52 protein-coding genes and 1 tRNA gene (1 of these 53 running past the window's edge) are annotated in these 57227 nt (G+C 56.2%); 31 read left to right on the top strand and 22 right to left on the bottom strand.

Annotated features, from left to right (window positions below):
- The 12 genes from fadB to ABYM29_RS01910 form a co-directional block, all read left to right on the top strand.
- Positions 1–694 carry the 3' end of a fatty acid oxidation complex subunit alpha FadB gene (gene fadB, locus ABYM29_RS01965; protein ID WP_372861453.1) on the top strand. The gene continues 1454 nt to the left of window position 1, outside the view, so only the last 694 of its 2148 coding nucleotides appear in the window; its start codon lies beyond the left edge, outside the window; the stop codon is at positions 692–694.
- Between the two features lie 18 nt (positions 695–712).
- Positions 713–1888 carry an acetyl-CoA C-acyltransferase FadA gene (fadA, locus tag ABYM29_RS01960; RefSeq protein WP_372861450.1) on the top strand — a complete coding sequence of 392 codons (1176 nt, stop codon included), beginning with the start codon at positions 713–715 and terminating at the stop codon, positions 1886–1888.
- Between the two features lie 148 nt (positions 1889–2036).
- Positions 2037–2121 (top strand) — tRNA-Leu (locus ABYM29_RS01955).
- Between the two features lie 72 nt (positions 2122–2193).
- A complete protein-coding gene (gene tig / locus ABYM29_RS01950; protein WP_372861448.1) occupies positions 2194–3522 on the top strand; it encodes a trigger factor in 1329 nt (442 codons plus the stop codon).
- A 117-nt stretch (positions 3523–3639) separates the two neighbouring features.
- On the top strand, positions 3640–4272 hold the full coding sequence (gene clpP / locus ABYM29_RS01945) for an ATP-dependent Clp endopeptidase proteolytic subunit ClpP (RefSeq protein WP_372861445.1): 633 nt from the start codon (positions 3640–3642) through the stop codon (positions 4270–4272).
- Between the two features lie 110 nt (positions 4273–4382).
- Positions 4383–5657 (top strand): ATP-dependent Clp protease ATP-binding subunit ClpX, encoded by a 1275-nt coding sequence (gene clpX, locus ABYM29_RS01940; RefSeq protein ID WP_372861443.1) that lies wholly within the window; start codon positions 4383–4385, stop codon positions 5655–5657.
- Positions 5658–5824: 167 nt separating this feature from the next.
- Complete coding sequence (gene lon / locus ABYM29_RS01935) at positions 5825–8251, top strand: endopeptidase La (protein ID WP_372861440.1); 2427 nt, start codon at positions 5825–5827, stop codon at positions 8249–8251.
- A 248-nt stretch (positions 8252–8499) separates the two neighbouring features.
- Entirely contained in the window at positions 8500–8772 is a 273-nt protein-coding gene (locus ABYM29_RS01930; RefSeq protein ID WP_027873785.1) for an HU family DNA-binding protein, read from the top strand.
- A gap of 110 nt (positions 8773–8882) precedes the next feature.
- Positions 8883–10763, top strand: a complete 1881-nt coding sequence (locus ABYM29_RS01925; protein ID WP_372861438.1) for a SurA N-terminal domain-containing protein — start codon at positions 8883–8885, stop codon at positions 10761–10763.
- Between the two features lie 81 nt (positions 10764–10844).
- Entirely contained in the window at positions 10845–11609 is a 765-nt protein-coding gene (locus ABYM29_RS01920; RefSeq protein ID WP_372861435.1) for a 4'-phosphopantetheinyl transferase superfamily protein, read from the top strand.
- A 33-nt stretch (positions 11610–11642) separates the two neighbouring features.
- Positions 11643–12815 carry a phosphoglycerate dehydrogenase gene (locus ABYM29_RS01915; RefSeq protein ID WP_372861433.1) on the top strand — a complete coding sequence of 391 codons (1173 nt, stop codon included), beginning with the start codon at positions 11643–11645 and terminating at the stop codon, positions 12813–12815.
- Between the two features lie 31 nt (positions 12816–12846).
- Positions 12847–13389 (top strand): DUF1285 domain-containing protein, encoded by a 543-nt coding sequence (locus ABYM29_RS01910; RefSeq protein WP_372861430.1) that lies wholly within the window; start codon positions 12847–12849, stop codon positions 13387–13389.
- An 89-nt stretch (positions 13390–13478) separates the two neighbouring features.
- Here ABYM29_RS01910 and ABYM29_RS01905 read toward each other — a convergent pair whose 3' ends face one another.
- On the bottom strand, positions 13479–15134 hold the full coding sequence (locus tag ABYM29_RS01905; protein ID WP_372861428.1) for an electron transfer flavoprotein-ubiquinone oxidoreductase: 1656 nt from the start codon (positions 15132–15134) through the stop codon (positions 13479–13481).
- Between the two features lie 165 nt (positions 15135–15299).
- Here ABYM29_RS01905 and ABYM29_RS01900 point away from each other — a divergent pair, with 165 nt between their 5' ends.
- From ABYM29_RS01900 to ABYM29_RS01885, 4 genes are all read left to right on the top strand, one after another.
- Positions 15300–15485 (top strand): hypothetical protein, encoded by a 186-nt coding sequence (locus ABYM29_RS01900; protein WP_372861424.1) that lies wholly within the window; start codon positions 15300–15302, stop codon positions 15483–15485.
- 46 nt (positions 15486–15531) lie between these two features.
- Positions 15532–16281, top strand: coding sequence for an electron transfer flavoprotein subunit beta/FixA family protein (locus tag ABYM29_RS01895; RefSeq protein ID WP_372861422.1), 750 nt, complete (start codon positions 15532–15534; stop codon positions 16279–16281).
- Positions 16281–17210 carry an electron transfer flavoprotein subunit alpha/FixB family protein gene (locus ABYM29_RS01890; RefSeq protein ID WP_372861420.1) on the top strand — a complete coding sequence of 310 codons (930 nt, stop codon included), beginning with the start codon at positions 16281–16283 and terminating at the stop codon, positions 17208–17210. Before ABYM29_RS01895 ends, ABYM29_RS01890 begins: the two co-directional genes overlap by 1 nt.
- 132 nt (positions 17211–17342) lie before the next feature.
- On the top strand, positions 17343–17912 hold the full coding sequence (locus ABYM29_RS01885) for a YceI family protein (RefSeq protein WP_372861418.1): 570 nt from the start codon (positions 17343–17345) through the stop codon (positions 17910–17912).
- Between the two features lie 6 nt (positions 17913–17918).
- Here ABYM29_RS01885 and ABYM29_RS01880 read toward each other — a convergent pair whose 3' ends face one another.
- From ABYM29_RS01880 to ABYM29_RS01870, 3 genes are all read right to left on the bottom strand, one after another.
- Positions 17919–19085: a cation:proton antiporter gene (locus ABYM29_RS01880; protein ID WP_372861415.1), complete on the bottom strand. Its 1167-nt coding sequence runs from the start codon at positions 19083–19085 to the stop codon at positions 17919–17921.
- A gap of 97 nt (positions 19086–19182) precedes the next feature.
- Positions 19183–19671 carry a DUF934 domain-containing protein gene (locus tag ABYM29_RS01875; protein ID WP_372861413.1) on the bottom strand — a complete coding sequence of 163 codons (489 nt, stop codon included), beginning with the start codon at positions 19669–19671 and terminating at the stop codon, positions 19183–19185.
- A complete protein-coding gene (locus ABYM29_RS01870) occupies positions 19664–21307 on the bottom strand; it encodes a nitrite/sulfite reductase (protein ID WP_372861411.1) in 1644 nt (547 codons plus the stop codon). Before ABYM29_RS01870 ends, ABYM29_RS01875 begins: the two co-directional genes overlap by 8 nt.
- A gap of 247 nt (positions 21308–21554) precedes the next feature.
- On the opposite strand from ABYM29_RS01870, the gene ABYM29_RS01865 reads away from it, so the two are divergent.
- Positions 21555–21674 carry a methionine synthase gene (locus ABYM29_RS01865; RefSeq protein ID WP_372861408.1) on the top strand — a complete coding sequence of 40 codons (120 nt, stop codon included), beginning with the start codon at positions 21555–21557 and terminating at the stop codon, positions 21672–21674.
- Positions 21675–21795: 121 nt separating this feature from the next.
- Here ABYM29_RS01865 and metH read toward each other — a convergent pair whose 3' ends face one another.
- Positions 21796–25491 carry a methionine synthase gene (metH, locus tag ABYM29_RS01860; protein ID WP_372861406.1) on the bottom strand — a complete coding sequence of 1232 codons (3696 nt, stop codon included), beginning with the start codon at positions 25489–25491 and terminating at the stop codon, positions 21796–21798.
- 164 nt (positions 25492–25655) lie between these two features.
- Between metH and nfuA the strand changes: the two genes are divergently transcribed.
- The 4 genes from nfuA to ABYM29_RS01840 are packed head-to-tail and all read left to right on the top strand — an operon-like array spanning position 25656 to position 27908.
- Entirely contained in the window at positions 25656–26258 is a 603-nt protein-coding gene (gene nfuA, locus ABYM29_RS01855) for a Fe-S biogenesis protein NfuA (RefSeq protein ID WP_372861403.1), read from the top strand.
- A gap of 49 nt (positions 26259–26307) precedes the next feature.
- Positions 26308–26721, top strand: coding sequence for an acyl-CoA thioesterase (locus ABYM29_RS01850; RefSeq protein ID WP_372861400.1), 414 nt, complete (start codon positions 26308–26310; stop codon positions 26719–26721).
- Positions 26718–27170, top strand: a complete 453-nt coding sequence (locus tag ABYM29_RS01845; RefSeq protein ID WP_372861397.1) for a YchJ family protein — start codon at positions 26718–26720, stop codon at positions 27168–27170. The genes ABYM29_RS01850 and ABYM29_RS01845 overlap by 4 nt, the downstream gene beginning before the upstream one ends.
- A 3-nt stretch (positions 27171–27173) precedes the next feature.
- Positions 27174–27908, top strand: a complete 735-nt coding sequence (locus ABYM29_RS01840; RefSeq protein ID WP_372861395.1) for an endonuclease/exonuclease/phosphatase family protein — start codon at positions 27174–27176, stop codon at positions 27906–27908.
- Between the two features lie 156 nt (positions 27909–28064).
- Here ABYM29_RS01840 and ABYM29_RS01835 read toward each other — a convergent pair whose 3' ends face one another.
- Complete coding sequence (locus ABYM29_RS01835) at positions 28065–29138, bottom strand: 3-deoxy-7-phosphoheptulonate synthase (protein ID WP_372861393.1); 1074 nt, start codon at positions 29136–29138, stop codon at positions 28065–28067.
- Positions 29139–29268: 130 nt separating this feature from the next.
- On the opposite strand from ABYM29_RS01835, the gene ABYM29_RS01830 reads away from it, so the two are divergent.
- Positions 29269–29529 (top strand): hypothetical protein, encoded by a 261-nt coding sequence (locus tag ABYM29_RS01830; protein ID WP_372861392.1) that lies wholly within the window; start codon positions 29269–29271, stop codon positions 29527–29529.
- Positions 29529–30839 (top strand): methyltransferase domain-containing protein, encoded by a 1311-nt coding sequence (locus ABYM29_RS01825; protein ID WP_372861389.1) that lies wholly within the window; start codon positions 29529–29531, stop codon positions 30837–30839. The genes ABYM29_RS01830 and ABYM29_RS01825 overlap by 1 nt, the downstream gene beginning before the upstream one ends.
- Here ABYM29_RS01825 and ABYM29_RS01820 read toward each other — a convergent pair.
- From ABYM29_RS01820 to gloB, 12 genes are all read right to left on the bottom strand, one after another.
- Positions 30836–31702, bottom strand: a complete 867-nt coding sequence (locus ABYM29_RS01820) for a TIGR03619 family F420-dependent LLM class oxidoreductase (protein ID WP_372861386.1) — start codon at positions 31700–31702, stop codon at positions 30836–30838. The genes ABYM29_RS01825 and ABYM29_RS01820 overlap by 4 nt on opposite strands.
- 52 nt (positions 31703–31754) lie before the next feature.
- Positions 31755–32234, bottom strand: coding sequence for a low molecular weight protein-tyrosine-phosphatase (locus ABYM29_RS01815; RefSeq protein WP_372861383.1), 480 nt, complete (start codon positions 32232–32234; stop codon positions 31755–31757).
- Between the two features lie 77 nt (positions 32235–32311).
- On the bottom strand, positions 32312–33433 hold the full coding sequence (locus ABYM29_RS01810) for a methyltransferase (protein WP_372861381.1): 1122 nt from the start codon (positions 33431–33433) through the stop codon (positions 32312–32314).
- A gap of 4 nt (positions 33434–33437) precedes the next feature.
- The gene (locus tag ABYM29_RS01805) at positions 33438–34313 is read right to left on the bottom strand and encodes a tyrosine-protein phosphatase (protein ID WP_372861378.1); all 876 of its coding nucleotides are present in this window, start codon (positions 34311–34313) and stop codon (positions 33438–33440) included.
- Positions 34306–35361, bottom strand: coding sequence for an AraC family transcriptional regulator ligand-binding domain-containing protein (locus tag ABYM29_RS01800; protein ID WP_372861376.1), 1056 nt, complete (start codon positions 35359–35361; stop codon positions 34306–34308). The genes ABYM29_RS01805 and ABYM29_RS01800 overlap by 8 nt, the downstream gene beginning before the upstream one ends.
- Positions 35362–35459: 98 nt before the next feature.
- Positions 35460–36443 (bottom strand): ABC transporter ATP-binding protein, encoded by a 984-nt coding sequence (locus ABYM29_RS01795; protein WP_372861373.1) that lies wholly within the window; start codon positions 36441–36443, stop codon positions 35460–35462.
- A complete protein-coding gene (locus ABYM29_RS01790; protein ID WP_372861368.1) occupies positions 36436–37431 on the bottom strand; it encodes an ABC transporter ATP-binding protein in 996 nt (331 codons plus the stop codon). The genes ABYM29_RS01795 and ABYM29_RS01790 overlap by 8 nt, the downstream gene beginning before the upstream one ends.
- Positions 37428–39254 (bottom strand): extracellular solute-binding protein, encoded by a 1827-nt coding sequence (locus ABYM29_RS01785; RefSeq protein ID WP_372861365.1) that lies wholly within the window; start codon positions 39252–39254, stop codon positions 37428–37430. The genes ABYM29_RS01790 and ABYM29_RS01785 overlap by 4 nt, the downstream gene beginning before the upstream one ends.
- Positions 39247–40296 carry an ABC transporter permease gene (locus ABYM29_RS01780; RefSeq protein ID WP_372861362.1) on the bottom strand — a complete coding sequence of 350 codons (1050 nt, stop codon included), beginning with the start codon at positions 40294–40296 and terminating at the stop codon, positions 39247–39249. Before ABYM29_RS01780 ends, ABYM29_RS01785 begins: the two co-directional genes overlap by 8 nt.
- The gene (locus ABYM29_RS01775) at positions 40296–41324 is read right to left on the bottom strand and encodes an ABC transporter permease subunit (RefSeq protein WP_372861359.1); all 1029 of its coding nucleotides are present in this window, start codon (positions 41322–41324) and stop codon (positions 40296–40298) included. Before ABYM29_RS01775 ends, ABYM29_RS01780 begins: the two co-directional genes overlap by 1 nt.
- A 44-nt stretch (positions 41325–41368) precedes the next feature.
- Positions 41369–42955, bottom strand: coding sequence for a LysM peptidoglycan-binding domain-containing protein (locus tag ABYM29_RS01770; RefSeq protein WP_372861357.1), 1587 nt, complete (start codon positions 42953–42955; stop codon positions 41369–41371).
- Positions 42956–42962: 7 nt separating this feature from the next.
- Complete coding sequence (gloB, locus tag ABYM29_RS01765) at positions 42963–43733, bottom strand: hydroxyacylglutathione hydrolase (protein WP_372861354.1); 771 nt, start codon at positions 43731–43733, stop codon at positions 42963–42965.
- A gap of 93 nt (positions 43734–43826) precedes the next feature.
- On the opposite strand from gloB, the gene ABYM29_RS01760 reads away from it, so the two are divergent.
- The 8 genes from ABYM29_RS01760 to gspG all read left to right on the top strand — a co-directional run bounded on the left by ABYM29_RS01760 (position 43827) and on the right by gspG (position 50905).
- On the top strand, positions 43827–44588 hold the full coding sequence (locus tag ABYM29_RS01760) for a class I SAM-dependent methyltransferase (RefSeq protein WP_372861351.1): 762 nt from the start codon (positions 43827–43829) through the stop codon (positions 44586–44588).
- 7 nt (positions 44589–44595) lie between these two features.
- Complete coding sequence (gene rnhA, locus ABYM29_RS01755) at positions 44596–45045, top strand: ribonuclease HI (protein WP_372861348.1); 450 nt, start codon at positions 44596–44598, stop codon at positions 45043–45045.
- A 2-nt stretch (positions 45046–45047) separates the two neighbouring features.
- Positions 45048–45770, top strand: coding sequence for a DNA polymerase III subunit epsilon (dnaQ, locus tag ABYM29_RS01750; protein ID WP_372861346.1), 723 nt, complete (start codon positions 45048–45050; stop codon positions 45768–45770).
- Between the two features lie 170 nt (positions 45771–45940).
- A complete protein-coding gene (locus ABYM29_RS01745; protein ID WP_372861343.1) occupies positions 45941–47686 on the top strand; it encodes a hypothetical protein in 1746 nt (581 codons plus the stop codon).
- Entirely contained in the window at positions 47673–48326 is a 654-nt protein-coding gene (locus ABYM29_RS01740; RefSeq protein ID WP_372861340.1) for a hypothetical protein, read from the top strand. Before ABYM29_RS01745 ends, ABYM29_RS01740 begins: the two co-directional genes overlap by 14 nt.
- A 57-nt stretch (positions 48327–48383) precedes the next feature.
- On the top strand, positions 48384–49421 hold the full coding sequence (gene sohB / locus ABYM29_RS01735) for a protease SohB (RefSeq protein WP_372861338.1): 1038 nt from the start codon (positions 48384–48386) through the stop codon (positions 49419–49421).
- Between the two features lie 15 nt (positions 49422–49436).
- Positions 49437–50429, top strand: coding sequence for a YhdH/YhfP family quinone oxidoreductase (locus ABYM29_RS01730; RefSeq protein WP_372861335.1), 993 nt, complete (start codon positions 49437–49439; stop codon positions 50427–50429).
- A 23-nt stretch (positions 50430–50452) separates the two neighbouring features.
- Positions 50453–50905, top strand: coding sequence for a type II secretion system major pseudopilin GspG (gene gspG, locus ABYM29_RS01725; RefSeq protein ID WP_372861333.1), 453 nt, complete (start codon positions 50453–50455; stop codon positions 50903–50905).
- A 118-nt stretch (positions 50906–51023) separates the two neighbouring features.
- Here the strand turns inward: gspG and ABYM29_RS01720 are convergent, their stop codons facing one another.
- The 4 genes from ABYM29_RS01720 to ABYM29_RS01705 all read right to left on the bottom strand — a co-directional run bounded on the left by ABYM29_RS01720 (position 51024) and on the right by ABYM29_RS01705 (position 56962).
- Positions 51024–54191: an efflux RND transporter permease subunit gene (locus tag ABYM29_RS01720; protein WP_372861330.1), complete on the bottom strand. Its 3168-nt coding sequence runs from the start codon at positions 54189–54191 to the stop codon at positions 51024–51026.
- Positions 54166–55377: an efflux RND transporter periplasmic adaptor subunit gene (locus ABYM29_RS01715; RefSeq protein WP_372861328.1), complete on the bottom strand. Its 1212-nt coding sequence runs from the start codon at positions 55375–55377 to the stop codon at positions 54166–54168. The genes ABYM29_RS01720 and ABYM29_RS01715 overlap by 26 nt, the downstream gene beginning before the upstream one ends.
- Complete coding sequence (locus tag ABYM29_RS01710) at positions 55374–56603, bottom strand: TolC family protein (RefSeq protein ID WP_372861325.1); 1230 nt, start codon at positions 56601–56603, stop codon at positions 55374–55376. Before ABYM29_RS01710 ends, ABYM29_RS01715 begins: the two co-directional genes overlap by 4 nt.
- Before the next feature lie 68 nt (positions 56604–56671).
- A complete protein-coding gene (locus ABYM29_RS01705; RefSeq protein WP_372861323.1) occupies positions 56672–56962 on the bottom strand; it encodes a hypothetical protein in 291 nt (96 codons plus the stop codon).
- Positions 56963–57227 lie beyond the last annotated feature (265 nt).

Below are 57227 nucleotides of genomic sequence, written 5' to 3'. Positions count from 1 at the left end.
GGGCAAAACGCCCATTGTGGTTAACGACTGCCCCGGCTTCTTTGTGAACCGCGTGCTGTTCCCGTACTTTGCCGGCTTTGACATGTTGGTGCGCGATGGTGCCGATTTCCGCCACGTCGATAAAGTGATGGAAGGTTTCGGTATGCCAATGGGTCCTGCCTACCTGATGGACGTTGTCGGTATCGACACCGGTTTCCACGCCGCTGAGGTGATGGCAGAGGGCTTCCCGGATCGCATGCGCCACGACTTCAAAGGCATCTCGCAGATGATGTTTGAGGCGAATCGCTACGGCCAGAAGAACGGTCTCGGCTTCTACAAATACGAAGAAGACAAGCGCGGCAAGCCCAAGAAAGCTGAAGACGAAACCGCGCTGGCAATGGCCGCCGAGGCTCAGCAGCAGAAGCAGGAGATTTCCGACGACGATATCCTGGCTCGTATGATGATCCCGATGTGTGTGGAAACCGTTCGCTGCCTGGATGAAGGTATTGTTCGCGATCCCGCCGATGCGGATATGGGCCTGGTAATGGGTATTGGCTTCCCGGTATTCCGCGGTGGCGCACTGCGCTACATCGACCAAATGGGCGTGAAGGCTTTTGTTGAAATGGCCGATCGCTACGCTGACCTTGGCAAGCTCTACCAGGTAACTGACAGCCTGCGCGACATGGCTGCCAAAGGCGAATCTTTCTTTAAATAATCGGGCGGAGACTGGAACATGAACTTCAAAGCAAATGATGTAGTGATTGTAGATTGCGCCCGTACCGCGATGGGGCGCTCTAAAAATGGCGTTTTTCGCAATGTACGTGCAGAAAATATGTCAGCGGCGTTGGTAGATGCGCTGCTGGCACGTAACCCCGGTGTCGATCCGGCGTCTTTCGAAGACGTGATTTGGGGCTGTGTTAACCAAACCAACGAGCAGGGCTGGAACATTGCTCGCATGATGTCGGTGATGACCAAGTTGCCCCACGAGGTTGCCGGTCAAACCGTCAGCCGCCTGTGTGGTTCTTCAATGTCGGCACTGCACACTGCTGCTGCGTCGATCACTGCTGGCTTGGGTGATACCTTCCTGGTCGGTGGTGTTGAGCACATGGGCCATCTGGCGATGAACCACGGTGTTGACCCCAATCCCCAGGCCAGCAAATACGTTGCGCGTGCGGCGGGTATGATGGGCATGACGGCCGAGGCCTTGGGCATGCTGCACGGCATCAGCCGTCAGCAGCAAGACGAGTTTGGCTTGCGTTCGCACCTGCGCGCTGCCGCGGCTCAGGAGCAGGGTCTGTTTGACAAAGAAATCATGGCCATTGAAGGCCACGACGAAGCCGGTCGTAAAATTCTTGTGAAAGCCGATACCACCGTGCGCCCTGAGACCACACTGGAAAGTCTGTCGCAATTGCGCCCAGCCTTTGACCCCAAAAATGGCACGGTCACCGCCGGCACCAGCTCGCAAATTGCCGACGGCGCTTCGGCGATGATCGTCATGTCCGGCCAGCGCGCCATGGATCTCGGTCTGAGCCCGCGTGCCAAGGTGCGCAGCATGGCCGTTGCCGGTGTCGATCCGTCAATCATGGGTTACGGCCCGGTGCCGTCTACGCAGAAGGCGCTGAAGCGCGTCGGTCTGACCATGGACGATATCGACACGGTTGAGCTTAACGAGGCCTTTGCCGCGCAAGCCTTGCCGGTGCTGAAGGACCTTGGTCTGCTGGACAAAATGGACGACAAGGTGAACCTCAATGGCGGCGCCATTGCACTGGGCCACCCATTTGGCTGTTCTGGTACGCGCATCATCGGCACGCTGCTGAATGTGATGGAGCAGAAAGATACCAGCATTGGTCTGGCGACCATGTGTATCGGTATGGGTCAGGGTATCAGCACGATTATCGAGCGCGTGTAAGCGATCTCGTCCCTTCCGGCCTTTCTTAGGCTGTTGTCACAGGGCTTTGCTTGATTGCGGGCAGGCCCTGTGGCACAATTTCCGGCCTCGTTTGGCGGCAGTCGAGCGAATCCACGTTAAATCGTTATATTTCAACGGTTTACAGTGTGCGGATGTGGTGAAATTGGTATACACGCCAGATTTAGGTTCTGGTGCCGCAAGGCGTGAGAGTTCGAGTCTCTCCATCCGCACCATTTCATAGAATTCTTTAAGCGGGCGGGCAAAGATTGCCGGTTCGTGTGTTAGATCGCTTTTGAGGAACTTCCATGCAAGTCTCAGTTGAAACGACGTCTGGTCTCGAGCGTCGCTTAATCGTAGGTGTCCCCGCTGCACGTGTCGACAGTGCGGTAGATAGCCGCCTGCAGGAAGCGGCAAAGACCGTAAAGCTTAACGGCTTCCGCCCCGGTAAGGTGCCGATGAAAGTCGTTCGCCAGCGTTTCGGTCAATCGGTTCGTATGGAAGTGCTGGGTCAGGTAATGAATGACTCCTTCTACGAGGCGATTCAAGAGCAGGGCTTGAAGCCCGCTGGTCGCCCCGAAATCGAACCCAAGAGCATGGAAGAGGGCAAGGACATTGAGTTCGTGGCCACTTTCGAAGTGTTTCCCGAGATTGAGCTCAAGGACTACAGCAGCATCCAAGTGAAGAAGCCGGTTGCCGAAATCACCGATGCTGACCTGGATAAAATGATCGAAAACCTGCGCAAGCAGCGCGCCAGCTGGGAAGCGGTTGAGCGTGCAGCGGTAGTGGGTGATCAGGTAAATATCGACTTCGTCGGCACTAAAGATGGCGAGGAATTTGAAGGTGGCAAGGCTGAAGGTACTGATCTGGAGCTGGGTTCGGGTCGTATGATCCCCGGTTTTGAAGACGGTATCGTTGGCATGAGTGCCGGCGAAGAGAAGGTTCTCGCGTTGAGCTTTCCCGAGGACTACCACAGCGAAGAGCTGAAAGGTGCCGCGGTGGAGTTCAAGGTAACGGTTAACTCGGTCAATGAGCAGGTGCTGCCGGCACTGGACGAGGAATTGTTTAAGCTGTTTGGCGTCGAAGAGGGCGGCGAAGCGGCTTTCCGCGCGGAAGTGGAAAAAAATATGGCTCGCGAGTTGAAAAACGCGACCAAAACCCGCATTAAAACTCAGGTGATGGATGGTGTTCTCGCTGCCCACGCCGACTTGCAGGTGCCCAAGGCCTTGGTTTCTCAAGAAATTGATGCATTGCGCAACCAGCAAATGCAGCAGTTTGGCGCCCTGGCAGAGAAGCTTAACCCTGCCGATATCCTGCCGGATGACCTGTTCCGCGACAATGCCGAGCGCCGTGTGAAGCTGGGCCTGGTGTTAAACGAGCTGATCGCAGCCGAAGAGATCAAGGCAGATGCCGACAAAGTTCGTGCAACGCTTGAAGAGATGGCAGCCAGTTACGAAGATAAAGAAGAAGTTATCAATTACTACATGAGCCAGCCGCAGCAGCTTCAGCAGATCGAAGGCATGGTGATTGAAGAAGAAGTAGTTGAGAAACTTCTTGAAAAAGCGACAGTTAGCGAAGAAACTTTGAGCTACGAAGAAGTTATGTCTCCGCCTGCTCAGGAAGACGAAGAAGATTGAGTGCATTTAAGTAACTAGTGCTCTTCGTCAAGCGGCTGAACTTCGGTTCCGCCGCTTGATTTTTTTCTGGCATGCCATAACGTAACAGTCAATTCACGACACATAAGAGAATTGAGTATGTCCCGAAACTCCTTTGATGGAATCAACAACAATAATGTAACCAACCTCGGTCTGGTGCCGATGGTCGTGGAGCAGACGGCGCGCGGAGAGCGTTCCTACGACATTTATTCCCGCCTGCTAAAAGAGCGAGTCATCTTCTGTATCGGTCCGGTAGAGGATCATATGGCTAATCTGATTGTGGCGCAGATGCTGTTCCTCGAGTCAGAAAATCCGGATAAAGACATTCATTTGTACATTAACTCACCGGGTGGCTCGGTGACCGCCGGTTTGTCAATTTACGACACAATGAAGTTTATCAAGCCCGATGTCAGCACCATGTGTATTGGTCAGGCGGCCAGTATGGGGGCGTTTTTGCTCAGCGGCGGTGCGAAGGGCAAGCGTTTTATTCTGCCCAATGCCCGCACAATGATCCATCAGCCCAGCGGCGGCGCCCAGGGGCAGGCGACGGATATTGATATTCACGCCCGTGAGATCCTGATTATTCGCGAGCGCTTAAACCATTTGATGGCTGAGCACACCGGCCAGGACTACGAGACCATTGCCCGCGACACTGAGCGTGACAATTTCATGAACGCCCAGCAGTCCTGCGATTATGGTCTGGTTGATGAGGTGCTTTCGTCGCGCAGCTAAGAGGTTTGGCGCTGTTCGCGCCGCTGGCGCTGACTTGCAAAACAGGATAAAAGGGGCCATCTTTAAGATCAGCGATGAATACGCCCCATACGTTGACAAGGTGAGTATTAATGAGTAGTAAAGACGGCGCAGATGACAATGGCAAGCTGCTGTATTGTTCGTTCTGCGGCAAGAGCCAGCACGAGGTGCGCAAGCTGATTGCGGGGCCCTCTGTATTTATCTGCGACGAGTGCGTGGATCTGTGCAACGATATTATTCGTGAAGAAGTGCAGGAAGCGGTCAGCGAGGCTGGTCGTGAAAAACTGCCATCACCCCAGGAAATTAACGCCACACTGGATCAGTATGTCATTGGTCAGGCGCGGGCAAAGAAGGTGTTGGCGGTTGCCGTTTACAACCATTACAAGCGTCTGCGTCACGGGGATAAGGGCAAAGACGAGGTTGAGCTGGGCAAGAGTAATATTCTTCTTGTCGGCCCCACCGGCAGCGGTAAAACACTGCTGGCGGAAACTTTGGCCCGATTGCTGGACGTGCCCTTTACCATAGCCGATGCAACAACGCTGACTGAAGCGGGCTACGTGGGTGAGGACGTTGAAAACATTATCCAGAAGTTGCTGCAGAAGTGCGACTATGACGTCGAGAAGGCGCAGATGGGTATTGTTTATATCGATGAGATCGACAAGATTTCGCGCAAGTCTGACAATCCGTCGATTACCCGGGATGTCTCCGGAGAGGGTGTTCAGCAGGCCTTGCTGAAGCTGATCGAGGGTACCGTGGCCTCTGTTCCGCCTCAGGGCGGTCGCAAACACCCGCAGCAAGAGTTTTTGCAGGTTGATACCTCTAATATCCTGTTTATTTGCGGTGGTGCCTTTGCGGGGCTTGATCGCGTTATTCGCGCTCGCTCCGAGAAGGGCGGCATTGGCTTTGGTGCAGAGGTCAAGAGCAAGGACGAGTCGCGCAATGTCGGCGAGGTGCTGGCCGATGTTGAACCTGAAGATTTGGTGCGTTACGGCTTGATTCCGGAATTTGTCGGCCGTTTGCCGGTCATTGCGACTCTGGAAGAGCTGGATGCGGACGCGCTGGTGAGTATTCTTACCGAGCCCCGCAACGCCCTGACCAAGCAGTATGCAAAGCTGTTTGATATGGAAGGGGTGGAAGTCGACTTTAGGGAGGACGGCCTGCGCGCGGTGGCTGAAAAAGCCATGATTCGCAAAACCGGTGCGCGGGGGCTGCGCTCTATTCTCGAGTCGGTGCTGCTGGACACCATGTATGACCTGCCATCTACAGATAATGTTAGCAAGGTGGTGGTCGACAGCTCGGTGATTAACGGTGAATCGCCGCCGATGCTGGTCTACAGCGATCAGCGCAAGGCTGCGCCAGACGAGTAAGCAAACAGTAAGCCGCCTCTCACCCAGGCGGCTTTTTTGTGAGTTTGTTTGTAGTCAAGTCTTGTATTTCCCCTTTCAAATCCCCATCTTAGGGTCATAGCTGCCCGCATATTTTACATCTCATATAGCCCCGCGGGCCCCCCACAGTTTCAAAACGAGGCGAGCTAATGGCTGACAAGCGTGACACTCTGGAGTTGCCGCTGCTTCCCCTACGCGATGTAGTGGTCTACCCCCATATGGTGATTCCCCTGTTCGTGGGGCGCGATAAATCGATACGTGCCCTCGAGCTGGCGATGGCCGACAACAAGGAAATTGTTCTCGCCGCCCAGCGCAATCCTGATGTGGATGAGCCGGGCACTGACGATCTCTACGATATTGGTACCGTTGCAAACATCCTGCAGCTGCTAAAACTGCCAGACGGCACGGTGAAGGTCTTGGTTGAGGGTGATTACCGCGCCCAGATAAATAGTATCGCGGCGGAGGATGAATATTTCCGCGCCGAGGTTGTGGCGATAGATGAGCAAAAAATTGCCGCCGAGGAATCGGAGGTGATGCTGCGTTCGGCGATTTCTCAGTTTGAGAAATACATTAATCTGAGCAAGAAGATTCCCTCCGAGGTGTTGACGTCCTTGTCCGGTATTGATGACCCGGGGCGTCTTGCCGATACCGTAGCGGCCCATATGAGTATGGAGCTGGAGCAGAAGCAAGCGGTGTTGGAAATGAGCGACGAGCGTGAGCGACTCGAGCACCTGATGGCGGTAATGGAGTCTGAGATTGACTTGTTCCAGGTGGAGAAGCGCATCCGCGGCCGTGTTAAAAAGCAGATGGAAAAAAGCCAGCGCGAGTACTATCTGAACGAGCAAATGAAGGCCATTCAGCGCGAATTGGGCGAAACCGAAGAAGGAGCTAACGAGCTAGAAGAGCTGGAGAAGCGCGTCGCCGATGCGGGGATGAGTAAGGAGGCGTTGGAGAAAGCCAAGGCTGAACTCGCCAAGCTTAAAATGATGTCGCCGATGTCGGCCGAGGCCTCGGTGGTGCGCGGTTACATCGACTGGCTGGTGAATATCCCCTGGCAGAAGCGCTCGCGCGTCAAGCACGATCTCAAGCGAGCACAAGAGATTTTGAACAGCGACCACTACGGTTTAGAGGAAGTGAAAGAGCGTATTCTTGAATACCTCGCCGTTCAAAAACGGGTGAAAAAAGTCAAGGGGCCGGTATTGTGCCTAGTTGGACCGCCGGGTGTGGGGAAGACCTCGCTGGGTGAGTCGATCGCTCGGTCAACCAATCGCAAATTTGTTCGTATGGCGCTGGGCGGCGTGCGCGATGAGGCCGAAATTCGCGGGCACCGCCGCACTTATATTGGGTCAATGCCCGGTAAAGTCATCCAAAAAATGTCTAAAACTGCGGTGCGTAACCCGCTGTTTCTACTCGATGAAATTGACAAAATGGGCATGGATCACCGCGGCGATCCGGCGTCGGCATTGCTGGAGGTCTTGGACCCCGAGCAAAATCACGCCTTTAATGACCACTACTTGGAAGTCGATTACGATCTGTCAGATGTGATGTTTATCTGTACATCCAATTCGCTGAATATTCCTCCAGCCCTGCTGGATCGTATGGAAGTGATTCGCATCCCCGGCTACACCGAGGATGAAAAGGTCAATATTGCACGGCGTTACCTTATCCCCAAACAGCTGAAAAATAATGGTCTGAAAGAAACAGAAGCGACGATTGGCGATGATGTTATTCAAGACATTGTGCGTTACTACACCCGCGAAGCGGGGGTCAGGGGGTTGGAGCGCGAGATCGCCAAGGTGTGTCGAAAAATTGTTAAAAATGTCGCGCTGAGTGATGATAATTCGCCGATAGAAGTGACATCGGCGAATTTGGAAGACTACCTCGGTGTGCGTAAATATACCTTTGGCAAGGCGGAAGAAGAAAACAAGGTCGGCCAGGTAACCGGGCTGGCGTGGACGCAAGTCGGCGGTGAGTTATTGACCATAGAGGCGGTTTCTGTGGTTGGTAAAGGGCGTCATATCCAGACCGGGTCGCTGGGCGATGTTATGCAGGAATCGATTCAGGCGGCGATGACGGTGGTGCGCAGTCGTTCAAAACGGTTGGGCGTGCCGGCGAAATACCACGATAGTCACGATATTCACATCCATATGCCAGAGGGCGCGACGCCTAAAGATGGGCCGTCTGCTGGTATAGGTATGTGTACTGCGCTGGTGTCTGTGATCACCGATATTCCGGTCAAAAGCGACGTGGCGATGACCGGCGAGATCACTCTGCGCGGCGAGGTTCTGGCGATTGGCGGCCTTAAAGAAAAGCTGTTGGCGGCTCATCGCGGTGGCATTCGTACGGTCTTGATCCCTGCTGAAAACGAGCGAGACCTTAAAGAGATCCCGGAAAATATTAAGGCGGATCTCGATATTCGTCCGGTTAAGTGGATCGATGAAGTGCTGAATATAGCGCTTGAGCGCGTTCCGGATGAGATTTCAGAGGAAGCATATTTGGCGGGTCTCAGTGATGATAAAAAAGCACTTGAGGCGAATTTAGAAGGGCAGGGAGGCAAGCGCCCTAGTGCACATTAGTGTATTTGTATAGCGCTTGGTGAGGCTTCATCTGTTCATCTAATGATCAGCCTGAAGCCCCCGTCGTCTCTGTGCTTGGCAGAAATGCGATATTGGGCTGCGCGAAGCAGAGTTTCCTTGACCGGCCTAATTGCAGTTGGTATAAATCCCTCTCTCTGAGTTGGCGGCCATTGCATTTTTTTCAGCAGAAGCGGACCGCCACCAGCTTTGCGTTACAGTTTTCATAACAATTCGAAGGGGAAGGATAAGTGAATAAATCTGAGCTAATCGACGCTATTGCCGAGTCTGCAGATCTGTCTAAGGCATCAGCCGGTCGTGCACTTGATGCCGCCGTTGAAGCGATTACTAATGCGCTGAAATCTGACGATTCTGTGTCTCTGGTTGGCTTCGGCACTTTTAGCGTTAAAGAGCGCGCTGCCCGCACGGGTCGTAATCCTCAGACTGGCGCGCCGATCGAAATCGCCGCTGCAAAAATTCCTAGCTTTAAAGCTGGTAAGGCGCTGAAGGATGCCTGCAACTAATTTGTTGCTAGGCTAGAGCGTTAGACAGGGTCGTCTACGAGGTATCCGCCTCTGTCAAAAGGCGCATCGAAAGATGCGCTTTTTTTATATCTGAATGGGTTCAATGAGCAATGCTGCAAAATATCCGCAACAATATCCAGGGGACGGCTGCGAAGGTCATTATCGCAATCATCGTGGTTCCCTTTGCACTTTTTGGTATCGACAGTCTGTTCAGTGGCGGTGCACAGCCCCCTGCGGCGACGGTGAATGGCGAAAAAGTTTCGCTGGCGGAGTTGCAGCAGGCGATCGCAATGCAGAAGCGACGGCTGATCAATATGATGGGCGATCAAATTGATCCCGCTATGCTCGATGACAACGTGCTCCGCAAGCCGGCGCTGGACGCCTTGGTTAAACAGCAATTATTGCTGCAAGCTGCGGATAAAGCCGGTATTCGTATTTCTGACAAGCAGCTCAATACTGTTATTGCCTCCATGCCTCAGTTCCATGAAGACGGGCGTTTTTCACAGCAGCGCTATCAGCAGGTATTGAGACTGCAGGGTTACAACAGTGCGTTGTTTAAGCAGTTATTGCGCTCTGATTTATTGATTCAACAACTTTCAGCGTCTGTGTCGTCTTCGGCCTTTGTCACCGAAAGTGAGTTAGATGAAGCTATTGCCTACATTCATGAGACCCGTGATTTCCACACGGTGAATGTACCTCTGAGTAACTTTGAAAAAACCGTCGACTTAAGCGCTGAGCAGATTCGTGCTTATTACGACAATAATTTAGACCGCTTTCAAACTGAGCCGAAAGTTAAGCTTTCCTACATAGAATTGCGTGAAGAACAATTTTACCAGCCGGTTTCTGAAGAGCAGCTTGAGGTTGAGTATCAGCGTTTGCTTGATGGCATGGCTGTAGACAGTGAGCGGGAGGCTGCACACATTTTACTCGAGCTCAGCGATGAGCTGAGCCGCGAACAGGCCATAGCGACCTTGCAAGATGTGCGCGAGCAATTGGCGGCTGGTGAAGATTTTGCAGAGCTGGCTAAATCATTATCGCAGGACCCTGGTTCCGCCTCACTGGGAGGGGCCCTTGGGTTTACTAAAGGTGATAGTTTCCCGGCCGAATTTGAAGACGCGCTAGCTCAGCTGCAGCCCGGCGAGGTATCGGCGCCTGTTGAGACTGAGGCTGGTATCCACCTGATTAAATTGCTCAGCGTTAAACAGCCCGAGCTGCCGAGCTTCGAGTCAGTACGGGGTGATATTTCGCAGCGCTTAAGCCGCCAGAAAGCTGGCCCGAAATTGTTGGCCGTGGTCGAATCACTGCGTGATTTGGTATTCAATGCCGAAAATTTAGTGATGCCCGCTGCGGAGCTTGAGTTGGATATCCAGAGCAGTGACTGGCTGAGCGCTGATGATAGCGAAGGCTTGTTTGCTCACCCTCGTGTTAAGCAGGCGGCGTTTGACCCAGAACTCCGAGAGCAGGCGCTGAACAGTGAGGTTTTTGAGCTGACGCCCGGGCACTTTGTGGTTATCCATATCGATGCCTATCAAGCCCCACAAACGCAGCCTTTTGAGCAAGTGGAAGAGCAAATTGTGGCGACGTTGCGCAGTGAAAAAGCGGCGCAATTGGCTGCTGAACAAGCCGCCGAAATAGAGCAGCAGCTTGCGGCATCGGAGCGCGCTGAAGTGCTTGCCAAAAAGTACGGGCTGCAATGGCAGGCCGTACAGAGCGTGCGGCGCAGCGATATCAGTGTTGAGCAGGATATCCGTCGCTTTGTATTTCAGATGGCGCCGCCAGCGGATGGCGCCGTTGCTGCCGCCACGATGCATCGTCAGAATGGCGATTACCTTGTCGTCCAGCTTCGTGCGAGTGCAGCCGGCGAGCGCAGTGCGCTAGACCGCCAAGCGCTGGACGAGCTGCATCGCAGCGTGGTGCAAAATGCCTCGTCACAGGCATTTGCTAATTACTTCAATGTGCTGTGGAACAGCGCCGATATTAAGATTAACTAAGGCCTTGTCACCCTTAACGACGTGACAAGGCACACGCTTGTATCACCCAGAGCCTTTAGTGTTTCTGGCAAGGAAAAAATAATGAGTAAGACGAGCGAACAACGGCGCTTGTCGGCGGGGCAGGTCGATATTTGGTGCTGTGCCACCGACGACCCGCGATTGCTGGCAAAAATGGACCGCTATCTGGCCATGCTCCCAGAGGATGAGCGCGAGGAGTACAATCAGCGACAGCATGCTGGGCAAGCTGAAGATTATTTGGCGGGCCGAGCGTTTTTGCGCACCGTATTGGCGCAATACACCGGTGTTAAGCCAGAGGAGTTGGTGTTTGGCAGCAATGAGTTTGGCAAGCCCTTTTTGCCGGGTAGTCAGGAGTCGGTCAGCTTTAATGCTGCTCATACTCACGGCTTGACGCTTTGTGCGGTGGCTAGCGGATGCGACATTGGTGTTGACGTCGAGTTTCAGACCGACAGTCAGGGTATGCTGGAGGCGGCCGATGACTACCTGTCTGCGGCCGAGATGAGCGCCTTGCGCGACGTTGACGAGGAGGGCCGGCTGGCGGTTTTCTTTCGTTCCTGGACGCTTAAAGAAGCTTATTTAAAAGCGCGTGGCCAAGGCTTGTCGGTGCCGCTCCACGATTTTTCGGTAATGCTCGACGGTATGCGCGTTAGTCGCTTTGACGCTGCTGACGCCGAACGCTGGGAATTGCGCTTGTTGGCGCAGGACGATGACTTTACCGCGGCGTTGGCCGTAGCCGGTAAGCTCGAACAGCTCCGGGCCTACCACTGTATCCCATTGGTCGAAACTACTGCATTGGAACAGCTCGCTGACTTGCTGCCGGCGCGGTAAGCAGCTTAGGCGTAGCTCGTCTTAGGAGGACGCGTGTACAAAATTTTAACTCTCAACCAAATCTCGGTTAAAGGCCTTGAGCGCTTGCCGCGGGACCGCTACGAAATTGCCAGCGAGTTCAGTTCACCTGACGCCATCCTCTTGCGCAGTCACAAGCTGCAAGCCGCCGATATTCCCGCTTCTGTTAAGGCGATCGCCCGTGCTGGCGCCGGTACCAATAACGTGCCGGTTGCTGATTGTACTGCTCGCGGTATTCCAGTATTTAACAGCCCGGGTGCCAACGCCAATGCAGTAAAAGAGCTAGTCATTGCCGGTTTGGCGCTGGGTTCTCGTGGGATATTGCCTGGCATCGCCTATGTCAACACGCTCGCCGACATGGACGATGGCGCGGAACTCGCCAAATTGCTGGAAAAGGAAAAGAAACGCTTCAAAGGCAATGAGCTGGCTGGGCGCACCCTGGGAATCGTTGGTCTGGGCGCTATCGGCTCGATGATTGCGCGCGCGGCCCTGGATCTGGGGATGCAAGTTATCGGCTACGACCCGGCGCTGTCAGTGGATGCCGCCTGGCGCCTGCCCAGTGCGGTACAGCGCATGGAAAACCTCAGTAGCTTGTTTGCTCGTGCTGACTACATCACTCTTCACCTACCGGTGCTCGACGCTACTCGTGGCTTGGTCAACGCCGAGTTGCTGTCCAACTGCCGCCCGGGCACCTGTTTGCTCAATTTTGCCCGTGAAGAAATTGTAAATGTCGGAAGTGTCATTGAAGCATTGGAAGGCGGCAAGCTTCGCCAGTTTATTACTGACTTTCCAACGCCGGAGTTGATCGGTCGCGATGATGTTGTGCTGATGCCACATATCGGCGCCAGTACCGATGAGGCAGAAGAAAATTGCGCAATTATGGCGGCAAATCAACTGGACGATTTTCTGTGTAACGGCAATATTAAAAACTCGGTTAATTTCCCCAATTTGCAGTTGGATCGCAGTGGCGAGCTGCGGCTCGCCGTTGCCAATCGCAATGTGCCGAAGATTCTTGGTAGCATCTTGGCCATTTTAGCCGATGCCGATATCAATATCGTCGATATGCTCAATAAGAGTCGCGACGAAATTGCCTATAATTTGATTGATCTGGCCGCTGACGTCGATGAGACATTGGTCGCCAAAATCGCCAGTTTAGATGGCGTAGTCAATGTGCGGGTGATTCGCTGAGTTCTTGAGTCGCTCGTGTAAGGGGGTGCAGATGAGTACTTTGGCGACGATAGAAGGCCTGTTGCAGAATCAGGCCGGGCGACCACCAATAGAAAAATGGCACCCTGATCTCAGTGGCGACATTGACATCCGTATTTGCGCCGACGGTCGTTGGATTCACGAAGGCGGTGAGATCAAGCGTCACAAGCTGGTGCAGTTATTCGCTTCCATTTTGCGCCGCGAAGACGATGGTGAGTACTACTTGGTGACCCCGGTAGAAAAATGGCGTGTCGCGGTCGAAGATCTGCCGCTGTTGATCGTTGATTTGGAAGTCAGTGAGGCCACTGACCAAGAGCGTAGGGTGGTAGTCAAAACCAATGTCGATAGCTGGTTTGAGCTGGGAAGCGATCACCCACTGATGGTTGAGACAGATCCCTTAAGCGGTGAGCCGAGCCCGGCGGTCATGACGGAACACGGCCTGTTGGCGCGGGTTAATCGCGCGTGTTTTTACAGGCTTGTCGAACTTGCTGAAACGCAGGGGGATCGTTTGCTGTTGTGTACGGCGGGTCAGTCATTCGAATTGGGGAGAGTCTAGCGGCGGCGGTTATACGGGCGGGTCGCCCGGCAAACGTACACAAAAAAGGGCAGCGTAAGCTGCCCTTTTTGTGTTGGCCGGGGGCCGAACTACATATTCGGGTAGTTCGGGCCGCCAAGGCCTTCGGGGGTCACCCAAACAATATTCTGTGCAGGGTCCTTGATGTCACAGGTCTTGCAGTGAACGCAGTTCTGGCCGTTGATCTGAAAGCGCGGTTGACCGCCTTCGTCCTCAATCACTTCGTACACCCCGGCCGGGCAGTAGCGCTGTGCCGGCTCGGCGTACTTCGGCAGGTTCTCGCGAATCGGCAGCTCTGCATCTTTCAAGGTAAGGTGGCAGGGCTGGTCTTCTTCGTGGTTGGTGTTAGACAGAAATACCGAGGTCAAGCGGTCGAAGCTAAGCTTGTTGTCCGGCTTCGGGTACTCGATCTTCTTGCTGCTGTCAGCCGGCTTCATCTGCGCATAGTCGGGCTTGGTGTCGTTGAGTGTCCACGGCAGTTTACCGCCGAAGATATTCAAGTCGAGGAAGGCGTAGGCCGAGCCAAACAGGTTACCGTATTTGTGCTGAGCGGGGCCGAAGTTGCGCTGCTCGTGAAGTTCTTTATACAGCCAGGAGTTTTCAAAGGCTTCTTTGTACTCAACGAGCTCTTCACCGGCTTTGTTGTCTTCGGTGATCGCCTTGTGCACGACCTCTGCCGCCAGCAGGCCGGACTTCATCGCGGTGTGGCTGCCTTTAATTTTGGCAAAGTTCAGGGTGCCGGCATCACAGCCGATTAGCAGGCCGCCAGGGAAGCTCATTTTGGGCAGTGACTGCAGGCCACCTTTGGAAATAGCGCGTGCGCCGTAGGAAATGCGCTCGCCACCTTCCAGGTATTGTTTCACAACCGGGTGCTGCTTATAGCGCTGAAACTCTTCGAAGGGCGACAGCCAGGGGTTGTCGTAGCACAGGTCGGTAATCAGGCCGACGGCGACTTGGTTATCTTCGATGTGGTACAGGAAGGAGCCACCCAGAGCGCCGTTTTCAGACAGAGGCCAGCCGGCGGTGTGAACGACTTTGCCCTGCTCGTGCTTGGCAGGGTCAATCTTCCACAGCTCTTTAATACCGATGCCGTAATGCTGAGGGTCCTTGCCGGCGCTGAGGTCAAATTTTTCAATCAGGCGCTTGCCGAGGTGGCCGCGACAACCTTCGGAGAACAGGGTGTATTTGGCGTGCAGCTCCATGCCGGGCATATAGCTGTCTTTTTGGCTGCCGTCTTCGGCAATACCCATGTCGCCGGTAACGATGCCTTTTACACTGCCATCGTCGTTGTACAGCACGTCAGCGGCGGCAAAGCCGGGGTAGATCTCCGCGCCCATACCTTCGGCTTGCTCGGCCAGCCAGCGGCAGAGGTTGCCCAGGCTAATAATGTAGTTGCCTTCATTGTGCATGGTTTTGGGCACGGCAAAGCTGGGCACTTTGACCGCCTTTTCGGCGCTGGTCATAAAGTAGATGTCGTCGCCGGTCACTTCAGTGTTGAGCGGGGCGCCTTTTTCTTTCCAGTCTGGGAACAGTTCGTTGAGGGCTGTGGGCTCAAATACCGCGCCCGACAGGATATGGGCGCCGACCTCAGAGCCTTTTTCCACAACGCAGACACTGATGTCCTTGCCGCTGCTCTCGCTCAGTTGACGGATCTTACAAGCCGCTGCCAGGCCGGCAGGGCCCGCACCGACGATCAGTACGTCAAACTCCATAGATTCGCGTTCCACAGACTCTCTCCTCTCTATAATCTTCGGTGCAGCCCTTGTTATGCGGGCGTTTTGACACCATTTTTGAAGGCGCAAGTATAAGTGTCAGCACTTTAAAAGGCCACAAAAGCGGTGACTTAGCTGATTAACTTGTCGGTCATTTTACTATTGGCTGGCGGCTTTTGTATGGCAGAAATGACTGGCTGGCAGGCATTTTCGGCGATATTCATGAAAATTGAGCCTTTGTATTATCGTTATTCACTTTGTGAATGGCTTGGTTTTATTGACCTCGGCGGCCAATGGCGTCAATATAACGGCGCTTTTTCAAAGGGGCTTCGTCTGGTCGGATCGAATTTTCAATCCGCAGCGTAAGGACGATTAGCTATTTCAATTCATTTACGCGTTTACTGGGGAATCCATGAAGGTTCTTGTTGCTGTCAAACGAGTCGTTGACTACAACGTCAAAGTGCGTCCTAAGTCGGACGGTACTGGCGTTGATCTGAATAATGTCAAAATGGCGATTAATCCATTCTGTGAAATCGCTGTTGAAGAAGCAGTACGCCTGAAAGAGAAGGGTATTGCTACCGAGATCGTTGCTGTGTCGATCGGTCCTAAAGTTGCACAGGAGCAGATTCGCACTGCACTGGCACTGGGCGCTGACCGCGGCATTCTCGTTGAAACAGAAGAAGAAGTTCAGCCCCTGGGTATTGCCAAGGTTCTGAAAGCGGTTGTCGACAAAGAACAGCCTCAGCTGGTAGTACTCGGCAAGCAGGCGATTGATGGCGACAACAACCAAACTGGCCAGATGCTGGCAGCATTGACCGGCATGGGTCAGGGCACATTTGCCTCTGAGGTTGAGGTTGATGGCGACAGCGTTGCGGTAACTCGCGAAATTGATGGTGGTCTGCAAACCGTTAAGCTGAGCCTGCCGGCCGTGGTGACTACCGACCTGCGTCTCAACGAGCCGCGCTACGCGTCTCTGCCCAACATTATGAAGGCGAAGAAAAAGCCGCTGGAAACACTGACTCCCGATGAATTGGGTATCGATGTGACCCCACGTGTTAAAACCCTGAAGGTTGAACCGCCGGCGGAGCGCCAAGCGGGCATTAAGGTTGCAGACGTTGCCGAACTGGTTGAAAAACTGAAAAACGAGGCGAAGGTAATCTAATGAGCATTCTAGTTGTTGCAGAACACGATAACGCCTCTATCAATGGGGTAACCCTGAATGTTGTCACCGCGGCGAAAGCGATCGGTGGTGATATCACTGTACTGGTCGCCGGCGAAAGCTGTGGCGCGGCGGCAGAAGCGGCAGCCAAAATTGATGGCGTAAGCAAAGTGCTGGTTGCCGACAATGCCGCCTACGGTCACCAGTTGGCTGAAAACGTTGCGCTGTTGGTTGCCGAGCTGGGCAAAGACTACGGTTACATTCTGGCGCCGGCGACTACCAGCGGCAAAAACACACTGCCGCGCGCCGCGGCGCTGCTGGACGTTGCGCAGATTTCTGAAATTGTCTCTGTAGAGAGCGCTGATACGTTCAAGCGTCCTATCTACGCCGGCAACGTTATTGCCACGGTTCAGTCTTCTGACGCGATCAAAGTGATTACCGTTCGCGGTACGGCATTCGACGCCGCTGCGGCTGAAGGTGGCTCTGCTGCCGTTGAGGCTGTGGCCAGCGCCCATGACGCCGGTAACTCCAGCTTCGTTAAAGAAGAGCTGGCGAAGAGCGATCGTCCCGACCTGACTGCTGCTGACATCGTTGTTTCTGGTGGTCGCGGCATGCAAAATGGCGAAAACTTCAGCATGCTGTACACCCTGGCTGACAAGCTCGGCGCAGCGGTTGGTGCTTCACGCGCGGCGGTTGATGCCGGCTTTGTACCCAATGACATGCAAGTTGGTCAAACCGGTAAGATTGTTGCTCCCGGGCTGTATATTGCCGTGGGTATTTCCGGTGCCATCCAGCATTTGGCGGGTATGAAAGATTCGAAAGTGATCGTTGCTATCAACAAAGACGAAGACGCTCCAATCTTCCAGGTTGCCGACTACGGTCTGGTTGCCGATTTGTTTGATGCAGTACCCGAGCTTGAAAAAGCCATCTAATTGCCACGCGCAATAGGATGCTTGAAGAACCCGGCCCTAGGTCGGGTTTTTTTATGCCTGCGGCAACGGCTTTAAGTCAGGCGACAAGGCTATAATTACAATCTAATGGGTGTCTAGAAGGAGAATGATGTGATGAAACGTGCGTTCTTGGCGGTGTTATTGCTGGTTGCGGCGAGTGGCGTGAATGCCCTGGAGTTGGATGGCGCCAAATCTCAGTTAAAGGTAACCAGCATCAAAAACGACCGGGTTGCTGAGTTATTCAGTTTTAGCGAGGTATCAGGAAGCCTTAACGAAGACAGCGGTGAGGCGCTGATCATTGTGGCACTGGACAGTATTGACAGTGGTATTGATATTCGCGATCAGCGGATGAAAAAGTATTTATTTAACACCGATCGTTATAAAACAGCCGAATTTCGCGCAAGGGTGGACGTGCAGGCGCTGAGGTCGCTGACCCCCGGTGAGCCCCGCTCAATGCGTTTGTCTGGCGAATTGTCGATCAGTGGTAAAACCCTGCCAATCCACTTCGCCACACAGGTCACCAAGCTGAGTGGTGGTGCGATCAGTGTTATCACAGTCGAGCCGGCGTTTATCGATAGCAATGCCGTAGAGATGGCCCCAGGTATTGAAAAATTGCGCAGCTTAGCGGGCTTGAAAAACATCAATCTGTCAGTGCCGGTGACCTTCGCGGTGCAATTTCACTAGCTTGACTTAATCCCGGCGCAGTTCGTCGGCGATGGCGATCGGGCTCGGGAAATTTAATACAACGATATAAGACGAGACGACGAAGGTAAGGATGGCCGTCGCCTGAACGAGATGGGATGCGGCGCTGCCAATCAAGCCGTGATCAAAGGCCAGGTAGGCAATAAGCAGGGAAAACTCGCTGATTTGCCCGAGGCGAAAGCCGAGGTCCCAGCACAGTGTGTTGGACTCAAGGGTGTTCCTGAGAAGATAGCGGAAGCTCAAGGGTTTGATCAGTAAAATCAGTCCTGCCAGCAGGCTGGCCGGCAGGGCAATTTCGGCGAGTAAGCCGAGGTCGAAACGCGCGCCGAGCGAAAAGAAAAACAGAATTAAAAAGAAGTCTCTAAGTGGCTTTAGGTTGATCGCAATGTACTGCGATATCGGGCTGGTCGCCAGGCTGATACCGGCGATAAAGGCCCCCATCTCGGCTGACAAGCCAAGCGCATGTGCCGCTTCCGCCAAGCCCAGGCACCAGCCTATGGCCAAAAGAAAAATATACTCATGGAAGCGGTCGAAGCGTTTGATCAGCGGCAGTAAGATGCCGCGCAGAGCGGCATAGGCGGCGGCGCAGAGTAGGGGGAGGGCAAGCAAGGTCTTGACGAGGCTCAAGCCAGAAAACTCTCCTTGGCTGACGCTAAAGATGACGAGCAGCACCAAAATCGCAATCATGTCTTGCAGCAGCAATATTCCAACCATGACTTCACCGTTTTCGCGGTGGTGCAGTACTGTTGTTGGCAACAGCTTTATGCCAATAATCGTGCTGGAAAACATCATTGCAGCACCAATGACCAGGGCTTCGGCGTTGCTGAAATTGAACAGCAGGCTCACTAGGTAGCCGACGGCGAGAAATATCGCCGAGCTAATCAGCGCAACGCGGGTGGTTTTTTTTAGGCTGTGCAGCAGCGCTTGAGGCTGCATGTCGAGGCCGAGCAGGAACAGCAGGAAGACAATGCCGATGTCCGCGATCTCGGCCAGTAGTTCGAGGTCGGTGACCCAGGCCGCGCCGTAGGGGCCGATAATGGCGCCCAGGAGAATATAGGCAATGAGCAGGGGTTGGCGGCTGACTAGGGCTAGCGACGCGAGTAGGGCGGCGCCAGTAAAGATTAGGAAAAAGGAAAAAGTCAGACTGGTTTCCACGCGTTCACGGCCCCTGCTGCAAGGAAGAGTACTGCTTACAGCATAGCGGAGCGTTGATAAGGCGTAAAAAAACCCGCCGAGGCGGGTTTTTCGAAGGCTAGCCTTGGCGCCGTCTAAACAATGGCAGAGGCTGATCTGCCGAGGGTTGGTAGCTGTCGCTAAAGTCGTTAAAGCTGGCCAGCGCCGCTTCCAGTTCGTCGCCTGGCAGGGCGTAGCTGCTAAAGCCGCAGCGCTTCATAAAGAACAGCTGATCGCGGATAAAGTCGCCAATGGCGCGAATTTCACCTTGGTAGTTGCGCTGTTCGCGCAGTTCGCGAGCGTAGCTAAAACCGCGGCCATCCATAAACTTAGGAAAGTCGATGGCGATAAACGCGCACTGGCTGAGGTCGTCGTCACTGAGCTGCTTGGGCGACTCGTCACTGGCTAGATACACCGCAATGTCGCCCAGTGCGAGCAGGGCCTCGCGCTGCGCTTGCCACAGTGCAAGCGGCACGATGACGCCGCCGCTGCTGGGCAGGGTCTCTGTGTCGCGCCACACTTGCCAGTTGTCGTCGACGATCTGGCCGTTATTGATAATCTTAGGCATATACACGCTCCTTAAACGGGTCGAGGCCGATACGCTCAAAAGTATCGATAAAGCCTTCTTCGGGCTGGCGTAGCTCAACATAGCAGTTGAGGATTTTTTCAATGACATCGGGGACGTCGTCCTGGGCGAAGGACGGGCCGAGAATTTTGCCCAGCGAGGCGCTTAGCCCCTGGCTGCCGCCCAGTGAGACCTGATAAAACTCCTGGCCTTTTTTGTCCACACCCAGGATACCGATATTGCCGATATGGTGGTGGCCGCAGGCGTTCATACAACCGGAGATGTTGAGTTCAATGTCGCCCAAGTCGTAGAGGTAGTCCAAATCGTCGAAGCGGCGTTGAATGGCTTCGGCGATGGGGATGGACTTGGCATTGGCCAGCGAGCAGAAATCACCGCCGGGGCAGCAGATGATGTCATTGAGGGTGCCAACGGTCGGGCTGGCAAGTTCCAGCGCCACCAGTTTTTGCCACAGGGCGTAGAGCTGGCGTTGCTCGATATCCGGAAGGACTAAGTTCTGCTGGTGGGTGCTGCGAATTTCGCCAAAACCAAATTCTTCGGCGAGGTCGGCAACAGCCTCAAATTGCTCGGCGGTAATGTCGCCAGGCGCGACGCCAACGGTTTTCAGCGACAGCGTGACGATGGCGTAGCCGGCCTGTTTGTGGGCATGCACATTGTGCTTTAGCCAGCGGGCGTAATCGACATTTTCCAAGGCCTGGGCCTGCAGGTCTTCATTGGCCAGTGCCTGGTAGGCCGGCGGCGTGAAGAAGGATTTGGTGCGGGCAATTTCTTCGGCGGGCAAATCGAGTTGGCCGTCTTTAATATGCGCCCACTCTTCTTCAACCTTGGCTTTAAAGGCCTCGGCACCCATGGCGCGCACCAGTATTTTGATGCGGGCTTTGAATTTATTGTCGCGGCGGCCAAGCTGGTTGTAGACCCGAACAATCGCTTCCAGATAGGTCAGCAGGTGGCGCGCTGGCAGGGCGTCGTGAATCACGCTGCCAATTACCGGGGTGCGTCCCAATCCGCCACCGACAATCACCTTAAAGGCGGTTTCGCCGTTGGCATCTTTAACGATCTGCAAGCCGATGTCGTGAACCAGCACTGCGGCGCGGTCTTGCTCGGAGCCGCACACGGCAATTTTGAATTTGCGCGGCAGGAAGGCGAATTCTGGATGGAAGGTCGACCACTGGCGGATGATCTCGCACCACGGGCGGGCGTCTTCGACTTCGTCGGCGGCCACGCCGGAAAATTGGTCGGCGGTGACGTTGCGAATGCAGTTGCCGCTAGTTTGCACGGCGTGCATGTCGACATCGGCCAACTCGTCGAGAATATCGGGTACTTCCTCAAGCTTGGGCCAGTTCAACTGGACGTTTTGACGGGTACTGATATGGGCGTAGCCCTTGTCGTAGTGGCGGCTGATATAGGCCAGCTTGCGCAGCTGAGCGCTGTTTAGCGTGCCGTAGGGCACAGCAATGCGCAGCATAGGCGCCAAGCGCTGAACATAGAGGCCGTTTTGCAGGCGCAGAGGCAAAAATTGTTCGTCGCTGATTTTGCCAGCGAGATAGCGTTCGGTTTGGTCCCGGTACTGGGCCACACGCTGACGAACGATTTGGCGGTCGTACTGATCGTATGCGTACATAAAGCTGTGAGGTCTCTCGGATTGGATATGGAGTCGAGGCTTGCAGGGCAGCCGCAGCGCTTAGTTGCAAATCGCAGCGTAATATTAAGTGTTAATCGGTTATATCACTAATGCTTTTTGCGGATAAGCCTTATGCGATCATCCGATTAGTTAGGGGGAGGTGGCGCCGGCCATAAACTTGTTATAATGCGCGCTTTTACGCCGGCTCGCCGGGTGACGAATCCACACTATTGCCATTGAGGTTGCCATGTCAGACCAGAATCAAGAAGCTCGCGAAGATAATTTTGCCGATGCCTGTGCCGCTATCGCTATTTTGAGCATTACTATTTCAACCGTCGTCTTCTGGTTGGCGGGTATGCCCTCGTAATTAGCGATTGGAAAAAAGCTGCCTCCGGGCAGCTTTTTTTTTGCCTGCAGCTTGGCGCTGGTCAGCAGGCGGGCGCATTGCGACCGCCTGCGGGGCCAGGGGTGCGGTTAACGCGTAGCGCTCAGGGGTCGTAATCCAGAATGGGCGACAGCCAGCGCTCCATGGTGGCCATCTCCATGCCCTTGCGTTTGGCAATGTCGGCCACCTGATCTTTGCCGATGCGGCCCACAGCGAAGTAGCGAGACTCCGGGTGGGAGTAATAAAAGCCGCTGACGGCGGCCGCCGGGACCATGGCTAGATGCTCGGTGAGACTGATGCCAGTTTGCTCGGTGGCGTTGAGCAGGGAAAACAGCGTGCTTTTCTCCGTGTGATCGGGGCAGGCGGGGTATCCCGGCGCCGGGCGAATGCCGCGGTAGCTTTCCTTGATTAATTCCTCATTGCTCAGCGACTCGTCCGGCGCGTAGGGCCAAAACTCCCGGCGTACCCGCAGGTGCAGATGCTCGGCAAACGACTCGGCCAGGCGGTCGGCTAGTGCTTTGACCATAATGGCGCTGTAGTCGTCATTGGCGGCTTCGTATTCCTTGGCCAGTTCGTCGGCGCCGATGCCGGTAGTGACGGCAAAGCCGCCGACATAGTCGTCGATGCCGCTGTCTTCGGGCGCGATATAGTCGGCCAAGCTCATTTGCGGTTTATTGTCGGCTTTCTGAGCCTGCTGGCGCAGGTGGTGCAGAACGGCCAGTTCCTCGCCCGACTCGTTAAATACCGCGATATCGTCACTGCCGCGGCGCTGGGCCGGCCAGAAGCCGATCACCGCATTGGCTTTAATGCGTTTTTCGTCGATCAGTTTGTCGAGCATCTTCTGCGCATCGTCATAGAGGTTACGCGCCGCTTCGCCGACTTTGTCATCGTTGAGGATTTTCGGGTATTTGCCCGCCAGGCCCCAGGAGATAAAGAACGGTGTCCAGTCGATGGTTTCGCGCAGGGTTTCCAGCGGGTAGTCGCTGAAGCTGCGGGTGCCTAGGAAGCTCGGTTTGGGTGGCTGGTAGCCAGACCAATCAAAGCCAAAGCTGTTCTCGCAGGCGGCAGGGTAGTCCAGCAGGCGCGTTTTTTTTGCGTTGCCCGCGCGGCGGGCGCGGATGCGCTCGTATTCGTCGCGGCGGTCGGCGACAAACTGTGCTTTCATGTCGCGACTGATGAGCTGAGTGGCAACGGCGACACTGCGCGAGGCATCCGGCACATAGACGGTGACATCGTTGTGGTATTTGGGCTCAATTTTTACCGCGGTGTGGGCCTTCGACGTGGTGGCGCCACCGATCATCAGCGGCACCTGATAGTCCAGACGCTGCATCTCGCTGGCCACGTGCACCATTTCGTCCAGTGACGGGGTAATAAGCCCGCTCAGGCCGATGATGTCGACGTTTTCGGCTTTGGCGGTCTCTAAAATCTTGTCGGCCGAGACCATGACGCCGAGGTCAATCACCTCAAAATTATTGCACTGCAGCACCACGCCGACGATATTCTTACCGATGTCGTGGACATCGCCCTTAACGGTGGCCATCAGCACCTTGCCATTGGCTTTGGCGCCGACTTCTTTTTGGGCCTCGATGTAGGGGTTGAGGTAGGCCACGGCCTGTTTCATCACGCGGGCGGATTTGACCACCTGCGGCAGGAACATTTTACCGTCGCCGAACAGGTCGCCGACTACGTTCATGCCGTCCATCAGCGGCCCTTCGATCACGTCGATTGGCCTAGTGGCTTGTTGGCGCGCGGCTTCGGCATCTTCTTCAATAAAGGTGGAAATACCCTTTACCAGCGAGTGTTCGATGCGCTTGGCCACCGGCCACTCGCGCCAAGTTAAATCCTCTTTTTGCACCATACCCTTGCCGTCGCCGCGGTATTTCTCGGCAATATCCAGCAGGCGCTCGGTGCTGTCGTCGCGGCGGTTGAGAATCACGTCTTCTACCGCGTCGCGCAGTTCATCGGAGAGGTCGTCGTAAATGGCCAGCTGGCCGGCGTTGACGATGCCCATGTCCATGCCGGCTTTAATGGCGTGGTAGAGAAACACCGAGTGAATGGCCTCGCGCACCGGGTTGTTGCCACGAAAGGAGAACGACACATTGGATACCCCGCCAGAGACCATGGCGTGGGGCAGTTCGCGTTTGATATAGGCGGTGGCTTCAATGAAATCGACGGCGTAGTTGTTGTGTTCCTCGATGCCGGTCGCGACGGCGAAGATATTCGGGTCGAAGATAATATCCTGGGGGGGGAAGCCGATTTCATTGACTAAAATGTCGTAGGAACGCTTACAGATTTCCGATTTGCGGGCAAAGGTGTCGGCCTGACCCTCTTCATCAAAGGCCATAACCACCACCGCCGCGCCGAATTTCAGACACTGGCGGGCGCGCTCGCGGAATTCATCTTCCCCTTCTTTAAGGGAGATGGAGTTGACGACAGGCTTGCCCTGTATGCATTTCAGGCCCGCTTCGATGATTTCCCATTTTGACGAGTCGACCATGATCGGCACCCGGGAAATATCGGGCTCCGAGGCGATAAGATTCAGAAAGGTGACCATGGCGGCTTCGGCATCGAGCATGCCTTCGTCCATGTTGATGTCGATAATCTGCGCGCCGTTTTCCACCTGCTGGCGGGCAACGGACAGGGCCTCGTCGTAATTGCCCTCCAGGATCAGCCGCTTGAAAATGGCCGATCCGGTAACATTACAACGCTCGCCAACATTGACGAACAGGCTGTCGGCACCAATATGGAAAGGCTCTAGGCCCGCCAACCGGCAGCTGACTTCACGCTGGGGCAGGGGGCGCGGCGCGACGCCGTCAACCGCACGGGCAATTGCTTCGATATGGGCCGGTGTGGTGCCGCAGCAGCCGCCGACCAGATTGAGGAAGCCGCGCTGGGCGAAGTCGCGCAGCTCGCCGTGCATGTCCTCGGGGGTTTCGTCGTACTCGCCAAACTCGTTGGGTAGGCCGGCGTTAAAGTGACCGCTGAAATGGCAGTCTGCTGCCTCAGCTAATTCCTCAACAAAAGGCCGTATCTCACTGAATCTTCTGCCACAGTTGGTTCCGACGATCAGCGGTTTTGCGTGGGCAATGCTGTTCCAGAAAGCCGTCGGGGTCTGGCCGGACAGGGTGCGGCCACTGGTGTCGGGGAAGGTCACCGAAATCATAATCGGCAGCTCGACACCCTGATCCTCAAAGTACTGCAGCACCGCGTAAACCGCTGCCTTGGCATTCAGGCTGTCAAAAATCGTCTCAATCAGCAGCAGGTCGGCGCCGCCGGCGACCAGGCCGCGGGTGGCGGCGTAGTAGTCGCTGACCAATTTGTCGAAATTGATATTGCGGGCACCGGGGTCGTTGACGTCCGGGGAAATCGACGCAGTGCGCGGCGTGGGCCCGAGTACGCCGGCGACAAAGCGCGGCTTGTCGGGGTTGCGGGCGGTTTCGGCGTCTGCGACCTCGCGGGCCAGGCGGGCACCAGCCAGGTTGAGCTCCTCGGCAATATCGCCCAGTTCGTAGTCATCCTGGGCCACGGCGGTTGAGTTAAAGGTGTTGGTTTCAATAATATCGGCGCCAACATCGAGAAAGGCCTGGTGGATATCGCGAATCAGCTGTGGCCGAGTGAGAGTCAATAGGTCGTTATTGCCGCGCAGATCCTTGTGGTAGTCCGCGAAGCGATCGCCGCGATAGGCCGCCTCTTCAAGCCGGTGTTCCTGGATCATGCTACCCATGGCCCCATCTATTACCAGAATACGGTCATTGAGGGCGGCTTTGAGAAGATCGGCGCGGGCAGTAGAGTGAGTCATGTACGTCCTGATGCTGTTTTACTTAGGGCTAGTAGCCGATGACAGGCTGTGGCCAGAATGGCCTTCGTGCTAAACTGGGCAATTCTATCAGATACTCCGCTTGGCATAGAAATTTCAGTGACGCCGAGCGCGGATATCTGGCCGGGAGTCAACACGAGGTGCACATGACTACAGAGCAAGCCAAGGTTAATTTAACCATCACCGAGTCCGCACAGGGCTACCTTGCTGAGCTGCTTTCGAAACAGGACGACGTGATCGGCGTGCGGGTATTTATCACCCAGCCGGGCACGCCCAAGGCGGAAACCTGCATTGCATACTGCCGCGAAGGCGATGCCAAAGACGATGATATTGTCAGCGATTACGGCAGCTTTAAGGCGTATTTTGAGGGTCGCAGCGTGCCCTTTCTCGACGAGGCATTGATCGACTATGCCAAAGACCGCATGGGCGGTCAGCTGACGATTAAGGCCCCTAATGCCCGCTTGCCAAGGGTGAGTGCGGACAGCCCGCTGGAAGATCGCATCAACTATGTGTTGTACAACGAGGTCAATCCCTCGCTGGCTGCCCACGGCGGTGAGGTGTCGCTGGTGGAAATCACCGATGACATGGTCGCTATCCTCAAATTTGGCGGCGGCTGCCAGGGTTGCGGCATGGTCGATGTGACGCTGAAAGAGGGGGTTGAGAAAACCCTGATCGAACAGGTGCCGGAGTTGACCGGAGTGCGTGACATGACGGACCACAGCAATACCGATAACGCCTATTTCAAATAAGCTTGATCCCGCACGGTGCGCCGCGTTCGCGGCGCCAGAAGGACGCCCGATGATTTCACTACCGTATACCCGCACCCGCATTCAGGTGCGGTTTTCCGACCTCGACTTTCTCGGCCATGTTTCCAACAGCGTGTACGCCCAGTACTTTGATTTGGCGCGCATCGATTTTTTTAATGAAGTCGACAAGCTGTCGAAGACGCCGCACAACGTCATTGCCAGTGTCAAAATGGACATGTTGCGCGAGATCCGTTTCGATCACGAGGTGGTTGTGGACACCTGGTGCTCCCATGTCGGCAATAAAAGTATGACGATAGAGCACCATATTTACGCCGACGGCGAATGTGCCACCACTTCCAGTAGCGTGGTTGTCGGTTTCGACCGCAAGACCCGCGCGGCGATTGCCCTGCCGGAGGATTGGTCGGCGACTGATCCGGCGTTAATCCCCCCTCGCGCAGCGCGATGAGCGAGTGCTGTCCCTGCGGTAGCGAGCAGTCCTATTGCGCTTGCTGTGGGCCCCTGCATCGGGGTGACGGCGAGGCCGCCAGTGCTGCCCAGCTGATGCGCTCGCGCTACACCGCCTTTGTCTGTGGCGATGAGGAGTATTTGCGGCGTACCTGGCAGGGCCAGCGCTGCCCGTCAACGCTGGGCAACCTCGACGCGACCCAATGGCTGGGCCTGCGCCTGCTAGACTGTCCTGAGGAGCAGGGTGATAACGCCGAGGTAGAATTCGTGGCCTTCTATCTGCAGGGGGCTCGCGTCGCCCAGCTCCACGAACGCTCGCGCTTTGTGCGTGAGCAGGGGCGTTGGCACTATGTCGACGGCGAGATGCTGGCGGCGGTGAAATTGTCGCGCAATGATCCCTGCTGCTGTGGCAGTGGCCAAAAGCAGAAGAAATGCCACCCGGAGTATTAATCTGTGAAGCAGTTGCGCATGCTCTCCTACAATGTGCACAAAGGCTTTTGTGCCAGCAATCGGCGCTTTTTACTCGATGAAATCCGCGAGGGCATTCGCAGTGTTAATGCCGATTTAGTGTTTTTGCAGGAGGTGGTGGGCGAAAATCGCAGTCATGCCAGTCGCTTGCCCAACTGGGTCGATGCCGGGCACTTTGAATACCTCGCTGACAGTGTTTGGCCACACTACGCCTATGGCCGCAATGCAATTTATGACCACGGTCACCACGGTAACGCCATCCTTAGCAAATATCCCATTGAACACAGCGACAATGTCGATGTATCGGTCATTAAACGCTCTCAGCGCGGCCTGCTGTTCGCAAAAATTACCCCCGGGGTGCAGCTGGTGTGCGCCCATATGGGCTTGTTGGCGTGGGAGCGTCGCCGTCAATTTCAGCAGCTGGGTCAGCAATTGGAGCAGCGCCTGAGTGGTAATCAGCCGCTGATTATTGCCGGTGATTTCAACGATTGGCGGATGCGTCTACACCAGCGCTTTAGCCGTGGACTGGGACTGCGAGAGGCCTTGACCGAGCGCTACGGCAAGCCGGCGCGCACCTTCCCGGCACGGCGGCCACTGCTGCCGCTGGATCGTATCTATTTCCGCGGTTTGACGCTGCGCGATGCCCGCATTTTGCACGGCGAGCCCTGGCAGTCGCTGTCGGACCACTGTGCCCTTTATGCCGAATTTGAGCTGCCCTAGCACAAGGACTGTCCGGGCAAAAAAAAGCCCCGGGGACCGGGGCAAAGCCATAGATGGTGTAGAAGCACTCTTCGTTACGCAGTGAGGGCCTGGCTGGATCAGCTGGGCATAAAAAAAGGCGCCAGAAGGCGCCTTTGCAATGCTTCTATGCCGTGATTAGCGCTTGCGTTTGGGCAATACCTCGCGCAGGCGGTCGCGCATATCGCGCAGCGCCGCTTCGGTATCTTCCCAGCCAATACAGCCATCGGTGACCGATACGCCGTATTCCAGCTGCGACAAATCCTCGGGGATTTTTTGGTTGCCGGGCTTGATATTGCTTTCGATCATCAGGCCGACAATCGAGGTATTGCCCTCAAGTACTTGATTGGTCACGTTCTCAATGACCAGTGGTTGCAGCTCTGGCTGCTTGTTGGAGTTGGCGTGACTGCAGTCGACCATAATATTCTGCGGGTAACCGGCTTTGGCCAGCGCTGCTTCGCAAAGCTTGATATGCACCGAGTCGTAGTTGGGCCCGGCGCTGCCGCCGCGCAACACCACATGGGCGTAGCGGTTGCCGCGGGTATGGATAACCGACACCTGGCCCTCGTTGTTGATGCCCAGGAAACGGTGGGGTTTGACGGCTGAGCCGATGGCATTCATCGCCACTTCCAGGCCGCCGTCAGTACCATTTTTAAAACCGACGGCGGAAGACAGGCCGCTGGCCATCTCGCGGTGGGTCTGCGACTCAGTGGTGCGCGCACCAATCGCCGACCAGGCAATGCAATCCTGCAAATACTGCGGAGAGATGGGGTCCAAGGCTTCGGTAGAGGTCGGCAGGCCCAGCTCGGAAATATCCAACAGCAACTTGCGGCCGATGTGCAGGCCCTCTTCAATTTTGAAGGTGTCGTTTAGATAAGGGTCGTTGATCAGGCCCTTCCAACCGACCGTCGTGCGCGGTTTTTCAAAATACACACGCATGACGATCAACAGCGTGTCTTGAAGCTCATCGGCCAAGACTTTCAGGCGTTTGGCATAATCCATCGCCTGGTCGACATCGTGGATTGAACAGGGGCCCACGACGACAAACATACGGTGGTCTTTGCCGTCCAAAATGTTGCGCACGGTTTCGCGCCCGGCAGTGACTACGGCCTTAGCGGTATCGCTCATGGGCAGAGCGGCTTTAAGGCTAGCCGGAGTAATCAGCACTTCCTGTGCTTCGACGTTGAGGTTTTCGATAGCTGTTTCAGACATAGTTTTTGGGGAATCAATACGCAATAGAGCCTGACATTCTAACTGAAAAGCGCCGTAATAAAATATCAAGTGGTGGCTAACAAGGCTAAAATGCGCCTTTTCATGCGCATTTATTCAGAGAGTGCCCTACATGCCGCTGCTGTTCCCCTCAATAATTGCTGTGATGCTGGCCGCGCCACTGCACGCCGACCAAGCCCGCGATGAACTGCCTGTGGAAGTCTGGTCTCCAGCGCCACGCGAAGTGCCCGTCGACCGGTTTCACGACTGGCCCTGTGATCGCCTGGCGAGCGCCGAGGCTAAAGATGATCGAGAGAAGGCGCAGCTAAGCGACCGCAAGAAGGCCTGCCTGCAGCGCTACCAGCAATTTATTCCCGGCACAGGACTGCGCTGATGGCCAAGATTTTTAAACCGGCAGGTCGACGCGGCGCCAAAGGCCGGCGGCCGAGCACGGCAGGGGCCAACACACAGCAAGTGGAGTTGGAGATTCTGCGCCTTGCCGATGATGGCCGCGGCGTTGCCCAGTACCGGGACAAGGTGGTGTTTGTTGAGCAGGCGCTTCCCGGCGAGCGCGTGCAGGCCCAATGGCTGCGCCGGCATAAGCGCTTCGACGAGGCGCGTGTGGTGCAGAGACTCAACGACGCTGCAGCGCGGGTTGCACCGGTTTGTGAATATTTCGGTGAATGCGGCGGCTGCCAGTTACAACATTTGGAATACCCCGGGCAGTTGCGGCACAAGCAGCAGCGCCTGGCTGGCTTGCTCGGCGATACCGCGCTCTCAGTGAGGGTGATACAGGGTGAGCCCTTGGCCTATCGGCATCGCGCAAGGCTGTCATACCGGGCGGGGCATTTAGGTTTTAAATCCACGGCCAGCCACCACATCGTCAATATTGAGCACTGTGCGGTGCTTGAGTCGGTTCTGGAGCGGGCTGTGGTCGACGCGCGGCCGGTGCTTCTGCGCGCCTTAAAGCAGAGTCACAGCGCCGAGCTGCAGTTCAGCCTTGGCAGTGATGGACGGGTCGGTTTGGCAATAGATGACGATCGCCGCCGGGGCGATGACTGGTGTGAGGCGTTGGCCGAGGCACTGGCTCCCCGCGTAGAGTTGCATCGGGTGAGCAGTGATGGCAGGCACTGGCAGAGCGATTTGGCGCCCTTGCGCTATGGCGATGACGAGCACAGTCTGGCGTTTTTGCCCGCTGACTTTACCCAGGCCAACCGCCAGTTAAATAGTGCTCTAGTGGCACAGTGCATCGCCTGGTTGGCGCCGAGTGCTGGTGAGCAGCTGGTCGATTATTTTTGTGGGCTGGGCAATTTCAGTCTGCCGCTGGCGGCAAGCGGTGCCAGTATTTTGGCCGTCGATGCCGGTGAGGAGATGCTGGCGCGTGCGCGTCAGCGCGCCGAGCAATTGCAGCTGAGTGTGGAGTTCGTGAAGGCGGATTTGTTTGACGCCGCGCAAATTCCGCTGCGCCAGGCTCGCAAGGTCCTGCTTGACCCGCCGCGGGCAGGCGCCCGCGCGGTCTGCGAGGCGCTGGCGGCAGCGGCCAATGTCCAGCGTATTGTCTACGTCTCCTGTGACCCGGCGACCTTGGGCCGAGATGTGGCGATATTGCGCGGCGGCGGCTACATACTGCGCGATGCGGTAATGGCGGATATGTTTCCCCAGACCCACCACATGGAGTCGCTGTTGTTGTTGGAGCGCGATTAAGCCATTTTGGCGATGATGTCCTCGGCATAGCGCAGCACGCCGTCGCGCTTTTTTTGTGGGTCGCTGGTGTTGCCGTAGTAAAACGGCCAGGGCTGGGTGAGGATGTGCGTGACACCGTGGTCTTCCAAGCGCCGGTAGGCATCTGGGGTAAAGGCGTCGGAGGGCGTCGCCATCACCGAAAAATCCCGGTTGTCTAAGCCCTGCTGGCGGCGGTAGTCGCGTATTTTCTCGATGCTGGCAATGATCTCTTCACTGCTTTGCAGGTCGCTGACCCAGCCGTCGTGGCGCGCTGCGCGGCGCATCGCTGCCGCGCTGATACCGCCCACCCAAATTGGCGGTATCTCACTGGGCGCGGGGTTCATCTCCAGTGGCGAAAATTGATAGTACTGCCCCTGATAGCTGACCATCTCACCACTCCACAGCAGTGGCAGAATCTCCAAAATTTCATCGCTGCGCTTGCCGCGTGTATGGAAGTCTTGCTGCAACAGTGAGAATTCATCTTTCGACCAGCCAACCCCGATAGCGGGAATAACCCGGTTATCCGAAACAATGGCGGCGGTGCTAATGGCCTTGGCCACCAGAAAGGGGTTGCGCATCGGCAGTACGAAGATATTGTTGGTGAACTTTAGCCTCGTTGTCACCGCCGCAAGGGCGGCAATCATCACCCAGGGGTCCGGCCAGTCGGTAAAGGGCTGCCAGCGACGCTCGCCGTCTTCGGTATAGGGATAGGGGTGATTGAGGGTTTCGGGATTGACCACGTGGTCGGAAAACGACATGGCCTCCCAGCCGCTGTCGTCGGCGGCAATCGCCAACTCGCGCAGCTCCTTTAGCGGGCAAAATGATGATGACAGGACAAATTTCACGGTGCTCTCCGGTCTGCAGTTATTGTTATTGTCTGAGCCTTTGTCGACAGGTTTAGAGGCGGTGTTCGCGGCGGATGTGGGTGAGCAGGGCGTCGGTGGCTTTTTCCAGGGTGCGAATCACCGTGTCGAACTGTTCGGCATCGTCATAAAAAGGATCGGGGATTTGGCTGTTACCGCCGTGTTGAGAGTATTCCAGCAGTAATTTGATTTCGCCGCTAAACCCCTTTGGTGCCCAGGCCTCGACGTTACTAAGGTTCTTGCGGTCCATCACGATGAGGTAGTCGCTGCGGTGATAGTCCTCGTCGCAGATTTGCCGGGCGACTTGAGAGCTGATGTCGTAACCGGCCGCTGCGCAGGCACGGCTAGATCGCGGGTCCGGAGACTTGCCTATATTGAAGGCGGCGGTGCCGCAGGAATCTACGGTGATGCTGTCGCTGAGTCCCGCCTCGGCGACCTTGTGTTCGAGAATGCCCTGGGCAGCAGGCGAGCGGCAGATATTGCCAAGACAAACAAAAACGACGTGTACAGGCATGGGCTAAATCACCGGATATAAACACTGTCGAAAGTAGCACGCGCTTTGCACAGGGGGCATCACCCGTTTGGTGGGCGTTATTTTTCCGCCAGTAAGACGACGAATTTTGCGTCGGAATGTATCACTTGGCAGTTGCCGAAACGTTTTTTTAAAATCGTGTGATAGCCAAGGTGGCGATTGCCAACCACGCATAATTGGCCGCCGGGGCGCAGCTGTCGGTAGCTATCGATAAACATTTGCCGGGCAATATGGTCGCCAATCTGTTGTTCTTGATGAAATGGCGGGTTGCAGAGCACAAGGTCCAAGGGCGCGCCGGTATAGCCCTGCAGGCAGTCGGTCGCGTAAAAGTTTGCGTCGACAGCAGACAAGTTGTTGGCGACATTGCGCCGTGCGCTGTCCACTGCCATATACGATTCGTCAAAAAAATGTAGCGCTGCAGCTGGCCAGCGCCGCGCCGCAGCAATGCCAAGCAGGCCGTTGCCACAACCCAGGTCAGCGAGGTGTTCAGGGGGATTAAGCTTGTCTAGGGCGCTAATCAGCAGGCGACTGCCGCGGTCTAATTTTGCGCGTGAGAACACGTTGGCGCGGTTGCCCAGTGATATCTCCAGCTCTGGGCACTGAAAGCTGAGCCAGTCGTCATCGATCGCGGGTTCACCGTGCAGTTGTTGCAAGCGGATCAGTCGCGCCTTTTTCCATGCTAGGCTGGCGGCGGCCTCGCCGAGGCTATTGCTGAAAACGGCCATGGTAGGCGCATCGAGATATTTGGCCATGGTTGCCGCGACAAAGGCCTCTGGCCGTGCGATTAGCGTGCTGATCTGCTGTAACTGGAAGCGCATATAACTGTGGTTGCGCGGCAGGCGGTAGAGAACGGCGGCAAAGTCGCCCTCCGGACGTTCACAGCTGCTAAGTATCTGCGGGCTGCGACGGCCGTTGGCGCTGCAGTTTTCACTGGCGGCTAGGTGGGCGACAGCGGAGTCCGACCACGACACACACTCGTAGTCCGCCCGCGCGACTGCCAGTGCGCCAAATTGATCGTTGACCAGTAGCAGGCGGCTGCCTGGCGCCGGCGGCGCTTCGGCAATGGCATTAAGTAAGTAGCGGTCGGCGGCATCCCAGGCTTGCAGTACTTCGTTGCGGCGGCGAGGCCGGCGCTGCAGTTCAAAGCCGCCGAAAGGGGTGTCGAGGAAGGTTGTGCTCAAGGCCTTAGTTATCCTCGAGCAATAGGTCACACAACTGTTCACGCTGCTGGCTACTCAAGCCAAGACCCACTTCAAAATAGCGCTGTAGGTCGCCGTAGCTATCGGCAATGGTGTCAAATGCGGCGTTGATAAACTGAGGCTGCACATTGAATAGCACGCGGATGACGTCTTCGCTCACCTGCAGTGTATCCATTGCGGAAATTTGCTTTATCACTTGGTCGGTGCGGGCTGCGGTATAGTGATTGGTGGCCAGGTAGTCATCCATAATGGTGTTTTCCGGCACGTCCAAGGCGTGGAGCAATAGGGCGGCAGCAAGTCCTGTACGGTCTTTACCCGCGGTGCAGTGGAATAATTGTGGGTAGTTGTCGGCGTGCAACAGTGATTGCATCCAGTTGCGGTACACCGGTGTAAATTGGCTGATCATTTCGCGATTGGCGTCAATTAGCAGCGCAGCCATATCGTCCACACTGACATCGCGCTGTTGCAGGCGGGCGGTTACCAACTCTATCTGGGCGGCGTCGACAGCAATTGGCATGGGTTCCACGCGGATTGCCGTATCGGCAGGCAGGGCGTGAGGGTCCATGCCGCGCTCCTCATCGGAGCGAAAGTCGACAATGCGCCGCACCGACAGTCGCTCCAAATACTTTTGATCTTCCTCGCTTAAGCTCGACAGTTTGTCGGTGCGGTAGATCATTCCCCATTTCAGGCTGCGGCCATCGCGGCTTTGGTAGCCGCCGAGGTCGCGGAAATTGTGCGCTTGCTCAAATGGTAATTTGCGCAAACTATGTCGCTCTTCGCTCGGTAACTCGGCGGGGATGGGGCGATGACCTGCGGCCAGTTTGTAATATTCGGTGGCGACAGGGGTGAGGTGATCAGTCATGGCGTGGAGACTCTTCAGTGTTGCCGGCGTTTTGCTGGGGCGGCTGGCGGCTGGCGCGGTACTCGCCTGGGGTCATGCCTGTCCACTTTTTAAATGAGCGGTGGAAGGCACTGGGTTCGTCAAAGCCCAGTAGGGCTGACACGGCATTAATTTTAAGTTCCGGTTGGTTAAGCCAGCGCAGGGCGTGCTCCTTGCGGAGCTCGTCCTTGAATTGCTGGTAGGTGGTACCCAAATCTTTTAAACGGCGACGCAAGGTTCGCACCGACATATTAAGGTTTTCCGCCATCGTCACGACACTGGGGAACTCGTGACTGAGGTCGTTACCCACGATGCGTTTCATTTGCGACAGCAGTGAACTGTCGTCGTCATCTTGAGACACCAGTAGGTGGTAGGGGGCATCGCGAAGGAATTTGCGCAGCGACTCCTCGGTGTGGATCAGCGGGCAATCCAGGCAGTGTTCGGCGATTAAAAAAGCATTGTGCTCACGGCCATAGTGGATCTCGCAGTTAAACAGCTGCTCAAAATACGTGGGGTTGTCCGGGGCGCTGGCCTGCATGTGGACGGCGATCAGCTCCAGTGGTTTGCCGATCAGCCACTGACAGAAGCGTCGCCAGATCGCCATGGTGTGGGCGCTGGTATAACGCTGGTCATCGGTGTCGTCACTCTCGGCGAGCTCGACATCACTGGGGAAACGGTAAAAAGCGGTGCCGTCGCCCAGTCGTTCGACGGGACGACGCGCGGCACTGGGAACGTCGCTCAGGGTGCGGCAAAAAATAATAAACTCTGAGGCCCGGCGCAGGGCCTGCTCAAGAGTTTCGCAGTGGATGATAAACAGTGACAGCATGCGGAAACTGCCCGCCGGGGTGCGTTGGCGCAGCCCCAGACCAAAGGATTCGTCTTGCAGCAACCACATTACCCTGCGGTAAATCAGCGAATAGTAGTGGGCGTCAATCGGGCTGTCTAAATCGGCATTAGCGGCGAGCGGGTCGATGGGCAATTGCAAAGAGCGCAGCAATTCTGCGCTATTGTAACCTTGCGCTTCTGCCACCTGCAGCATACTGCGGGCGTATTTGAGCGGTACGGGGTCTCTTTTTGCGTGAGGGTTGCTGCGCACAACGGCCATCCGGTCAGTTTTGAGGGCCTAGTTTACGGTATATTCGTGGAGATTTCCCGCCAGAAATGGCAGGCAATTGCCCGGCCGTCGTCGCGGGCTTCCAGTGCCGGTGGCTGGCTGATACAGCGCTGTTGCTGGTGTGGACAGCGGCCGGCAAAGCGACAGCCGCTGGGCATGGCCATAGGCGAGGGCATGTCGCCACTTACCGCTACCGGGGGCAGGGCATCGCCGCCGAGTTGTGGCACCGCTGCAAGCAATGCTCGGGTATAGGGGTGGGCAGGCTGTGTACAGAGTTCCCGGGCGTCACCGATTTCGACAATTTGCCCCAGGTACATGACGGCGATGCGATCGCTCATATGCCGCACAACTGAAATATCGTGAGAGATAAACAGCATGGCCAGGGAGAGCTCCTGCTGTATATCCAGCAGCAAATTCAATATCTGGGCCTGCACTGACACATCCAGCGCCGACACCGCTTCATCGCAGATCAGCAGCTTGGGTTTCAGGGCGATCGCGCGGGCGATGCCGATGCGCTGACGCTGGCCACCACTGAATTCGTGCGGGTATTTAGACGCGGCAGATCGGGCGAGTCCAACTTGGTCTAACAGTGCCTGCACGCGCTGTTGGCGCCATTGCCGATCCCCTAGGCGATGAATAATTAAGGGCTCTTCAAGTATGCTGGCCACTGTGTGGCGGCTATTCAGCGACTCAAAGGGGTCTTGGAAAATCATTTGCATATCGCGCCGCAATGGGCGCATTTGACGGTGGTTTAAGCCGACAATCTGCTGGCCGCCAAAATGAATATGGCCCGCGGTCGGGGGGTGTAGATTTAACAGGGCTTTGCCGAGACTGCTTTTACCGCAGCCCGATTCGCCGACCAGGCCGAGGGTCTCGCCCTGATGCAGTTCAAAGCTCACGCCGTCGACAGCACGCAGCGACAATGTCGGTCGCAGCAAGCCCTGAGACTGAGGAAAGTGCAGCTTTACATCTGAGACGCGTAGCAGTGGTTCAGTCATCGATTGTTCTCCAGTGATGGCAGGCAACACTGGCGCTGTCATCATGTGCCTGCATGAGTGGGGACTCAGCGCGGCACTGGTCGTTGGCATATTGGCAGCGATTGGCGAAGCGGCAACCTTTGGGCATAGCGTCGACACTGGGCACTTGCCCTGGCAGGGCTTGCAGTCGACTTTTGGCTGCGGCGGCGGTGGCGGGCAAGGCCGCCAGGAGACCGCGAGTATAGGGGTGCTTGGGGTGCTTAAACAGTGAGGCCGCGTGGTTTATTTCTACGATTTCACCGGCGTACATTACCGCAACTCGGTCAGCCAGTTGCGAGACCAATGCCAGGTCGTGGGTGATAAACAGCATGGCCATGCCGTGTTCGCGCTGCAGGCGCTGTAGCAGCTGGATGATTTGCGCCTGAATGGTCACGTCCAGTGCGGTAGTGGGCTCGTCGGCAATCAGCAGCTGGGGTTCTGCGGCCAGCGCCATGGCAATCATTACCCGCTGGCGCATGCCGCCCGATAGTTGGTGCGGGTAGGCGCCTAAGCGCTGCTTTGCGGCGGGTAGACCGACCTCGCTCAGCAGGGTAATACAGCGTTGCTGGCGGTCTTTACGAGTGAGCGATGGGCAGTGCAGGCGCAAGGTTTCATCAATCTGCCGGCCGATGGTTTGCACAGGGTTAAGTGCGGTCATCGGGTCTTGGAATATTACCGCAATATCGCGGCTGCGCAGCGCGCGGAAACTGGCGGCGCGATGAATATCCACCGGCTTGCCTTGGTAGCGGATATGTCCGCCGCTAATTCGGGCCTGGGGGCGAGGTAGCAGGCCCATTAGCGACATCGCCGTCAGGCTTTTACCGCAGCCCGACTCGCCCACTAAACCGAGCGTCTCGCCGGCGTGAATTTCCAAACTCAGCTGATTTACCATGCGGTGCGCAACACCGCGGTCATCGTTGATACTGATACTGAGATCTTCCAGTGCGATTACTGGCGCAGGGGTGCTCATGGTGTGTCGGCCCAGTGTTGGTTGACGATCAGTATTGGCGGTAGCGACTCGCCGGCCGCTTTGGCGGCGTTGACGCGGCGCTGCTCGTCCTGGTCGATCCAAAACAGCCCTCCGCTGCTTCCCAACGGGCTGAACAGGCTGTCGCTGGTTCGCGTGCCGTATTCGTCTGGCAAGACCAGCCAGCGCCAAAACGCTTCACGGGTGTAGGGCACTTTAAAGGTTGGGATGAACGAACCCTGCTCAAATACCAGTTGTTCCAATTGGTGGGCCAGCTGAACCCGTTTTGCTTTGTCGGTGGCCTTGCGGTAGGCGTCAATTTTTGCGTCGATTTGCGGGTTGTCGGTGTTGGTGACATTGTTGGTTTGTGGCTTGTGGGCATTATCCGAATGATAGAACTCCCAGTAACGAGGCGATAGCCCACCACCTGACCAGGCCATCCACGCCGCTTGGTGTTTGTTTTCAAGAATTTGTTTGAAAGCCGCCGACGGGTCGAGCAATTGCAGTTCCAACTCAATACCGGCTTTGCGGGCTTCCTGCGCGAGTATCACCAGGCGGTCATTGTGGGCGCTGCTGTAATAAGTAATTCGAATGCTTAAGCGCTGTTCGGCTTTTATGCGGATGCCGTCCTTGCCGCGTTGCTGCCAGCCGGCTTCATCGAGCAGGCTATTTGCCTTGCTCAGGTCAAAGGGCCGGGCGCGGATGTTGGGATTGCTGTAGTCGCCATAGCCGTCGTGGGCGGTTTGCAGTCGCTCGTAGTCACCGTGTAGTACGGTGTTAATCACCTTGTCGACATTCAGCGCATGGGCGAGGGCGTAGCGCACTCTGCGGTCACCTAATAGCGGGGCATCTTCATTGAGAAACAAGCCCGCGATCGGCTGGGGGACACTGTTGTAAAACTTAATTTTGCCGGCATAGCCCTGTTCAAAAATTTTGCCCTGGGCTTTTTTGTGCCACAGCCTTGGCATCAGTAGCGGAAAGCTATCTAACTCGCCCTTGCGGAAATATTGATAGGCAATATTGAGGTCGCGAATGAGCTTGATGCGCAGGTAGTCCGGATTGAAGCGGTGTTTAAAGTAGCGTTTGTCATTCCCCCACCAGTCGTCCTTGCGGCGAAACTCGATGTATTTGCCCTTGCGGATAGTGTCGATGATATAGGGGCCGGTATTGGGGGCAATTTTCCAGTTGTAGTCGCGCACCCAGTTTTCATCGAGTTGGTGGAAGTGGCTGGGTACCGGAGAAATGCTGTATTCAAATAGCATCTCGTCTCTGGGTTTGGCCACTGCGCCGAGTATGCCGATGGTGTGCTCGTCGTACTTGACGACATCGCGAATGACTTCGTTGTAGTAGTTGTTGTACCAGGGCGCGAGAATATGAGGCGAGCGCATAAATTTCAGCGCAAACAGGTAGTCGTCGGCGGTGACCGGTTGGCCATCTGACCAGCGGGCATCGCGGTCCAGTCGGTAAAAAATACTGTGGCCGTCGTCGCCGAAAGCCCAGTGACTCGCCAGTTCGGGAATCGGGTTGAGGGTGTTGGGGTGAATGCCGACCAAGCTGAGATTGTTGGCACGCATATAACTGGCAAAGCTGCCATTGGAATCCGGCCCTACAAGGCGCAAGGTAAGTGGAAAGGTGGTGACAAAGCTACGGAAGCGGCCGCCGCGTTGCGCCTTGGGGCTGGCGAATATCGGGTCCTTGTCATTGCTTTGCCATTGCAGGTCAGCGGGCAAGGTATCGGGCAATGCAATGTCAACGGTATCGGCTCGTACCAGTGACAGCCCTAGCAGTAAACTTAGCCCAGTTAACAGAGTGGCGAATTTATTCATAAAAGCTAAATTTTCTCGGGTCATAGGCGTCGCGAATGGCTTCGCCAACATAGGCGACCAGCATCAATATTAAGGTCATTGCCGACACCACCGAGCCCACTAGCCAGAGGGACTCGAGGTTTTCAGTGCCCTGTTTGAGCAGTTCCCCCCAGCTTGGGGTTGGTGCGGGCAGGCCAAAGCCTAGATAGTCCAGTGCAGTCAGTGCGGTAATGCCTGAAGCGACTGAAAAAGGCACAAAGGTGATCAGTGTCGAGACGCTATTGGGCAGAATATGGCGAAAGACGATACGCGAGCCTGAGGCCCCCAAGGCTCGCGCGGCCATCACATAGTCGCGCGACACTTCTTTGTAGGTGGCGGTGCGCATATACCAGGTCATTCCCGTCCAGCCGAAGAAGGCCATAATAAATAGCAGTGTCCAAAACCCGGGGGTGATCACCGAGGCGACAATCATAATCACGTAGAGAAAGGGCACATTCGACCAGATTTCGATAACGCGCTGGAAGATCAAGTCAAAGCGGCCACCCCAGTAGCCCATCATGCAGCCAATTGCGACGCCGACGGCATAGTTAAACAACAGCAGTATCAGTGAAAACAACATGGCGGTGCGAAAGCCGTAAATCAGCCTGGCGAGCACATCGCGGCCACTGGTGTCTGTGCCCAGGTAGTGACGGCTGGCAAAGGAGGGCGCATGGGGCGGGAAGTCGCCGGTTATCAGGTCGGTTTCCAGAGGGCCAAACGGCACTGGTGGCATGACTAGCCAGTCACTGCCTCCTCGTTGTGCAAACAGTTGCTGCAGTTCGCGGTAATTGGGTTCGTAATCAAATTCAAGGCCGAAGTCTCGCCCGCTGTACTGGCTGCTGAAACTGGGGAAGTAAAGTTCGCCCTGGTAACTCAGCAATAGTGGCCGGTTGTTGGCAATTAACTCGGCGGCAAAACTCAGCGTGGTTAGGGTCAGTAGTATCCAGGCCGAGACATAGCCTCGACGAGACTCGCGGAAGCGTTGCCAGCGTTTTTTTGCGACGGGATTGCGCAGCCAGGCCATCAGTGGGCGCCTCCACCAAAGCGAATTCGCGGGTCAACTAAGGCAACGCAGATATCGGACAGGATATTGCCGATGAGATAGAGCAGCGAGGAAATCACTAAAATACCCATAACGATTGGATAGTCGCGCTCGACGATGGCCTCATAGCCGAGCAAGCCGATGCCGTCGATATTGAAAATGGTTTCGATGAGAAACGAGCCGCCGATGAGTAGTGAGATGTTGTTGCCAAATGAGGTGGCCACTGGAATGAGGCTGTTGCGCATGGCGTGGCCGCGCACACTCTGCCCCAGGCTGAGTCCCTTGGCGGCGGCGGTGCGCATATAATCGGCGGAGAGATTGTCCATCAAAGCGTTTTTCATCATCAGGGTGGTAACCGCAAAGCTGCCGGCCAAATAGGCAATTAATGGCAGGATGGCGTGATGGAAAACATCTTTGGCCTTGGCCAGTGGCGAAAGTTCGGCAAAGTTGTCCGATACAAAACCGCCGAGCGGAAACCAGTCGTAGTAGCCGGAAAACAGCGAAATTAACGCAATCCCGATCACGTAACTGGGCAGCGCGTAGCCTAAAAATACTACCGCCGATGACACGTTGTCGAAGCGACCGCCGTGGTACATGCCTTTGAGCAGCCCTAAGGGAATACACACCAGGTAGGTAAGTATCAGCGTGGTCAGGCCGTAAAATATCGACACCGGGAAGCGCTCGCGAATAATTTCCCAAACTGGGTCTTGGTAGCGGGTGGACAGCCCGAGGTCAAAGCGCAGTACCTGCTTTAACCACAGTGCGTAGCTGCTCAGCAGGGGCTTGTCGAAGCCGTAGTAGCGACGCAATTCTGCCAGTTGCTCGTCAGACAGGGTGCCGCCGCCTTCACTGCGATGCAGGCTGCCGGCTTCGCCGCCCAGCTGTGCCTGAGTCATCATTTTTTCGATGGGGCCGCCCGGCACAACCCGGGTGATGCTGAAGACCAGCAGAGTGATGCCGAGAAAAGTCGGAATAACCAACAGGCTGCGGCGCACAAAATAGCCGAACATAATTGCTTCCAGAGTGAGTAAACGCTTGGTTAGCTAGCGGTTCTTCAGAGGTCCGCTCGAGTAACATCGACATACAGCGTCAACGACTGTCCCGGACGCAAGTAGTTGCTGCGACCCAGTGCGTTCCACTCCATGATGTCCGCAACGGTTAGCTTGAAGCGGCTGGCGATACGCGACAGCGAGTCTCCGCTGCGAACTTTATAACCTACTTTACGCACAATGCCATTAGCTGCGCTGGGCGCTTGTTTCCAGATTGCCAGGCGCTGACCAGGTTTGATTAAGTGGCTGCTCTCTAGGCGGTTCCAACGAATCAACTGTTTGGTCGATACGGAGTGGTGGTTGGCGATCTGGCTAAGCGTGTCCCCGGCGCGCACAGTATAGAAAGATTTGTGGCTGCCGCGCGCGGCGACACCGCGGTCGAGACTGGGGCCGGTGGTCGCTTGACTACTTCCCGGGATTAACAGTACTTGGCCGATCTTTAGCATATCGCCGTCGAGCTTATTAAAGCGCCGGATCGTTGCGGTATCGATGTGGTGTCGGCGAGCAACGCCGATTAGTGTATCGCCGCGCGCCACTCGGTATCGCTGCCAGGAGATACGCTGTGCCTCGGGGAGTGCGGCCAGCTGCGCTCTGAAATGCTTGGCGCGGCTTGCGGGGATCAGCAAGTGGTGAGGGCCATCCGGGGCGGTTACCCAGCGGTTAAAGCCGGGGTTGTAGCGGTACAGTTCTTCAACGCTGATGCCGGCAAGTTCCGCCGCCTTCGCGAGGTCAATTTGGCTGCCAATATCGACTTTCACAAACTGCGGTGCATTGGCCACGGCCGGCAAGCTCAGGTTGTGACTGGCCGGGCTCTTAAAAATCTTTACCAGTGCCAGCAGTTTTGGCACGTAGCGCTGGGTTTCCTTTGGCAGCTTAAGCGACCAAAAGTCAGTGGCCTTGCCTTGCTTTTTATTGCGCCGAATGGCGCGATTCACCGTTCCGGCGCCGGCATTATAGGCCGCCAGGGTCAGCATCCAGTCACCGTCAAAGCGCTTGTTGAGCATGGTTAGGTAATCCAGCGCAGCTTCGGTGGCGACCAGCACATCGCGGCGACCGTCGTACCACCAGTTTTGCTCAATGCCGACATATTTGGCGGTATTGGGGATAAATTGCCACAAACCGGCGGCGCGACCATGGGAGTAGGCGAAGGGGTCATAGGCGCTCTCGACAAAAGGCAGCAGGGCGAGGTCTACAGGTAGGTCTCGTGCTTCAAGTTGCTCGACCACATGATAGATATAATGTCCGGCGCGAGCACTCACCTTGGCCATGTAATGGCTGTGTTCGGTATACCAGTCTTCCAGTGTGTCTACTTCGTGGTGACGGGCCAGCGCTTCGAAGCGCAATTGGTCGGCGATGCGCCCCCAGATATCGTTATAGTGCGGTGCCTCGGCGGTGGCCTGCGCCTCGGCCGGTGGCAGCAAATGCTGCTCAAGTATGGCGAGATGCTCGACACAAGCACCTGAACAGGGTGGCGCCGCGCTGGGTTGTGGCGCGCTTGCCACGCCGCTGGCGCAGGCCGTCAGTTGCAGGGTGGCGGTCAGGACTAAAAATAGGGCAAGCAGGCGCTGCCCGCGGCAGTTAAATAGTGTCATTGTATGGTCAGCTGTTGTCTTTCCAGGCTCGAAGTGCAGCGAACACCTCTTCCTGAAGTAAATTATTGCGGCCCTCGCGGCGGGCGATGCAGCTCCGCAGCGACGTCTCGGCAGTGCGCAGAAAGGGGTTGAAAGCCTGCTCATCGGCAATGGTCGACGGCAGGCTGCTCTCACCGCGTTCACGTAGTTTTTTTGTGTAATTATAACGATGCTGCAGTGTGGTGTTGTTTGGCTCGGCCTTCAAGGCGAATTGTAAATTACTCAGTGTGTATTCGTGGGCGCAATACACGGCAGTGTCGCCAGGCAGGCTCTGAAGCCGGGTTAATGACGCCAGCATTTGTCCGGCTGTGCCTTCGAACAGTCGGCCGCAGCCACCGGAAAATAGCGTGTCGCCGCAAAATAGCCAGCGCTGTTTGTCGGCGTAGTAAGCCAGGTGATCGAGGGTGTGGCCGGGAACGGCGAGAACCTCAAAATCTATTCCGAGCAACTGCAGTTGCTCTCCGTCGGTGAGTATTTGATCGATTTGCGGGCAGGCGCCGTCCGGGCCGACAACTTTGGCGCCGGGGTGTTGTTGCAGGATGTCGTCAACGCCGCCTACGTGATCCCAGTGGTGATGGGTGATCAGAATTGCGTTAAGCTTGAGCTGTGCATCGCGGAGATGGCGCAACGCAGGCGCGGATTCTCCTGGATCAACCAGCAGCGCTTCGCCGTCAACGGCGATGCACCATATGTAGTTGTCATTAAAGGCCGGAATCGGCGTTACGGACAGCTTGCCCATGTTTAATACCTCGTTTGACCTCAGGGTAACCAGTTATTCCTTGTCAGACAAGGTCTTAGCTCTCTGGCAAGGGTGCGGTTAACAGGTGAACTTATGGCTCGATGGCGTGCTCAACATTCCCCCGATGTGCTGTTGCCGGCATTGCGGCAATGGTTTCGCAGCCCGGTAGGCAGCACGGTGCTGAAGGAGGAGCAACAACTGATCAACCGGGCGCTAAGTGGCCCCAGTGCGGCTCGCCGCCACCTTCTCAAGCTGAGCATGATTCCCGAACGCTTTCAGCTGGATGACCGCTTGTGTCAGCGGCAGCTGCACCTGGGCAGCGCCAGTCAGAGCGGCCACAGTCAGGTGCTAGACGCCGTTTGCGACTACCACCAATTGCCGCTGGCCAACGAATCTGTAGACATGGTGGTGCTGCACCACGTACTTGAGTTCGTCGAAAATCCGCACACCGTACTCAGAGAAGTGGAGCGGATGATTGTTCCCCATGGCAAATTGGTAATTTGCGGCATTAATCCCTGGTCGCCACTGGCTTTGCGGGGCTTAATGGGGCGTTTGCGCCGCAGCCCAATGTGGCAACACCACAGTTTGAGTATTAACCGTATCAATGACTGGCTGTCGTTGCTGGGGTTTGAAGTGGCCGATGTGCAATACGGTTTTCACCGCTTGCCGCTGAATTCACCTGGGTTCTTTACCACCCACCGAAGTCTATCTTCGGGGTTACCTATGGGTGGTGTTTTTGTGTTGAGCGCGACAAAATACCGCGCGCCGCTCACCCCGGCGCTCGATGCGCGGATGCGCGCCAAGATTCTTCGCCACCCGGCTATGCTGGGGGCGACCCGCAATATAAGGCAGTAGTTGTTGCATGAGTAGCTCTGAACATACCGTGGAAATATTTACCGATGGTGCCTGTCGCGGAAATCCGGGCCCCGGCGGCTGGGGGGCCCTGCTGCGCAGTAAGGGGAAAGAAAAAAGCCTGTATGGTGGCGAGCGCAATACGACCAATAACCGCATGGAGCTCACGGCGGCGATAGAAGGCTTGCGCGCGCTGAAGCGGCCTTGTGAGGTGGTGCTGACCACCGACTCGCAATATGTTCGCAAGGGCATTACCGAGTGGATGGAAAATTGGAAGAAGCGCGGCTGGAAGACGGCAGCCAAGGCACCGGTCAAAAATGCAGACCTGTGGCGGGAGCTGGACGCCCTAAATGCCCATCACCAGATCGACTGGCAGTGGGTGAAAGGCCACAGTGGCCACCGCGAAAATGAGATAGCCGATGCCCTGGCCAACCGCGGTATTGATGAATTGACGGGATAACTATGCGCCAGATTGTATTAGACACGGAAACCACCGGTATTGACCCCAACGATGGCCATCGGATTATCGAGATAGGCTGCGTCGAGCTGCTCGATCGCAAACTTACGGGGCGACATTTTCACTACTACATTAATCCCCAGCGCGAAGTTGAGGCGGGCGCCATCGAGGTGCACGGCATTACCAATGAAATGCTGGCTGACAAGCCGCTGTTCGCGGCTGTTGCCGAGGAATTCCTCGACTTTGTCCGCGGTGCTGAATTGGTTATTCACAACGCGCCCTTTGATATTGGCTTCTTGGATATGGAGCTGGCTTTGCTGCCGGGCAAACAGCCGCGATTGCGAGATATCTGCGGGGTCATCGACACACTGGTAATGGCGCGGCAGAAACACCCGGGGCAGCGCAATAGTCTCGATGCGCTGTGTCAGCGCTACTATGTCGACAACTCTCAGCGAGATTTGCACGGCGCCTTGCTCGATGCCGAAATCCTTGCCGATGTATACCTGATTATGACCGGCGGCCAAACCAATTTGGCCCTGGCTGGTGAAGAAAACGATAGCGAAGGGGGCGCCGGTACAGGCATCCGCCGGGTAGACGATAATCGCCCCGCGCTGAAAGTGGTGCGCGCCAGCGAGGCCGAACTTGCCGCGCACCAAGAACAATTGCAAATCATTGATAAGGCCAGCGGTGGAAATTGTCTGTGGTTAAACGTTGGCGAGGGCGATTGAAAGACGGCAAGTCTGCTTCTGTGTACCAGTAGTTATTTCCGTGCATTGGCTCTGTGCATGGGGGGGAATAGCTGATAAAAAGGTTCGGCATTACCAGAAGTTAAAGCGATAAAAGATAATTTTGTTGAGCTTTTTGGGCAGTGCGATGATCGGCGAATGGGGCAATGGCAGTGCTTAAGCAAGTAACCTTACAGAAAAACATCAATACCAGCTCTTATGCGCTGGTTGCGCAGGAGCTCAGCAATACGCTGCAGCAGGCGACAAATGTCTTTGAGACCTTTCTCGCCGAGCGTCACGATTTGCAATTGCTCCAGCATTGCGAGGCAGACTTGCGCCAGATTGGCGGCACGCTGCGGCTGATCGAAGTCAAGGGTGCGGCACTGATCGCCGATGAAATGCGGGCCATGTGTTGCGCGATTCTGGAGAATACCGAAGCCCTGCCAGACGCTCAGTTGAACGCCTTGAGTACGGCTTTTTTCGTCTTGCCACGCTATCTGGAGTTCGTTCAGAGTCGAGGCAAAGAGATCCCGCTGCTGGCCGTTACCCACGCCAATGAGTTGCGCAGCGCCCATCGACAGCTGTTATTGCCCGACAGTTATTTTGTCGATGCCGATCATTTCCTGTTCAGCCGCGATTCGCGGCTGACACTGCGCAATACCCCCTTGGCTGACGCCGATTTCGCCGATTTGCTTAAGCGCTTGAGACAGAATTATCAGCGCGGCTTATTGGGTTTATTGCGCGATGCGCAGCCCGAATTGCAACTCACACTGATGTCTCGGTCGCTGCGGCGGCTCTGTGGCGTGTTGCCAGCCGGCCCCAATCAGCGTTTTTGGCTACTGGCCAGCGCGGTTGTAGAGGCGTTTAAAGAAGGTGGCTTGGAGCTTAATCCGCGTCGCAAAAGGCTTCTTTCGGCATTGGATGGCGCCCTGCGACGCTTAGCCAACAATAAAGCTGGCGACGAAGTGCTAGAACAGGAATTGCTGTTCTTGTTGCGCCTTTCCGCTTGGCAGGATGGGCTGTGCGGCAAATTATTAAAAGCGATTGGCGCCGAGCCCTGTGAGATCGATGACGCCGAACTGCAACGACTGCGCAAGCAAATGCTGGGCCTGAGCTATGACACCGTTTCGTCAGTGCTCAACGAACTGCGAGCTGAATTGCGCCACGCCAAAGATATTCTAGAGCTGCTCGCTCAGCACGGTCGCAGTGATGACGATGAAATTCGGCCATTGAGCGAATTGCTACAACAGGGCGCAGATGTCCTGCAGGTACTCAATTTGTCGTCGCTGGCGGACATCCTCAGCCGTCATGCCAAGGAGTTGCTGGGAATGATCGGCGGTGATTTGAGCAAGGCGCGCGACACTTTGGAGGATCTCGCTGAGACCCTGCTATTTATCGAAAGCAGTCTGGCGCAGATTGACCGCCGCAAGCTGAATTATGACGAACTGAATAACCTGAGCATCGATAAGCGCGATAGCATCAGCGCGGATAACCAAGTCAGCGAAGCGACGGCGATCGTCATTGACGAGGCGAAAAGCGCCATCGCCATGGTCAAGCGGGCCATCGGCTCATATATAGACTCCGGCTTCGATGGCAGTCACATCGCAAATGTCCCGCAGAGTCTCGACTCTGTTCGCGGCGCCTTTCAAATATTGAAAATGGGTAGGTTGGCCGGCGTGGCAGCCTCGGCGGCTAATTTTGTTAAAACCTTTGTGGCCCGCGAAGGGGGAGACCCCCAGCGAGAGGTGCAATCCCTAGAAACCTTGGCCGACGCAATGATCAGCGTGGAATACTATCTTGGCGAGTTAGAGTCGCGTCATTTGCCTGACGGCAAGGTTCTGGCGATTGCTGAAGACTCGCTTAAACAATTGGGCTTCCCGGTTGAGCCCACGCAGGACAAGGGACATGTGGCTCCCTGAGCTGCCAAGGCTGTGGTTGGCAGCGACAGCAATAAGCATTGCGCTGTCGTTGTTGTTGTTCTCCGTCGCTCGTCGTCGTCCGCTGACGGCCGGTTTGCTACTGCTGTTAGTGGCGCCGCTCAGCCTGGCTTTCGTTCTGATCAGCCAGGATTTAATCAGTTACCGCAACTTGTCAGTGGAACAGCGCGTTGCCAGCGTATTTGTTGCCGCGACTCCCCAGCAGGCGTTTATCTTGCGCCTCGATATCGACGGTCAAGCGATGCCCTTTAGCTTTCCTGTTTACGGTGATGAGTGGCGGCTGGAGGCCCGGGTGCTGCGCTGGGATAAGGCGCTGGCCAAAGCGGGGTTACATAATCTGGTGCGACTGGAGCGCTTAAGCGGCCGCTACCGCGATCCCAAACAGGAGTCCAGCGCCCTGCGCAGTGTTCACCCGCTACCCAGCGGCGAATGGTTGGATAATTGGCAGTGGCTGCGTGAGCAGCGCTTCATTTGGCGTTGGGTCGAAGTGGATTTTGGCAGCGGCGTATACGCACCGCTGCGCGATGGTGCGGTATTTGGTGTCTACCTGGGGCGCAGTGGCTTGTTTGTTCGTCCGGAAAACCCAATTGCGATCAAGGCCTTGCGCGACTGGTCTGCTTGACTGCGAGCGCCGCCCGTAACACTATGGCGATCTTTTTTGAACGATCTGGAGTCATTCTTGGACTTTCTTTTTGAATACGGCCTGTTCCTCGCGAAGGCGGCGACGGCCCTGATTTTTATTATCTTACTCATTTCCACCATCAGCTCGATCAGCCAGCGCAGTAAACGCGAAGGCGAAGACGGCCATGTGGAGGTGACGCGCCTGCACGAGCGTTTTGAGGATTGGCAGGATACCTTGAACTACGCTGTTCTGAGCGAAGACAAGTATAAAAAGCTGCGCAAGGACAGGAAAAAACAAGAGAAAGCCGAGCGCAAGGCCAGTAAAGGTGGTGCGGCGAAAAAGCGGCTTTTTGTCTTGGATTTTGACGGTGATATTCGCGCCTCGGCGGTGGAATCTTTGCGGCATGAAATTAGTGCCATATTGACCGTGGCGGGCGAGAAAGACGAAGTGCTGCTGCGCTTGGAAAGCCCCGGCGGTATGGTCCACAGTTACGGATTGGCGGCGTCGCAGTTGCAGCGCTTGCGCGATCGCAATATTCCTTTGACCATTGCGATTGACCGCGTAGCCGCTAGCGGCGGTTACATGATGGCCTGTATTGGCAATCGTGTACTGGCTGCTCCCTTTGCGGTAATCGGCTCCATCGGTGTCATTGCTCAGTTGCCTAACTTTAACCGTTTGCTGAAGAAACACGATATCGATGTCGAGCTGCATACCGCCGGCGAGTTTAAGCGTACGCTGACGATGATCGGTGAGAATACCGAAGAGGGCCGCAAGAAGTTTCTCGAGGAACTCGAGGAAACACACACCCTATTTAAAGAATTTGTGGTTGAGCACCGCCCTGAGCTGGATATCGAAGCTATTGCGACGGGCGAAGTGTGGTATGGCCGCCGAGCACTAGACAAAGGTCTTATAGACGGTATCTCTACGAGCGATGATTATCTGTTGTCTGTGCGCGAAAGCGTCGATATTTTTGCAGTGCATTTCAAACAAAAACGCAGTTTGCCCGAGCGCCTGGGGCTGGCAACTGAGGGTGCTGTAGATCGCGGTTTGTGGCGCGTTATCGACAAATTGCGCAGCAGCCGTTTTGTAGGGTAGTCCGGAGTTATTACTATGCCGTTTAAAGCCGTAGAAGTTCGCGAAGAGCAGGGTAGCTATCGCGCTGCCATTATCGATCATGCGGAATTTTCCGACCTCGCTGATGGTGAGGTGCGCATTGCGGTGGAGTATTCCTCGCTCAATTACAAAGATGCACTATCTGCGGCGGGCAACAAGGGCGTAACGCGCAATTACCCACACACGCCAGGTATCGACGCTGTCGGTCGGGTGATCGCCTCGGCCAGTGCCGATTGGGCGCCTGGAGACCAGGTCATTGTCACCGGTTACGACCTGGGGATGAACACTCGCGGAGGGCTCGCTGAGCAGATACAAGTACCGGCCGACTGGCTGGTGGCCCTGCCGGACGGCTTGAGCCCCGCGGATGCGATGATGTTGGGTACGGCAGGTTTGACCGCGGGCCTTTGTGTTGACAAGTTACAGCGCCAGCTCGGTGACCTCAGCGGCCTGCGGATCGCCGTGACCGGTGCAAGTGGTGGCGTAGGCAGCATAGCGGTGGTGCTGCTGAAACAATTGGGCGCAGAGGTTACGGCCATTAGCGGCAAGGCTGAGCAATACGCATTTTTACAAAGTTTAGGTGCCAGCCACTGCGCGGCGCCGGCGATGTTGGCGGAGTTTGCGAGTAAGCCCATGGTGAAGCCGCAATTCGACGCCGCGCTAGATACCCTCGGTGGCGAACCGCTGGCGAATCTGCTGAAGGCCATAAGCCCAGACGGTGCCGTGGCCTGCTGCGGCCTAGCGGCGGGAGTTGCACTTAATAGCAGTGTCTTTCCGTTTATTCTGCGCGGTGTTTGTCTGTTGGGTGTCGACTCAGTAGAAATTCCCCGTGAGCGCAAGGCTGAGATCTGGCAGCGTTTTGCGGGTCCGTGGCAGCTAGACAGTGAGCGCAGCGCAGCCTTGCTCAGCGAAGTTGGCCTGAATGAAGTACCCGAGCAGCTGGCTCGTTTCCTCAGTGTTTCAGTATGTGGGAGAATTCGAGTTAAACTCTAGCGATGTCTCATCTACGCAGTACAGTGTTATCAACCCTCGGCCGCTGCCGGGGGATTACCCGAAAAGAAATCGTTCTGGTATTGTTAATCGCTGCGGCTCTAACGATTTATGTCAGCAGCCTGGTTCGTCACCGAATGAACGACGCCCTGCAAGACCAGGCGAGCGCCGACTTAGAGCGTATAGCAAGTGCTCTTCATCAATATAAGCTCGATAATTTGCGCTATCCCAGCCCCGATCAAGGCCTATTCGCGCTGCTGGAAAGTCCGGCGCTGGAGCCGTTGCCGGCGAACTGGTCGGGGCCTTACGTGAACCGAGCCAGCCTGCTTCGCGATCCTTGGAAACGCGATTACCTCTATCACAGCTCAGATTCTCCACCATCGTTTAGCCTCAGTACCTTGGGTGCCGACGGCGAGCCGGGTGGCACAGAAGCCAATAGCGATATCGTGGTTAAATTCCACAGTGATGCGGATTACTGATTAGCCGCTGCGCCGCTTGGTTAGCGATCAGCGCGGGCGTGTGACCAACAGCGGGTTTTACGCGGCACTGGTATTACTGCCCTGCGCGGTCGCGGCAGGGCAGTGAATGGGACACACCCTAGGGGCGCGTTGCCAGTGCGGCCGCCGAAAAGCGCGGGTAGAGCACGGGAATAACGAACAGTGTCAGAAAGCTTGCACTGAACAGGCCGCCGACAATCACCGTGGCAAGCGGTCGCTGTATTTCGGCGCCGACGCCCTGCGACAGCAGCATCGGTATCAGTCCCAGCGCCGAGGTTAGCGCGGTCATCAGTACCGGCCGCAGTCGCGACACCGCACCGTCAAACACCGCCACATCAATCGCCACGCCGTCGCGCCGGCGCTGGTTAATGCTCTCGACCATCACCACACCGTTGAGTACGGCCACGCCGAACAGGGTGATAAAACCCACTGAGCTGGGTACCGATAGATACTGCCCGCTGACAAACAAGGCGACGATGCCACCAATCGTGGCCAGTGGCACGTTGAGTAATATCAGCAGTGCCTGGCCTACCGAGCCGAAGGCGAAGTACAGCATCAGCGCGATCAATGCCAGTGACAGCGGTACTACCAGTAGCAGCCGCTGTTGGGCGCGTTGCTGGTTTTCAAATTGGCCGCCAATCGCGATGGAGTAGCCGGCGGGTAAATCGAGCTGTGTGTCGAGCGCCTGACGAATATCGGCAACCACGCTGCCCATATCGCGGCCGTCGACATTGGCCTGAATAACGACCCGCCGTTGCACGCTGTCGCGGCGAATCTGCGGCGGCCCTGCGGTCATGCTGATATCCGCAACATCGCCGAGCTTGAGCAGGGCGCCGTCTGCAGAGAAGAGTCGCAGGTCGGCAATTTTTTCCGGGGTATTGCGATAGCGTTCGGCTAGGCGCACTACGATATCATAGCGCTCATTGCCGCTGATGATTTGGCCAGCACTGGCCCCGCCTAGGCCATCACTGACCAGCTCCATCACGCTGGCCACCGACACGCCATAGCGGGAAAGTGCCTCGCGATTGGGCGCAACTACCAGCTGCGCCTCGCCGCTAATCTGCTCAATGGCGACATCGCGAGTACCGCTTATTTCGCTAACAAGGCTTTCTATTTCTCGACCTTTTTCTGCCAATACCGTCATGTCGGCGCCAAACAACTTGATGGCTAACTGCGCTTTAACGCCAGACAGCAATTCATCGACGCGAGTGGCAATGGGCTGCGAGAAATTAAACAGCAAGCCTGGGAAGCCCGCCAGTCGCTCAGTCATCAGGCGCTGCAGTTCCTGCCGCGACTGCGCACTCTGCCACTGATCAGCCGGCTTCAGGCCGAGATAAATTTCGATATTGTTCACCGGCTCCGGGTCGCCGCCGAGTTCGGCGCGGCCTATGCGGCTCAAGGCGTACTCCACCTCGGGAAACTCCAGCAGTATGGCTTCCAGTTTAGGGGCCACTGACAGCGCCGTATTCAAGTTGGCAGAAGGTGCCAGTGTGACTCGAAGATTTAATGTGCCTTCTTCTAATTCCGGGACAAACTCACTGCCCAAGCGCGGCAGCAAGGCCAGTGACAGCAGCAGCATGACCGCCGCAGTCGCCACGACGCCGCGGCGGTGCTGCAAGGCCCAATTCAAGCCGCGCTGATAGGCCGTTTCCAAGGGCCTAAGCAGAGGGCTGGTTGCTGTCTTGAGACCGCCTCGAAACAGGACCGCGGCCAGAGCGGGAACGACTATCAGCGCGACCAATAAAGCCGCGAACAAGGCCAGCATAATGCTGATGGCCATCGGCTGAAATAGCTTGGCTTCAACGCCTTCAAAACTGAACAGCGGAATGAATACCAGCAGGATAATTGATACCGCAAAGAAAATAGGGCGCGCCACTTCCTTTGCCGCGCGGCGAATATGCTCGCTGACACTGCGCTGCTGGGCATCGGCGGCGCTGAGGTGTTTGAAGATATTCTCGACCATCACCACCGAGCCATCGACCAGCATGCCGATGGCCACTGCAATCCCCCCTAGCGACATCAGGTTTGCCGATAGGCCCAGTATCGACATCACCACCAGGGCAATCGCAATCGCTATCGGTATCGATATCAACACCAGCACCGTGGCGCGCACATTCATTAAGAACAAGGCGAGGATGACCGAGATCAGCGCAAAGGCGAACAATAGTGCTTGTACAACCGTACTGACGGCCTTGGTAATCAGTTCTGATTGGTCGTAAAAGGGTTCAAAACGGACGCCATCCGGCAGCGCTCGCTGAATCATTTCGCTGCGCTGGCGAACCGCATCGATGGTTGCCTTGGTATTGGCACCGAGGCGCTTCAAGACAATGCCCGTCACCACTTCGCCCATTGATTCGGCTCCGCCGGCGGCGTTGCGTCGCGTCATGGTCACCGCGCCCTGACGAATCTCGCTGCCCAGTGCCACTTCGGCGACATCACCCAACCTAACGACGGCGCCGTTTACCGTCTTTAACGGTGTTTGCCGCAACTCCGTCAGGCCTTGCTCATCAGCACTGAGCCAACCGGTGCCGCGAATGACCAATTGTTGCGGGCCGCGCTCTAAATACCAGCCGCCGGCGTTTTGGTTGCTTACCGCGATGGCCTCCATAATTTCTTGCTGGTCGAGCTTATAGGCCACTAGACGCTGGGGGAGTAATTGCACTTGGTACTGCTTTACTTGGCCGCCAAAGGACAGTACGTCGGTAACACCGTCCACCGGCATAAGCAGCAATTTTACCAGCCAGTCATTGAGCGAACGCAGCGCCATCGAATCGTATCCAGAGCCGGGCTCAGCGACCAATAGATATTGGAAAACCTGCCCCAGCCCCGAGGTGTTGGGGCCCATTTGCGGGCTGCCAAGCCCTTCTGGGATGAGATCCTTGGCGGCTCTCAGGCGCTCAAACACCAGCTGCCGAGCAAAATAAATATCGCTACCTTCATCAAAGACCACCGTCACCCCGGATAAACCGGTCTTGGAGATCGACCGGACTTCGGCGACATCAGGCAGCGCGTACATAACGGCTTCGATGGGGTAGCTGATCAGCTGCTCGACCTCTTCAGCCGCCAGGCCCGGGGCCTCGGTATTGATCGCCACCTGGACATTACTGACGTCGGGAAAGGCATCAAGATTGAGTTTGGGAAGGGTAAAAAATGCCGTAGCGCTAAGCAGTAATAGCGAGCCAATCACCAGCAGGCGATGGCGCACGGCAATATCGATAATACGCATTAACATGGTCAAGCCCTCAATGATTGTGGATGTCAAAGCCACTTTTCGCCGCCTCTGAGGCGACAAAAAACGCGCCGCTTACGACTACCCGACTGCCCGGCGCCAGGCCCTGCACCTCGCGGTACTGACCCAGCGCGGCGCCGGGGTCGACTTCGCGGGCGACAAAACCACCATCCGCGTTCTGCTCATAAACTTGCCAATCGCCATCTGGACTGCGCAGCAGCGCCGCTTCGGGCACGGCCATCACTTTGCCGTTACTGCGAATGCGCAGTTTTAGCGAAGTAAACATGCCGGGGTGTAACTGGTGCTCAGGGTTTTCGACTTCTAGTCGCAAGGTCTGCGTGCGGCTACGCGGATCAATACGGTGCCCCCGCTGGCTAATCCTCGCCGGGTATTCGCGATCGCCCATCTGCAAAATCGCAGTGGTGCCTGGGCCGATGCTTAGATCTGCGCCGGGCGGCAGTTGGGCTTCGGCCCATAGTCGACGTTCATCGGCGACCACCATAAGGGTCTGGCCTGCGGCGACACGCTCACCAGGTTGGATATTATCTTCCAACACCGAGCCGGCGATTTTCGCCTTGAGGGTGAAGTGGCCCAATAGGGCATCGGGGGCGTTGCCCAATGCGTTAATTTCCTCGCGGCTCATGCCGATTGACAGCAGATTACTCAGTGCCACACGGTAAGCAGTTTGTGCAGCAACATAGCGCTGCTCACCAATGCTGCTGCGACCAAGCGCCCGCACCCGTTGCCACTCGGCAAACTGTCGCAAGTAGCGGCCTTGGCTTTCGGCGGCAGCGTCGCTGTACAAGCTCAGCAGTGGCTGTCCGGCCTCGACCTGCTGGCCCAGCTCGGCGTGGCGCGTCACCACCAGCGCCTCGGCGCTGCTGGCCAACACATAGCTGCGGTCGAGATTTACGGTGATTTCTGCCGGGGCATAGATCTCGTAGTCGATAGCGGCGGGGAGAATCGTCGTCACGCGGATGTTTGCGAGAGCTTGCTGGCCTTGAGTCAGGGCGACGACTTGAGTCGCATCTCCCTCGCTATTACGGTGATCGTCCTCCGAATGGCCATCTTTGGAATGGCCCTCATCAGCGGCGGCCGATACCGACGTTGCGGCGCTGGCATTACTGTGAGCGGCGCCAGCCACAGCCGGCTCGGCCAGCAAGGTCGATAACATGAATACAAGAATGCCAATATTGAGTGGCTGTGGGAAAGTCATGGTGATCATGGTTGTTGGCTCCCTGTGGTGGTCGTGGACATAACGCCGAGGCGGCTGAGTAATTGGGCGGAATAAAACAATTCCTCGAGTTGGGCTTGCTGTAGCTGGCGTTGGAGTTTCAGTTGCGCCTGTTGACCCTCATTTAACAGGGCGAGACTGCGCAGATAATCCAGGGTACTCACATCGCCTAGCCGCCATTGTTTGTACAAGAGCTGGGCCGCTGGCGGTGCTGGTCGTGGGGTTTCAGCGGGCATTGTCTGCTGGCTTAACAGCGCTTGCCGCGCGGCGGCAGCAGCATTGCGTTTGCCTTGCAAGTCGCGGCGCAGGTCGCGGTAGTGGGCTTCTACCGACAGGGCCGATTGCCGCGCTGCCGCGACATCGTCACCGTAGCGGCGGCGAACCTGCAGCGGTAGCGACAGGTTCAGTCCGACAACATCGTCGTCACCGGCCTGTCCGGCGCTCAGCCCCACGGTCGGTTCGCTGCGATTACTGTTTCGCACCAAGGCCACTTGCTGCTCGGCAATTCGCCAGTCCAGTTTGGCGGCGACTAACTGAGGGTGCCGGTCGATACTGTATAGCGAGGCTGTCGCCCAAAAGTGATCTGGCAGTTCAGGTAACTGCTGCCAGTTGGGCAACTGTTCGTCGAGTTGTGCGGTGACCCGGCCCAACTCCACAATCACCTCACTGTTGTCGGCGAGGGCGCTGCGCAGCGACTGGGTGGCCAGCTGCCAGTCGATCTCACCGAGATCCCCTTGGCGTCGGCGCTGGCTAAGCAGCTTGGTCATCTCGCGCAATTGCTGGGCATACTCGCCGGCGAGTGCGGCCTGTTGCTGCAAGCTGCGCTGGCGCAGCAGCTTGCTGAGTTGCTGGTAGAGGCTGGTGTTCAGGGCATCGAAATAGCGACTTTCGGCGCGCTGATCCTGCAGTGCGGCCTGTTGCTGTCGAAGTTTACGTTGATCCCAAATATCGAGGGTTTGCGATACGCCCACAGAAAAGTTGCGCTGCTGGCCTTCGCGTTCGTAGTCGGCACTCAATACCGGGTTATAGACTGCTTGGCGCTGGGCGCGGCTGCGGGAGTAATCGGCGCTGCGCTGGGCGTCGGCCGCCATCACGGCGGGAAGTTGACGCAGGGCTGTCAGCCAGCGCTCTTGCCAGGGCGCCATGCTGGCCTCGGCGGGTAATATAAGGGCGCAAATACAGGCAGCGCCAATGCGCCGCAAAATACGGTGTGACATAGTGGATTCTCAGCTATCTGATCAATATCAATCTCGCCGCAAGGCAGCGAGTGCGATGACAGTGCAAATCAGCTGATAGGGGGGCGCAGATCCGGGGCAATACTGCGTTGTGCAAGCGCGATGGTAGTTGTGGGGATGGGTAGCGGCCAGCGACTGTCGAACGCCAGCAGGGAAGCGCCGGCAATGAAGGTATAGGCGCCGCCATGACAGTGGCAGCAGTGGGCGCAGGAGGAGGGCGAGTCTAGGTTGTTGCTCTGGCTGTCGGGTTCATTGGCCAGCTGGCCAGTGTGACTGCTGCTATCCTGATGAATCTGGTGCGCATCAGCACTGGCGTAAACACCAGTGAATAATATAAGCACACATAGAAGCCTTGCGATCAAGGCGGCCTTCATCATTGATCTGTTAAACCCTTAAGCTTTAGTGTCAGTCTCTGACCGGAATTCTCGGCGTTAGTTGCCGTGTTTGTGAGTCGCGTTGGCACAATACGTCAGCCTCAGAGACAAATCAATAATCGTTCTTATTTGCTTGTGCGCGGCGCTGCTCGCGCGGCTGAAATTTTTTGTTGCAGCCGATCGGGAATCGGCATTGTGGCAAAGGCGCTGACCCTGCCACCGCCGGGGTTGC

It is taken from the genome of Spongiibacter sp. (genome assembly GCF_041602295.1).
GTDB lineage: Bacteria > Pseudomonadota > Gammaproteobacteria > Pseudomonadales > Spongiibacteraceae > Spongiibacter.
Note: the sequence above shows the minus strand (reverse complement) of the source record. Positions and strands in the feature narration are given on the sequence as shown.

What these genes read in the sequence shown, in the direction of transcription:
- fadA (WP_372861450.1), top strand. Translation starts at nt 713, where the DNA reads ATGAACTTCAAAGCAAATGATGTAGTGATTGTAGATTGCGCCCGTACC.
- tig (WP_372861448.1), top strand. Translation starts at nt 2,194, where the DNA reads ATGCAAGTCTCAGTTGAAACGACGTCTGGTCTCGAGCGTCGCTTAATC.
- clpP (WP_372861445.1), top strand. Translation starts at nt 3,640, where the DNA reads ATGTCCCGAAACTCCTTTGATGGAATCAACAACAATAATGTAACCAAC.
- clpX (WP_372861443.1), top strand. Translation starts at nt 4,383, where the DNA reads ATGAGTAGTAAAGACGGCGCAGATGACAATGGCAAGCTGCTGTATTGT.
- lon (WP_372861440.1), top strand. Translation starts at nt 5,825, where the DNA reads ATGGCTGACAAGCGTGACACTCTGGAGTTGCCGCTGCTTCCCCTACGC.
- ABYM29_RS01925 (WP_372861438.1), top strand. Translation starts at nt 8,883, where the DNA reads ATGCTGCAAAATATCCGCAACAATATCCAGGGGACGGCTGCGAAGGTC.
- ABYM29_RS01920 (WP_372861435.1), top strand. Translation starts at nt 10,845, where the DNA reads ATGAGTAAGACGAGCGAACAACGGCGCTTGTCGGCGGGGCAGGTCGAT.
- ABYM29_RS01910 (WP_372861430.1), top strand. Translation starts at nt 12,847, where the DNA reads ATGAGTACTTTGGCGACGATAGAAGGCCTGTTGCAGAATCAGGCCGGG.
- ABYM29_RS01900 (WP_372861424.1), top strand. Translation starts at nt 15,300, where the DNA reads ATGGCAGAAATGACTGGCTGGCAGGCATTTTCGGCGATATTCATGAAA.
- ABYM29_RS01895 (WP_372861422.1), top strand. Translation starts at nt 15,532, where the DNA reads ATGAAGGTTCTTGTTGCTGTCAAACGAGTCGTTGACTACAACGTCAAA.
- ABYM29_RS01890 (WP_372861420.1), top strand. Translation starts at nt 16,281, where the DNA reads ATGAGCATTCTAGTTGTTGCAGAACACGATAACGCCTCTATCAATGGG.
- ABYM29_RS01885 (WP_372861418.1), top strand. Translation starts at nt 17,343, where the DNA reads ATGAAACGTGCGTTCTTGGCGGTGTTATTGCTGGTTGCGGCGAGTGGC.
- ABYM29_RS01875 (WP_372861413.1), bottom strand. Translation starts at nt 19,671, where the DNA reads ATGCCTAAGATTATCAATAACGGCCAGATCGTCGACGACAACTGGCAA.
- ABYM29_RS01870 (WP_372861411.1), bottom strand. Translation starts at nt 21,307, where the DNA reads ATGTACGCATACGATCAGTACGACCGCCAAATCGTTCGTCAGCGTGTG.
- ABYM29_RS01865 (WP_372861408.1), top strand. Translation starts at nt 21,555, where the DNA reads ATGTCAGACCAGAATCAAGAAGCTCGCGAAGATAATTTTGCCGATGCC.
- metH (WP_372861406.1), bottom strand. Translation starts at nt 25,491, where the DNA reads ATGACTCACTCTACTGCCCGCGCCGATCTTCTCAAAGCCGCCCTCAAT.
- nfuA (WP_372861403.1), top strand. Translation starts at nt 25,656, where the DNA reads ATGACTACAGAGCAAGCCAAGGTTAATTTAACCATCACCGAGTCCGCA.
- ABYM29_RS01850 (WP_372861400.1), top strand. Translation starts at nt 26,308, where the DNA reads ATGATTTCACTACCGTATACCCGCACCCGCATTCAGGTGCGGTTTTCC.
- ABYM29_RS01845 (WP_372861397.1), top strand. Translation starts at nt 26,718, where the DNA reads ATGAGCGAGTGCTGTCCCTGCGGTAGCGAGCAGTCCTATTGCGCTTGC.
- ABYM29_RS01835 (WP_372861393.1), bottom strand. Translation starts at nt 29,138, where the DNA reads ATGTCTGAAACAGCTATCGAAAACCTCAACGTCGAAGCACAGGAAGTG.
- ABYM29_RS01830 (WP_372861392.1), top strand. Translation starts at nt 29,269, where the DNA reads ATGCCGCTGCTGTTCCCCTCAATAATTGCTGTGATGCTGGCCGCGCCA.
- ABYM29_RS01825 (WP_372861389.1), top strand. Translation starts at nt 29,529, where the DNA reads ATGGCCAAGATTTTTAAACCGGCAGGTCGACGCGGCGCCAAAGGCCGG.
- ABYM29_RS01815 (WP_372861383.1), bottom strand. Translation starts at nt 32,234, where the DNA reads ATGCCTGTACACGTCGTTTTTGTTTGTCTTGGCAATATCTGCCGCTCG.
- ABYM29_RS01805 (WP_372861378.1), bottom strand. Translation starts at nt 34,313, where the DNA reads ATGACTGATCACCTCACCCCTGTCGCCACCGAATATTACAAACTGGCC.
- ABYM29_RS01795 (WP_372861373.1), bottom strand. Translation starts at nt 36,443, where the DNA reads ATGACTGAACCACTGCTACGCGTCTCAGATGTAAAGCTGCACTTTCCT.
- ABYM29_RS01790 (WP_372861368.1), bottom strand. Translation starts at nt 37,431, where the DNA reads ATGAGCACCCCTGCGCCAGTAATCGCACTGGAAGATCTCAGTATCAGT.
- ABYM29_RS01785 (WP_372861365.1), bottom strand. Translation starts at nt 39,254, where the DNA reads ATGAATAAATTCGCCACTCTGTTAACTGGGCTAAGTTTACTGCTAGGG.
- ABYM29_RS01780 (WP_372861362.1), bottom strand. Translation starts at nt 40,296, where the DNA reads ATGGCCTGGCTGCGCAATCCCGTCGCAAAAAAACGCTGGCAACGCTTC.
- ABYM29_RS01775 (WP_372861359.1), bottom strand. Translation starts at nt 41,324, where the DNA reads ATGTTCGGCTATTTTGTGCGCCGCAGCCTGTTGGTTATTCCGACTTTT.
- ABYM29_RS01770 (WP_372861357.1), bottom strand. Translation starts at nt 42,955, where the DNA reads ATGACACTATTTAACTGCCGCGGGCAGCGCCTGCTTGCCCTATTTTTA.
- gloB (WP_372861354.1), bottom strand. Translation starts at nt 43,733, where the DNA reads ATGGGCAAGCTGTCCGTAACGCCGATTCCGGCCTTTAATGACAACTAC.
- ABYM29_RS01760 (WP_372861351.1), top strand. Translation starts at nt 43,827, where the DNA reads ATGGCTCGATGGCGTGCTCAACATTCCCCCGATGTGCTGTTGCCGGCA.
- rnhA (WP_372861348.1), top strand. Translation starts at nt 44,596, where the DNA reads ATGAGTAGCTCTGAACATACCGTGGAAATATTTACCGATGGTGCCTGT.
- dnaQ (WP_372861346.1), top strand. Translation starts at nt 45,048, where the DNA reads ATGCGCCAGATTGTATTAGACACGGAAACCACCGGTATTGACCCCAAC.
- ABYM29_RS01740 (WP_372861340.1), top strand. Translation starts at nt 47,673, where the DNA reads ATGTGGCTCCCTGAGCTGCCAAGGCTGTGGTTGGCAGCGACAGCAATA.
- ABYM29_RS01730 (WP_372861335.1), top strand. Translation starts at nt 49,437, where the DNA reads ATGCCGTTTAAAGCCGTAGAAGTTCGCGAAGAGCAGGGTAGCTATCGC.
- ABYM29_RS01715 (WP_372861328.1), bottom strand. Translation starts at nt 55,377, where the DNA reads ATGATCACCATGACTTTCCCACAGCCACTCAATATTGGCATTCTTGTA.
- ABYM29_RS01710 (WP_372861325.1), bottom strand. Translation starts at nt 56,603, where the DNA reads ATGTCACACCGTATTTTGCGGCGCATTGGCGCTGCCTGTATTTGCGCC.